General features: G+C 54.3%; 62 protein-coding genes (2 of these 62 running past the window's edge). 28 read left to right on the top strand and 34 right to left on the bottom strand.

Annotated elements, in window-relative coordinates; translation table 11 throughout:
• The 12 genes from Yoon_RS15445 to Yoon_RS15390 form a co-directional block, all read right to left on the bottom strand.
• On the bottom strand, positions 1–165 hold the 5' portion of the coding sequence (locus Yoon_RS15445; protein WP_238113400.1) for an OmpA family protein. It extends 495 nt beyond the left edge of the window; 165 of the gene's 660 nt are visible here — the first part of the coding sequence; it begins with the start codon at positions 163–165; its stop codon lies beyond the left edge, outside the window.
• 130 nt (positions 166–295) lie between these two features.
• Entirely contained in the window at positions 296–2710 is a 2415-nt protein-coding gene (gene gyrB / locus Yoon_RS15440; protein ID WP_238113399.1) for a DNA topoisomerase (ATP-hydrolyzing) subunit B, read from the bottom strand.
• Between the two features lie 151 nt (positions 2711–2861).
• Positions 2862–3482, bottom strand: coding sequence for a LysE family translocator (locus tag Yoon_RS15435; protein ID WP_238113398.1), 621 nt, complete (start codon positions 3480–3482; stop codon positions 2862–2864).
• Positions 3479–3907, bottom strand: coding sequence for a VOC family protein (locus Yoon_RS15430; RefSeq protein WP_238113397.1), 429 nt, complete (start codon positions 3905–3907; stop codon positions 3479–3481). The genes Yoon_RS15435 and Yoon_RS15430 overlap by 4 nt, the downstream gene beginning before the upstream one ends.
• On the bottom strand, positions 3904–5004 hold the full coding sequence (gene recF / locus Yoon_RS15425) for a DNA replication/repair protein RecF (RefSeq protein WP_238113464.1): 1101 nt from the start codon (positions 5002–5004) through the stop codon (positions 3904–3906). The genes Yoon_RS15430 and recF overlap by 4 nt, the downstream gene beginning before the upstream one ends.
• Before the next feature lie 61 nt (positions 5005–5065).
• Entirely contained in the window at positions 5066–6184 is a 1119-nt protein-coding gene (gene dnaN / locus Yoon_RS15420; RefSeq protein WP_113776779.1) for a DNA polymerase III subunit beta, read from the bottom strand.
• A gap of 123 nt (positions 6185–6307) precedes the next feature.
• Positions 6308–7654: a chromosomal replication initiator protein DnaA gene (gene dnaA, locus Yoon_RS15415; RefSeq protein WP_238113396.1), complete on the bottom strand. Its 1347-nt coding sequence runs from the start codon at positions 7652–7654 to the stop codon at positions 6308–6310.
• A gap of 600 nt (positions 7655–8254) precedes the next feature.
• The gene (gene rpsT / locus Yoon_RS15410; RefSeq protein WP_238113395.1) at positions 8255–8518 is read right to left on the bottom strand and encodes a 30S ribosomal protein S20; all 264 of its coding nucleotides are present in this window, start codon (positions 8516–8518) and stop codon (positions 8255–8257) included.
• 157 nt (positions 8519–8675) lie between these two features.
• Positions 8676–9614 carry a type IV pili methyl-accepting chemotaxis transducer N-terminal domain-containing protein gene (locus Yoon_RS15405; protein WP_238113394.1) on the bottom strand — a complete coding sequence of 313 codons (939 nt, stop codon included), beginning with the start codon at positions 9612–9614 and terminating at the stop codon, positions 8676–8678.
• A gap of 119 nt (positions 9615–9733) precedes the next feature.
• Positions 9734–10510: an enoyl-CoA hydratase gene (locus tag Yoon_RS15400; RefSeq protein ID WP_238113463.1), complete on the bottom strand. Its 777-nt coding sequence runs from the start codon at positions 10508–10510 to the stop codon at positions 9734–9736.
• Positions 10511–10572: 62 nt separating this feature from the next.
• Entirely contained in the window at positions 10573–11424 is an 852-nt protein-coding gene (gene mutM / locus Yoon_RS15395) for a bifunctional DNA-formamidopyrimidine glycosylase/DNA-(apurinic or apyrimidinic site) lyase (protein ID WP_238113393.1), read from the bottom strand.
• Positions 11424–12056, bottom strand: a complete 633-nt coding sequence (locus Yoon_RS15390) for a hypothetical protein (RefSeq protein ID WP_238113392.1) — start codon at positions 12054–12056, stop codon at positions 11424–11426. Before Yoon_RS15390 ends, mutM begins: the two co-directional genes overlap by 1 nt.
• A 92-nt stretch (positions 12057–12148) precedes the next feature.
• On the opposite strand from Yoon_RS15390, the gene ubiE reads away from it, so the two are divergent.
• Both ubiE and ubiB read left to right on the top strand, forming a co-directional pair.
• On the top strand, positions 12149–12901 hold the full coding sequence (gene ubiE, locus Yoon_RS15385; RefSeq protein ID WP_238113391.1) for a bifunctional demethylmenaquinone methyltransferase/2-methoxy-6-polyprenyl-1,4-benzoquinol methylase UbiE: 753 nt from the start codon (positions 12149–12151) through the stop codon (positions 12899–12901).
• Position 12902: 1 nt separating this feature from the next.
• The gene (gene ubiB / locus Yoon_RS15380; RefSeq protein ID WP_238113390.1) at positions 12903–14432 is read left to right on the top strand and encodes a 2-polyprenylphenol 6-hydroxylase; all 1530 of its coding nucleotides are present in this window, start codon (positions 12903–12905) and stop codon (positions 14430–14432) included.
• Here the strand turns inward: ubiB and Yoon_RS15375 are convergent.
• Both Yoon_RS15375 and Yoon_RS15370 read right to left on the bottom strand, forming a co-directional pair.
• Positions 14429–15091, bottom strand: a complete 663-nt coding sequence (locus Yoon_RS15375; protein ID WP_238113389.1) for a flagellar hook capping FlgD N-terminal domain-containing protein — start codon at positions 15089–15091, stop codon at positions 14429–14431. The two genes, ubiB and Yoon_RS15375, sit on opposite strands and share 4 nt — an antisense overlap.
• Positions 15092–15100: 9 nt before the next feature.
• Complete coding sequence (locus Yoon_RS15370) at positions 15101–16384, bottom strand: flagellar hook-length control protein FliK (protein ID WP_238113388.1); 1284 nt, start codon at positions 16382–16384, stop codon at positions 15101–15103.
• 102 nt (positions 16385–16486) lie between these two features.
• On the opposite strand from Yoon_RS15370, the gene Yoon_RS15365 reads away from it, so the two are divergent.
• From Yoon_RS15365 to Yoon_RS15340, 6 genes are all read left to right on the top strand, one after another.
• On the top strand, positions 16487–16780 hold the full coding sequence (locus Yoon_RS15365) for a rod-binding protein (RefSeq protein WP_238113387.1): 294 nt from the start codon (positions 16487–16489) through the stop codon (positions 16778–16780).
• Positions 16773–17114 carry a flagellar protein FlgN gene (locus Yoon_RS15360; RefSeq protein ID WP_238113386.1) on the top strand — a complete coding sequence of 114 codons (342 nt, stop codon included), beginning with the start codon at positions 16773–16775 and terminating at the stop codon, positions 17112–17114. Before Yoon_RS15365 ends, Yoon_RS15360 begins: the two co-directional genes overlap by 8 nt.
• 208 nt (positions 17115–17322) lie before the next feature.
• Complete coding sequence (locus tag Yoon_RS15355; protein ID WP_238113384.1) at positions 17323–18168, top strand: flagellin; 846 nt, start codon at positions 17323–17325, stop codon at positions 18166–18168.
• Between the two features lie 92 nt (positions 18169–18260).
• Positions 18261–18635, top strand: coding sequence for a flagellar biosynthesis regulator FlaF (gene flaF / locus Yoon_RS15350; RefSeq protein WP_238113382.1), 375 nt, complete (start codon positions 18261–18263; stop codon positions 18633–18635).
• Positions 18635–19039 carry a flagellar biosynthesis repressor FlbT gene (flbT, locus tag Yoon_RS15345; protein WP_238113380.1) on the top strand — a complete coding sequence of 135 codons (405 nt, stop codon included), beginning with the start codon at positions 18635–18637 and terminating at the stop codon, positions 19037–19039. The genes flaF and flbT overlap by 1 nt, the downstream gene beginning before the upstream one ends.
• Positions 19036–19839, top strand: a complete 804-nt coding sequence (locus Yoon_RS15340) for a DUF1217 domain-containing protein (RefSeq protein WP_238113378.1) — start codon at positions 19036–19038, stop codon at positions 19837–19839. Before flbT ends, Yoon_RS15340 begins: the two co-directional genes overlap by 4 nt.
• A gap of 10 nt (positions 19840–19849) precedes the next feature.
• On the opposite strand, the gene Yoon_RS15335 is transcribed toward Yoon_RS15340, so the two are convergent.
• Complete coding sequence (locus tag Yoon_RS15335; protein WP_238113376.1) at positions 19850–21205, bottom strand: FliI/YscN family ATPase; 1356 nt, start codon at positions 21203–21205, stop codon at positions 19850–19852.
• A gap of 86 nt (positions 21206–21291) precedes the next feature.
• Between Yoon_RS15335 and Yoon_RS15330 the strand changes: the two genes are divergently transcribed.
• The 9 genes from Yoon_RS15330 to Yoon_RS15290 are packed head-to-tail and all read left to right on the top strand — an operon-like array spanning position 21292 to position 25838.
• Positions 21292–21672 carry a FlgB family protein gene (locus tag Yoon_RS15330; protein WP_238113374.1) on the top strand — a complete coding sequence of 127 codons (381 nt, stop codon included), beginning with the start codon at positions 21292–21294 and terminating at the stop codon, positions 21670–21672.
• A gap of 9 nt (positions 21673–21681) precedes the next feature.
• Positions 21682–22074 (top strand): flagellar basal body rod protein FlgC, encoded by a 393-nt coding sequence (gene flgC, locus Yoon_RS15325; protein WP_238113372.1) that lies wholly within the window; start codon positions 21682–21684, stop codon positions 22072–22074.
• 11 nt (positions 22075–22085) lie between these two features.
• Positions 22086–22367 carry a flagellar hook-basal body complex protein FliE gene (gene fliE / locus Yoon_RS15320; RefSeq protein WP_238113371.1) on the top strand — a complete coding sequence of 94 codons (282 nt, stop codon included), beginning with the start codon at positions 22086–22088 and terminating at the stop codon, positions 22365–22367.
• Positions 22367–22633, top strand: a complete 267-nt coding sequence (locus Yoon_RS15315) for a flagellar biosynthetic protein FliQ (RefSeq protein WP_238113370.1) — start codon at positions 22367–22369, stop codon at positions 22631–22633. The genes fliE and Yoon_RS15315 overlap by 1 nt, the downstream gene beginning before the upstream one ends.
• A gap of 2 nt (positions 22634–22635) precedes the next feature.
• Positions 22636–23349 carry a flagellar hook-basal body complex protein gene (locus tag Yoon_RS15310; RefSeq protein ID WP_238113369.1) on the top strand — a complete coding sequence of 238 codons (714 nt, stop codon included), beginning with the start codon at positions 22636–22638 and terminating at the stop codon, positions 23347–23349.
• Positions 23350–23364: 15 nt separating this feature from the next.
• Positions 23365–24150 (top strand): flagellar basal-body rod protein FlgG, encoded by a 786-nt coding sequence (flgG, locus tag Yoon_RS15305; protein WP_238113368.1) that lies wholly within the window; start codon positions 23365–23367, stop codon positions 24148–24150.
• Positions 24147–24563 carry a flagellar basal body P-ring formation chaperone FlgA gene (flgA, locus tag Yoon_RS15300; protein ID WP_238113367.1) on the top strand — a complete coding sequence of 139 codons (417 nt, stop codon included), beginning with the start codon at positions 24147–24149 and terminating at the stop codon, positions 24561–24563. Before flgG ends, flgA begins: the two co-directional genes overlap by 4 nt.
• 9 nt (positions 24564–24572) lie before the next feature.
• Positions 24573–25295 (top strand): flagellar basal body L-ring protein FlgH, encoded by a 723-nt coding sequence (gene flgH / locus Yoon_RS15295; protein ID WP_238113366.1) that lies wholly within the window; start codon positions 24573–24575, stop codon positions 25293–25295.
• A 21-nt stretch (positions 25296–25316) separates the two neighbouring features.
• Complete coding sequence (locus Yoon_RS15290) at positions 25317–25838, top strand: flagellar basal body-associated FliL family protein (RefSeq protein ID WP_238113365.1); 522 nt, start codon at positions 25317–25319, stop codon at positions 25836–25838.
• Here Yoon_RS15290 and Yoon_RS15285 read toward each other — a convergent pair.
• From Yoon_RS15285 to fliL, 9 genes are all read right to left on the bottom strand, one after another.
• Positions 25823–26218 carry a hypothetical protein gene (locus Yoon_RS15285; RefSeq protein WP_238113363.1) on the bottom strand — a complete coding sequence of 132 codons (396 nt, stop codon included), beginning with the start codon at positions 26216–26218 and terminating at the stop codon, positions 25823–25825. The genes Yoon_RS15290 and Yoon_RS15285 overlap by 16 nt on opposite strands.
• On the bottom strand, positions 26218–27297 hold the full coding sequence (gene flhB, locus Yoon_RS15280) for a flagellar type III secretion system protein FlhB (protein WP_238113360.1): 1080 nt from the start codon (positions 27295–27297) through the stop codon (positions 26218–26220). The genes Yoon_RS15285 and flhB overlap by 1 nt, the downstream gene beginning before the upstream one ends.
• Positions 27294–28076, bottom strand: a complete 783-nt coding sequence (locus Yoon_RS15275; protein WP_238113358.1) for a flagellar biosynthetic protein FliR — start codon at positions 28074–28076, stop codon at positions 27294–27296. The genes flhB and Yoon_RS15275 overlap by 4 nt, the downstream gene beginning before the upstream one ends.
• A complete protein-coding gene (gene flhA, locus Yoon_RS15270; RefSeq protein WP_238113356.1) occupies positions 28073–30163 on the bottom strand; it encodes a flagellar biosynthesis protein FlhA in 2091 nt (696 codons plus the stop codon). Before flhA ends, Yoon_RS15275 begins: the two co-directional genes overlap by 4 nt.
• Positions 30164–30395: 232 nt before the next feature.
• Entirely contained in the window at positions 30396–32519 is a 2124-nt protein-coding gene (locus tag Yoon_RS15265; RefSeq protein ID WP_238113354.1) for a hypothetical protein, read from the bottom strand.
• On the bottom strand, positions 32516–33385 hold the full coding sequence (gene motA / locus Yoon_RS15260; RefSeq protein WP_238113352.1) for a flagellar motor stator protein MotA: 870 nt from the start codon (positions 33383–33385) through the stop codon (positions 32516–32518). Before motA ends, Yoon_RS15265 begins: the two co-directional genes overlap by 4 nt.
• An 81-nt stretch (positions 33386–33466) precedes the next feature.
• Positions 33467–34039 (bottom strand): MotE family protein, encoded by a 573-nt coding sequence (locus tag Yoon_RS15255; protein ID WP_238113350.1) that lies wholly within the window; start codon positions 34037–34039, stop codon positions 33467–33469.
• Positions 34036–34392, bottom strand: a complete 357-nt coding sequence (locus Yoon_RS15250) for a hypothetical protein (RefSeq protein ID WP_238113348.1) — start codon at positions 34390–34392, stop codon at positions 34036–34038. Before Yoon_RS15250 ends, Yoon_RS15255 begins: the two co-directional genes overlap by 4 nt.
• Before the next feature lie 10 nt (positions 34393–34402).
• Positions 34403–34894, bottom strand: a complete 492-nt coding sequence (gene fliL, locus Yoon_RS15245; RefSeq protein WP_238113346.1) for a flagellar basal body-associated protein FliL — start codon at positions 34892–34894, stop codon at positions 34403–34405.
• A 120-nt stretch (positions 34895–35014) separates the two neighbouring features.
• Between fliL and fliF the strand changes: the two genes are divergently transcribed.
• Genes fliF through fliP form a run of 4 tightly spaced genes read left to right on the top strand, consistent with a single transcriptional unit; the run spans position 35015 to position 38174 of the window.
• Positions 35015–36598 carry a flagellar basal-body MS-ring/collar protein FliF gene (fliF, locus tag Yoon_RS15240; RefSeq protein ID WP_238113344.1) on the top strand — a complete coding sequence of 528 codons (1584 nt, stop codon included), beginning with the start codon at positions 35015–35017 and terminating at the stop codon, positions 36596–36598.
• The gene (locus Yoon_RS15235) at positions 36598–37158 is read left to right on the top strand and encodes a hypothetical protein (RefSeq protein WP_238113343.1); all 561 of its coding nucleotides are present in this window, start codon (positions 36598–36600) and stop codon (positions 37156–37158) included. Before fliF ends, Yoon_RS15235 begins: the two co-directional genes overlap by 1 nt.
• Positions 37151–37444, top strand: a complete 294-nt coding sequence (locus tag Yoon_RS15230; protein WP_238113341.1) for a FliM/FliN family flagellar motor switch protein — start codon at positions 37151–37153, stop codon at positions 37442–37444. Before Yoon_RS15235 ends, Yoon_RS15230 begins: the two co-directional genes overlap by 8 nt.
• A 1-nt stretch (position 37445) precedes the next feature.
• Positions 37446–38174, top strand: coding sequence for a flagellar type III secretion system pore protein FliP (gene fliP / locus Yoon_RS15225; RefSeq protein ID WP_238113462.1), 729 nt, complete (start codon positions 37446–37448; stop codon positions 38172–38174).
• Between the two features lie 51 nt (positions 38175–38225).
• Here the strand turns inward: fliP and Yoon_RS15220 are convergent, their stop codons facing one another.
• The 8 genes from Yoon_RS15220 to Yoon_RS15185 form a co-directional block, all read right to left on the bottom strand.
• Positions 38226–39332: a flagellar basal body P-ring protein FlgI gene (locus Yoon_RS15220; RefSeq protein ID WP_238113339.1), complete on the bottom strand. Its 1107-nt coding sequence runs from the start codon at positions 39330–39332 to the stop codon at positions 38226–38228.
• Entirely contained in the window at positions 39332–40336 is a 1005-nt protein-coding gene (locus tag Yoon_RS15215) for a flagellin (protein ID WP_238113337.1), read from the bottom strand. The genes Yoon_RS15220 and Yoon_RS15215 overlap by 1 nt, the downstream gene beginning before the upstream one ends.
• 3 nt (positions 40337–40339) lie before the next feature.
• Positions 40340–41776, bottom strand: coding sequence for a flagellar hook-associated protein FlgK (gene flgK / locus Yoon_RS15210; protein WP_238113335.1), 1437 nt, complete (start codon positions 41774–41776; stop codon positions 40340–40342).
• Between the two features lie 18 nt (positions 41777–41794).
• On the bottom strand, positions 41795–43117 hold the full coding sequence (locus Yoon_RS15205; RefSeq protein WP_238113332.1) for a flagellar hook protein FlgE: 1323 nt from the start codon (positions 43115–43117) through the stop codon (positions 41795–41797).
• A gap of 92 nt (positions 43118–43209) precedes the next feature.
• Positions 43210–44049, bottom strand: coding sequence for a flagellar motor protein MotB (locus Yoon_RS15200; protein WP_238113330.1), 840 nt, complete (start codon positions 44047–44049; stop codon positions 43210–43212).
• A 91-nt stretch (positions 44050–44140) separates the two neighbouring features.
• Positions 44141–44548, bottom strand: a complete 408-nt coding sequence (locus tag Yoon_RS15195; protein WP_238113329.1) for a gluconate 2-dehydrogenase subunit 3 family protein — start codon at positions 44546–44548, stop codon at positions 44141–44143.
• A 143-nt stretch (positions 44549–44691) separates the two neighbouring features.
• A complete protein-coding gene (locus tag Yoon_RS15190; protein WP_238113327.1) occupies positions 44692–45741 on the bottom strand; it encodes a Gfo/Idh/MocA family protein in 1050 nt (349 codons plus the stop codon).
• Positions 45738–46520, bottom strand: a complete 783-nt coding sequence (locus tag Yoon_RS15185; RefSeq protein ID WP_238113326.1) for a ThuA domain-containing protein — start codon at positions 46518–46520, stop codon at positions 45738–45740. The genes Yoon_RS15190 and Yoon_RS15185 overlap by 4 nt, the downstream gene beginning before the upstream one ends.
• A 136-nt stretch (positions 46521–46656) precedes the next feature.
• Between Yoon_RS15185 and idi the strand changes: the two genes are divergently transcribed.
• The 5 genes from idi to Yoon_RS15160 all read left to right on the top strand — a co-directional run bounded on the left by idi (position 46657) and on the right by Yoon_RS15160 (position 51482).
• On the top strand, positions 46657–47184 hold the full coding sequence (gene idi, locus Yoon_RS15180; protein ID WP_238113324.1) for an isopentenyl-diphosphate Delta-isomerase: 528 nt from the start codon (positions 46657–46659) through the stop codon (positions 47182–47184).
• A 57-nt stretch (positions 47185–47241) separates the two neighbouring features.
• Positions 47242–47772 (top strand): gamma-glutamylcyclotransferase, encoded by a 531-nt coding sequence (locus tag Yoon_RS15175; protein WP_238113322.1) that lies wholly within the window; start codon positions 47242–47244, stop codon positions 47770–47772.
• A gap of 153 nt (positions 47773–47925) precedes the next feature.
• Positions 47926–49008, top strand: a complete 1083-nt coding sequence (locus Yoon_RS15170; RefSeq protein ID WP_238113460.1) for a biopolymer transporter ExbB — start codon at positions 47926–47928, stop codon at positions 49006–49008.
• Between the two features lie 3 nt (positions 49009–49011).
• A complete protein-coding gene (locus Yoon_RS15165; RefSeq protein ID WP_238113320.1) occupies positions 49012–50718 on the top strand; it encodes a peptidoglycan -binding protein in 1707 nt (568 codons plus the stop codon).
• 74 nt (positions 50719–50792) lie between these two features.
• Positions 50793–51482, top strand: a complete 690-nt coding sequence (locus Yoon_RS15160; RefSeq protein WP_238113319.1) for a dimethylsulfonioproprionate lyase family protein — start codon at positions 50793–50795, stop codon at positions 51480–51482.
• Between the two features lie 43 nt (positions 51483–51525).
• On the opposite strand, the gene clpA is transcribed toward Yoon_RS15160, so the two are convergent.
• Positions 51526–53850, bottom strand: a complete 2325-nt coding sequence (gene clpA / locus Yoon_RS15155) for an ATP-dependent Clp protease ATP-binding subunit ClpA (protein ID WP_238113318.1) — start codon at positions 53848–53850, stop codon at positions 51526–51528.
• A 179-nt stretch (positions 53851–54029) separates the two neighbouring features.
• Positions 54030–54806 carry a hydroxyacylglutathione hydrolase gene (gene gloB / locus Yoon_RS15150; protein ID WP_238113317.1) on the bottom strand — a complete coding sequence of 259 codons (777 nt, stop codon included), beginning with the start codon at positions 54804–54806 and terminating at the stop codon, positions 54030–54032.
• 62 nt (positions 54807–54868) lie between these two features.
• Between gloB and Yoon_RS15145 the strand changes: the two genes are divergently transcribed.
• Both Yoon_RS15145 and Yoon_RS15140 read left to right on the top strand, forming a co-directional pair.
• On the top strand, positions 54869–55633 hold the full coding sequence (locus tag Yoon_RS15145; RefSeq protein ID WP_238113316.1) for a methyltransferase domain-containing protein: 765 nt from the start codon (positions 54869–54871) through the stop codon (positions 55631–55633).
• A gap of 65 nt (positions 55634–55698) precedes the next feature.
• A protein-coding gene (locus Yoon_RS15140) for a class I SAM-dependent RNA methyltransferase (protein WP_370642188.1) crosses the window boundary here: on the top strand, positions 55699–55752 show its beginning. The gene runs 1029 nt beyond the window's last position; the window shows 54 of its 1083 coding nt (coding positions 1–54); the start codon lies at positions 55699–55701; its stop codon lies beyond the right edge, outside the window.

Here is a 55752-nt window from a genome sequence, read left to right as displayed (position 1 = left end):
CATTTCCTCTACCAATTCATCAACGTCGGCCATGTCTTCGGCGATCAGTTCTTCGATGAGCTCTGGTGTGAATTCAGGCGCGGTTGCATCGGCATCTTGAGCGTGCAGCACACCGCCGGAAACCGCGACCAAAAGGGCAAGGGTCGATAGAGAGTAATTGTGCATTTGGGGTGCTCCATACAAATAGTGTGTGTGGAGGACCGTAGGTCAGCAATCGATGAAACGGAAATAAAGCTGAATCATATCCACGTCAGCCTTTGTTTCAGTTTCATCGATCAGCGTGATCGAAAATCAATCAGAAATCCAGATGTTCTACGTTGAGTGCGTTGTTTTGGATAAACTCGCGACGCGGCTCAACGACATCACCCATCAGCTTGGTAAAGAGGTCATCCGCCTCGGCGACATCTTCGACCTTCACTTGCAACAATGTGCGCGCATCTGGGTCCAACGTGGTTTCCCACAGCTGATCCGGATTCATCTCACCCAAGCCTTTATAACGCTGCAAAGACAGGCCCTTTTCGCCTTCATCTAAGATCGCCTTGAGCAGATCAAGCGGCCCGTGGATCAATTGGCTGCGGTCTTTGCGGACCAATGTTGCAGGCAGGTCGTAGACCTCTTGCAGGCTTTGGGTAAAGCTGCCGGTTTTGCGGGCCTCGCCAGAGCGCAACATACCACCATCCAACGTACGCACTTCTTCGACGCCACGCAAAATACGGGCCAAACGGATGCCTTTGTCTTGGGTGATGCGGCCTTGCCAGCCCCGTTCCCATTCAAGCGCGATCAGGTCCAAACGGGCCGCGACACGGTCAGCTGTGCCTTGCAGATCGTTTTCAACAACGCCCGGCACAAAGGCGCCCGCAATGGCTGCTTGTTCCAGAATGTGGCGCGGGTAATGCGTTGGGAACGCGTCTAAAACACGTTTCAATTGCCGCGCGAGATCAACCACGCGGCGCAAATCCGCGCCTGCAATTTCTTCGCCATTGCCCTGACGCAGCATCGCACCATCGATGCCTTGCTCGATCAGATATTCATCCATCGCGGCCTGATCTTTGAGGTAAACTTCAGACTTACCCCGCGACACCTTATAAAGCGGCGGCTGCGCGATATAGAGATACCCACCTTCGATCAGTTCGGGCATTTGACGGAAGAAGAACGTGAGCAAAAGCGTCCGAATATGGGCGCCATCGACATCCGCATCGGTCATGATGATGACCTTATGATAGCGCAACTTGTCGATGTTAAATTCGTCGCGACCGATGCCCGTACCAAGTGCCATGACCAATGTGCCGATTTCTTGGCTGTTCAGCATCCGGTCAAATCGCGCGCGTTCCACGTTCAGGATTTTACCTTTCAGCGGCAAAATCGCCTGCGTTTGGCGGTCACGACCCGTTTGGGCGGACCCCCCAGCAGAGTCACCCTCCACCAAGAAGACTTCGGTTTTAGCGGGGTCTTTTTCAGAACAATCTTTCAGTTTGGACGCGTTAAAATTCACATCCATCGCTGATTTACGGCGAATTTCGCGCGCTTTCCGGGCGGCCTCGCGGGCGGCTGCAGCCTCAACGATTTTGCTGATAATGGATTTGGCGACTGCCGGGTTTTCTTCAAACCATTCGTTCAGCTTTTCACCCATCAGGTTTTCAACGGCTGGGCGCACCTCTGAGCTGACCAATTTATCTTTGGTTTGGCTTGAGAATTTCGGATCTGGTACTTTGACAGAAAGCACGCAGGTCAAACCCTCGCGCGCGTCATCGCCAGTAAGAGAGACTTTCTCTTTCTTGGAAATGCCGGTTTCCGTCGCATATTTCGTGATTGCGCGGGTCAAAGCACCACGGAAACCAGCCAAATGCGTGCCGCCATCGCGCTGCGGAATGTTGTTCGTAAACGGCAGCACCATTTCATTGTAGCTGTCGTTCCACCACATCGCGACCTCAACCCCGATGTCATCACGTTCGCCGGTCACATAGATGGGTTCTTCCATCAAAGGTGTTTTCGACCGATCGAGGTATTTCACAAATTCTTTGACGCCGCCGTCATAAAACAGATCCGCCTTCAGTGGTTCAGCGGGGCGTAGGTCTTGCAAGATAATCCGCACACCAGAATTCAAAAACGCGAGTTCACGCAGGCGTTTTTCGAGAATGTTAAATTCAAAATCACGGTTACTGAATGTTTCGGTTGAGGCAAGGAACGTCACCTCGGTGCCTTTGCGCCCGTTAGCATCGCCCATGACTTTCAGGTGTTCGGTGGTGAAACCACCCTCAAACCGTGCATAGTGTTCTTTGTCGTCGCGCCAGATGCGCAGTTCAAGGAAATCAGACAGGGCGTTCACAACGGACACGCCAACGCCGTGCAGACCGCCGGAGACCTTGTAAGAATTGCTGTCGAACTTACCACCTGCATGCAGCTGGGTCATGATGACCTCGGCGGCAGAGACGCCTTCTTCTTCGTGAATACCCACGGGAATACCGCGGCCGTTATCGCCAACGGTGACCGACCCATCGGCATTAATATTGACGTAAACATGGTCGGCGTGACCGGCTAAAGCTTCGTCAATCCCGTTGTCTACGACCTCATACACCATATGGTGCAAACCAGAGCCGTCATCCGTGTCCCCGATATACATGCCGGGGCGCTTACGGACCGCCTCTAAGCCTTTGAGAACCTTAATCGAATCGGCGCCGTAGTCATCTGGTTTCTTGGTGTCGTCGACCATGTGCATTTTCCCGTGTCACTATGCGCAAAATATATGCGATTTAGGCATGGTTGTCACGCAACTGACACAAGATTTTGTGGTTTTTAGCCGATCATTGGTCAGGGCAAATCTAGCGCAAAAAAGAGAGACGATTGCTGGCCTAAAATTGCACCTAAGTCAGCGCAATAACGCAGCCAACGCCGATCAAAAGCCAGCCCGCGGTCAGGTTCATCCGCCGCACTGCGACAGCTGATTTTAGCAACCCGCGCACCTTGTCCACACTGAGCCCAAGGATCAGGTTGCCCATCAACGGCACGACGAAGCTCAGCGTGCAGATCGCCACGATATCTAGCGCTGTCATCTGCGTTAGATCAAAGAAACCCGGCAAGATGCCCATGTAAAACAGCGCCGCTTTCGGGTTTCCGATGATCACGGCCAATCCAGCAACGAAACCGGCCCACATGCCCGGACGGGTCAACCGGCTGTTGTTCGACAGGGACTTATCCGCCGATCGGATCAAGAGACCCCCCATCAATACAAAGACGACGACCGCAACCCAGCGCAGCACATCCATGAACCACGCAAACTCTGACACCAGCCAGCTTACACCTAATACGGCAACCAACGGCCATAGGATATCGCCAATTGCCACGCCCAAGGCCAGTGGCCAAGCGGCTTGGAACCCGCCTGACATCGACCGCGCCAAGAGCGCGACCCAAACCGGGCCGGGTGTTAAGAACAGAACAAATAGCGCGCCTGCGTATAGCAGTAGATCAGAGGGTGAAACCGTCATTGCGCGGGCAACGTCAGGCTACCGTCGGCGTTCAACGGCCAAAACGGGTTATATGCGACTTCCCAAACGTGCCCGTCAGGGTCTGCGTAATAGCCTGAATACCCGCCCCAAAACACCTTTTCCGGGGATTTCAGTGCGGTTGCACCGACGTCCAACGCGGCGGCGTAGGCCGCATCAACCTCGCTTTCGGTTTCAAAATTTTGCGCAAGCGTCATCGCACCCGTGCCAAGCTTTGTGCCGGGCCGCCCTTGATCTTTGGCCAACGCATCCAAGCCGAAAAACCCCAAGACCATGCCGTTGATTTGATAGAAAACGACAGTTTCCGTTTCCGAAGTCGGCGCCCACCCCAACGCACCATAGAAGGCTTTCGCTCGGTTCAAATCCGCGACGCCCAATGTGATCAACGTAACCCGCTGCGGTGTCATTGGCTTTCCTTTCGGTTCAGGGTCGATTGCCCTTCGACTTCGGTCACTTCGGCATATTGGGCACGATCGCCCAGTTCCGCAAATAATTCTGCCCCGGTGCCTGTCATAAACGCCTGCGCCCCGAGATTGCAGATTTCATCATAAAGTGCTGCGCGACGTGTGGCGTCAAGGTGCGCTGCGACCTCATCAAGCAACAAAATCGGCGGCGCACCAAAATCATCCGCGAGCGCGCGACAGTTGGCCAAAATCAGACTGATCAACAATGCCTTTTGTTCGCCCGTCGAACAATCTTTGGCATCGACACCTTTATCCGCGAAGACCGCTTTTAAATCAGCGCGATGCGGCCCGATCAACGTGCGCCCAGCGACCATGTCACGGCTGCGGTTATCCGCGAGCATCGCGCGCATATCATCGGGGATTGGATCGGGGCTGATTAACGTCAAGTGCGCCGTTGGAAAAGCCGTGACCGCCGCCTCTTGCGCCTGTGACAGCGCAGCAATCGTGCCCCTGCGGTTTGCTTGGATCACCGCACCCGCATCAGCCATTTGCGCTTCGAGCACCGTGTACCAATGCGCGTCACGCACCATATCCTTGAGCAGCCGGTTCCGTTCACGCATTGCTTTTTCGTAGGACAAAACCGCCTCGGCGTGGCGCGGTTCAAAGCTAAGCGTCGCGCGGTCCAAAAAACGCCGTCGCCCATCGGCCCCCTCGATCCAAAGCCGATCCATTGCAGGCACCAGCCAAAGAATACGCGCGACCCGGCCAAGCGCGATCTGTGGCGCGGATTTTCCATCAATGCGGAGCTGTCGTGCGCCCCCCGCCTCGGCCCAAGTTTCAAGCTCGTGAGTTTGATCAAGAGATTGCAGCGCTGCGGTGATTTTCCAGCCTAGCGCTTCGGGCCTACGGACCAAATTATCCGTCGCTGCCCGACGCATTCCGCGCCCCGGCGACAACAATGATATGGCTTCGATCAGATTGGTTTTGCCTGCACCATTTGGACCAAACAGGGCAAGCGGGCGCGCGTCAAGGTCAAGCACCACACGTTTGTGGGACCGAAAGTGCGAAAGCGCCACCTGCGTAAACGAAAGGCCCGTCATATCGGTCGGCACGGATTTGGCATAAACCCTCGAGCAGAAATTCTAAGAATTTCAGCCCCCGTCAAACCCGCATCGGCATGACAACATAAACTGCTGACATATCATTGCCTTCGCGCATCAGCGTTGGGTCGCCCGATGAATTGAACATGAACACGGCGTTTTCGCGGTCCACTTGGCTTGCAATTTCGAGCAGATATTTCGCGTTAAACCCGATTTCCAACCGTTCATCGCCATAAGCGACTGCCAGCTCTTCTTCGGCGGCACCGCTATCGGGCGCGTTGACCGAAAGGATCAAACGATCTTCATCCAATGACAATTTCACCGCGCGTGATCGTTCAGATGACACGGTCGCAACACGGTCGACCGCCTTCGCAAATTCGCTTGCATCAACTTCCATCCGGCGTGTGTTGCCCTGCGGGATGACGCGTGTGTAGTCCGGGAAGGTGCCGTCGATGACCTTTGAAATCAACGTGATGTCAGGTGTCGCAAAGCGGATTTTTGTTTCCGAAACCGACACCGCGATTTTCATTTCGTCGTCGTCCAGCAGCTTGCGCAGCTCACCTACGGTTTTACGTGGGACGATCACGCCAGCCATTTCAGCAGCCCCTTCGGGCAGTTCGGCATCGATCCGCGCCAAGCGGTGGCCATCAGTCGCCACGCAGCGCAGCACCTTGCCGCCATCGCTTTCGGCGACATGCATGTAAACGCCGTTCAGGTAATACCGCGTTTCTTCGGTCGAAATCGCGAACTTTGATTTATCGAACAAACGACGCAGCACAGGCGCAGGCGCTGCAAAATTCGCCGCGTATTCCGATGTCGCCATCACCGGGAAATCTTCTTTGGGCAATGTCGCGAGCGAGAAGTTCGACCGCCCTGCTTCAATCGTCAAACGGCCAGATGCACCATCTTCGGTCAATGAGACAAGCGCACCATCGGGCAATTTGCGTACAATTTCGTTCAGCGTGACGGCCGAAACTGTGGTCGCACCGGGGCGTTCCACCACGGCCGGGGCACGGTCGACAACTTCGATATCAAGATCAGTGGCGCGGAATTGCACCTCCGCGCCTTCGGCTTCGATCAGCACGTTGGCGAGGATCGGAATTGTATTGCGCCGCTCTACGACAGATTGGGCCTGTGCAACCGCCTTTAACAGGGCTGCGCGTTCGATGCTGAATTTCATGTCCCAATGCTCCGCATAATCTTGGTGGCTTGGCTGCCGGGACGGGAAATGTACTGCATTTCTCCGGCGGCTCAAGTGCTTTTATGCGACTGTTAACGATGGGCACAGCCGCGTCAAGCTAGGTTACTCTTCGAGCGCGCGCCGCAGCAGTTCAAGGTCATCCGCGATTTGGCTATCGGTGACTTTCAACTCTTCGATCCGCTTTACGCCGTGCATGACAGTTGTGTGGTCACGCCCACCAAATCGACGCCCGATTTCAGGCAATGACCGACTGGTCATACGTTTTGCCAAGAACATCGCAATCTGACGTGGACGTGCATAGTTGCGCACACGTTTGGGGCCGATCATATCAGACAGGCGGATGTTGTAATGCTCGGAAACCTTACGCTGAATTTCTTCGACGGTGACCTTGCGATCAGAAGCTTTTAGCACATCTGATAGGCAGTCTTGCGTCAGTTCCAGCGTGATTTCGCGCCCCACAAGCGAAGCAAATGCGAAAAGGCGGGTCAGCGCACCTTCGAGCACACGGACATTGGTTGAAATACGGTGCGCTAGAAATTCCAGAACACCCGGTGCGATTTCAAGATCAGGGTACTGCGCGGCGTATACATCGACCTTCGACTGCAGGATGCCCAAACGCAGTTCGTAATCGGTTGGGTGCAGATCCACGACCAAGCCACATTGCAGGCGTGATTTAATCCGCTCTTCAAGATCTTTGATTTCGCCAGGCGCGCGGTCAGCCGAGATGATGATCTGTTTTTGGCCGTCAACCAACGCGTTGAACGTGTGAAAAAACTCTTCTTGGGTGCTGTCTTTGCCGCCAATGAATTGCACATCATCGACCATCAGCACGTCAACCGACCGGAACAGTTGTTTAAAATCCATCATTTTGCGTTCGCGCAGAGCGGTGATGAAACGGTACATGAATTGTTCAGCTGACAGGTACAGCACGTTTAGTTCGGGCGAACGCTGTTTTAGTTCATGCGCAATGGCATGCATCAGGTGGGTTTTACCAAGCCCGACGCCACCGTATAAAAACAAGGGGTTAAATGTCACCGGACCGCCATCAGCCACACGGCGCGCGGCCGCATGGGCCAATTCATTGGGTTTGCCGACGACAAAAGTATCGAAGGTAAACCGCTGATCCAGCGGCGCGCCAGAAATGTCAGCCGTCGCCGTGGGTTTTGGCGCGGGGGTAGCTTTGGGGGCTGCCGCAGCAGGTGCGCTTTTCGCAGGCACCGCAAATTCGAGCCGCCGAACGGAGGCGCCCGTCTGGTTCATGTGATAGATAATCTGGTCGCCAAAATTTTGCGAAACATAGTTACCAATAAAATTTGTTGGCACGTGAAATGTCATCACGCCTGCTGAAATATCTGAAAAGGCAAGCGGTTCAATCCAGCTTGAAAAATTGTTCACCCCAAGTGCCGCCTTTAAGGTTGATTGCACTTTTGCCCAAGTTTCGTTCGTCATCTTAGATATATGTCCCCACACACATGTCGCCACCTTTGAGGCAAGCGCCCCAAACGATCCACATGTTTCAAAAGACAAAAGATCACCTGTGCTTAAGCGTGTCCCCACTTAAACAAGTCTTGTTTGTCAATTTCATAGGCCTGGACGCTTACATGCCAAGCAAATTTGGCAGCAAGACGCCTGAGCGGCAGACAAGGCAACATAACCGACAAGATCACCAAAGAGCAGCCTTTGATAACCGTGCAGACCTGCGTTGTTTGCGGTAGCTACAAAGAATGATGTAGCACCCGCCAGCGCAGCATGAGATTTGTGACAGTACAATTTAGCGCAGAAAAACAAAGCTATTCTGCACCAACATACTGCCAATCCCTCATGTCCCCCCGGAACGATGTGAATCGCTCAGCTAAACTAGCAAGCTCTTTGCCGAGGCTTCAACACAACATCGTCCTTGACTCTAAGATTGCGTGAAAAGAATCTATCTGTCCGCGAAAATCGGAGAAATTAAGCGCAAAAACACAACACTTGCGCAAAAAAAGACGCGCCCTGTTACGGACGCGTCTTTTAGCAAAAATCCGCCAAGGCGGTATAGAATCAGAATGCTTATGCGATCGCTTTCACACGTGACGCCAAGCGCGAGATTTTGCGCGCGGCTGTGTTTTTGTGAACAACGCCTTTTGTGACACCGCGCATCAATTCTGGCTGTGCCGCTTTCAATGCTGCGGTTGCGGCGTCTTTGTCGCCAGATGCAATCGCTTCTTCAACAAAACGCAGGTATGTGCGGATACGTGAACGGCGCATTTTGTTGACTGCGAAACGTGCTTCGTTCTGACGAGCGCGTTTTTTCGCTTGTGGTGTATTTGCCATGAGGTCTTTCCCTTCGTCGGGTCAAATTAAAATTCAATAGCGCAATAAGCCCCGACCGGGTTCAGAACCGGTTGTTCTGGCCAAAGCGGGCCTCACGCGCATGTACGCCGCAGCGCATAGGCCACTTTCATCAACAATGCAACGCCAATTTACAAGATCAATACACCCGCTTTGAATAGTCCTGATACAATTCCTCTAGCTCTTCGATTTTGTGCAGCTTCACCGCTAACAAATGATAGAGCGCAGTCCGGTCTTCAATACTTGTTGTCTCGCCCGCCGACACGGCGTCCAAAATTCTACGAATATCAGACCAGTCTTGCGCGATTTCATCGAGCGACGCCGCAATTTCAGGTGTCGGCGCTGGGCGCAGGCCGAGCTCAGGAAGCCCGTTGGTTAACCCCTCCATGCTCGCTTCAAAATGCCCAATCGTTTTATGCAAATCTGCAACCATTTCTTCGTTACCTTCGCCAGCCCATGTCCGGCAAGATTCATATGCAATACGCTGAGTAAACATTGCCATGCGCCCCGACACTTCAAGATTAAGCATATCAGATTGCAGCAGTTCGACCGGGTTAGAGTATTCGGCCTCGATTTCTACCAATAGATGATAGGTCGCATCCAGCATTGGGTCAGCTGAAGCATAGACCAGCATCGCCGCATCAAGATCGCGAGGTTCATTCAATACGCTTATGGCAGCATCATGAATGGGCTCCCACACGTGGATCAACTCATTAATTTCACGCACAACCTGCGGTAAACGCTCTGCGCCGATAATACCAAGGTTCTCATTTCCATCGCGCAAAGCGACGATCGCAAGATCAAAATGCGCGATACTAGCGCTAAGCAATTCGCGTGCTTCTTCGACGTCCACATCATGCGAAAGGTAGCAAACAGCGGCGGGTATCTCTTGTGAAAGAGTTCGCAAAAGATCTGCCGCGACAACACGATTCGCCGCACCATAGTCCGAAATAATGGCCGTTTGTTCGATCTGAATAAAATGGTCCAAGAATTGATCGGCGGTGGCATCACCTGTCTGCAAAAGAACCGACAACGAGACCGAAGCGGCCGGCAAAATGGGTGCCCCAAAATATGACATGTCTTCCCTTTCCTAATACTTCCACTAATCAAGCCATTGAACTCGCTCGATTCGATTATAAAGATATGGTTTAGGTGGAAAACGTCATCAATAAGGCAACCTCCAGTTTAGTTAAAACTTTAACGGTCGCGAAATTGGGGTTCACGCTTTTCAAGAAAGGCGGCCATGCCTTCGGACTGGTCTTCTGTCGCAAACAACGACTGAAACAACCGCCGTTCATACCGCAAACCTTCAGCCAAGGTCGTTTCATAAGCCCGATCCACGGCTTCCTTGGCGGCGATCACGGCAATTTGGGACTTCTCCGCGATTTTCTCTGCGGTCGCGCGTGCTTCGGCCATCAGTTTTTTTGCGGGAACCACGCGGCTCGCAAGCCCGCTGCTTTCTGCCTCTTGCGCATCCATAAAGCGGCCTGTCAGATGCATTTCCATCGACTTGGCCTTGCCGACAAAACGCGTCAACCGCTGCGTTCCGCCAAGGCCTGCGATGACACCAAGATTGATTTCAGGCTGCCCAAATTTAGCGTTATCCGCCGCAAGGATGAAATCACACATCATCGCCAATTCGCAGCCACCGCCCAGCGCATAACCAGCAACAGCCGCAATAATTGGCTTGCGTGTGTTGTTAAAACGGGTGGTTTCGCTCTCGAAAAAGCGCGTCGTGTACATATCAACAAAACTTTTGTCCGACATTTCAGAAATATCGGCGCCAGCGGCAAAAGCTTTCTCTGATCCGGTGATGATGATGCAGCGCACCTTGTCGTTTGCGTCAGCTTGTTCCAGCGCCGTGCAGAGTTCACGCAACAACGGCCCGTTCAGGGCATTCATCGCATTGGGACGGTTCAATGTGATTGTCGCAATTGCATCACTGATGTCTACAATGATCATTTCAAAGGCCATGCTTGTGCTTTCTGTAACCACGAATTGTCTTAGTGCTTAGCAAAGGGGGAAAACGGTGCAAGCTATCTTTGGCATTGCGGGCAAAAGAAACTTGAGCGTCCCGATTGCACGATTCGCTGAATTGTCTTTTGACATTCTGGTGTTACGCATGATTTCCCCTCTTGTCCGTAGACCTGAAAAACATGCTGAAAATATCCCAACTCACCGTCGGATTGTCGAAAATCGCGCAAAGATGACCCGCCAGCGGCGATTGCTTCGGAGAGGACATCCCTGATTAACGGCACCAGAGTAGCGATGCGGCGGGCACTAATTTGTCCTGCTTTGCGTTTGGGGTGAATGCCGGCACGAAAGAGGACCTCGCAGACATAGATATTGCCCAGTCCCGCGACGATTCGTTGATCAAGTAGGGCGGTTTTGATTGCGGTATTCTTCCCCTTCATCCGGTCAATCAGATATGTTTCGTCAAATGCATTGCCCAAAGGTTCCGGGCCAATATCGCGGATTAACCAGTGGTCCTCTTGGGCCGCCGTGTCCAACAGGTCCATCGCCCCAAAACGACGCGCATCGTTAAATGTCACCCGCGCCCCGTTTTCCATATGCAGCACAACATGATCATGCTTGGCAGGCACGGGGTGCGAATGATGGAATTCTCCGATTTTCACGCCAGACACCAGCATCCGGCCCGACATGCCCAAGTGGATAAGCAACGTTTCACCGCTATCCAAATCCACAAGAATATATTTTGATCGCCGCCTTAGGCCCAAAACACGGGTATCTTTCAACCGCGTCGCCATATTCTCAGGAAACGGCCAGCGCAGATCAGGGCGGTTCACATCCGCGGCCACGATCATTTGGCCTTCCATCGCAGGAGCAATCCCAGCTTTGACGGTTTCCACTTCGGGCAGTTCGGGCATTATGACTCACTGTTCTTTTCGATTTGCGCGTGCGCATAGGTCAGAAACGGGCGAATGCCGATAAGGTATTTCAACACCTCGACTTTCTTTCCATCTGCCGTGCGCACAATATACGCGTAGTGCCCGTTGTCACGCAGCGAGACGATATCGCGCCACGCAAAATCAACCTCGCGGAAAAACCAATCTTTGTGAATAACCCCATGCTGGTCGTAACGAAGTTCATACAAGTTCGTATACAGCAGGCTATAAGCAACAACTGCGCTCACGACCTCTTTTAGATAGGGGGCATCAGGCACATAATCTGCGCCGTTTAGCCAAACCATCCAAAGCAGTGTCCCGCTCACCCCAAGGCTGATCAGCCGCAACCCAATTGTCGGATGCAAAACCGTTTCATTTAGCGACTGCTGCGGCGCGGCGTTTTTTCCAACACCCGCGATTAAACTAATATCAGTGGGCAGATTACCCAATTGTGTCTTAGCAAGCCGAGTTTGGGTAACCTCGCGGCCGCTGCTGTCGCGCACGTTGGTGAGGCCGTTCGCCCGTTTTTTGAAACGGAACCATAGGTAATAGCCCCCGCCAAGCACCACCACCCAAAAAATGATCCCAAAAACGCTAAAAAATGATCCCAGCATGGTTGTTCGGTCCCCCGTGGCAGATTGACAGTTTGTCTATTGCCTCAACTGCGTATAACCCATTTGGGACAGTATTCGGGCGAAAGATTGACATGACCGGCAAGCCAGAGACAACCACCCATTTTGGGTTCGAAACCGTACCAGAAGGCGAAAAAGCAGGCCGCGTGCAAGGCGTGTTTTCGTCAGTGGCAAGCAAATACGACATCATGAATGATGTGATGTCCGTGGGCATCCACCGCGTTTGGAAAGACGCGATGATGGATTGGTTGGCGCCGCGTCCCGGCCAACGGCTGCTAGATGTGGCGGGTGGAACGGGCGATATTTCGTTCCGCTTCTTGAAACGCGCCGGGCACGGGCATTCGACCGTGCTTGATATTACCGAATCCATGCTGGTCGAGGGCCGCAAACGCGCAGAAGCCGAACGCATGTCAGACAGCCTGGACTGGGTTGTCGGCGACGCGATGGCCCTGCCTTTTGATAACAACACATTTGACGTTTACACAATCAGCTTTGGCATTCGCAACGTGACCCGCCCCCAAGAAGCGCTGAACGAAGCTTACCGTGTGCTCAAACCAGGCGGACGTTTGATGGTTCTGGAATTCAGCCAACTGCCGAATCCGATGATGCAGGCCGCATATGACGCCTATTCGTTTAACGTCATCCCACGCATGGGGCAGCTGATTGCGGGCGACCGTGATAGTTACCAATATCTCGTCGAATCGATCCGCAACTTCCCTGACCAAGACACATTCTTGGGGATGCTACGCACTGCGGGCTTTGGAAATGCGAAATATCGCAACCTCTCGTTAGGCATTGCGGCGCTGCATTCAGGCTGGAAACTGTAATATGCGCGGACCTCACAACATTATCCGCCTGGTCAGAACGGGTGCGACGTTTGAACGAACGGGCGCGATGAAGGTTGTTCTGGACGCATTAGACGCGGGGCCGGTTCTGCGTATCGCGTTGCGTGTTTTGGTCTGGCCGTTTCAATGGCTTGGCTACAAGGGTGATATGTCGATGCCCCCCGCGACAAGGGCACTGACAGCACTTGGTCCCGCCTATATCAAATTTGGCCAAGTTCTTTCGACTCGCCCGGATGTGGTCGGCAACGATATGGCGCAACAACTACGGGTCTTGCAGGACCAGCTTCCGCCGTTTTCAATGGCTGCGGCTAAGGCCGCGATCCAAAGTGAACTAGGCGCATCAACCGATGATCTGTTCACTACATTTTCGGAACCCGTCGCCGCCGCATCATTGGCCCAAGTCCACAAAGCACATTTGGCAGACACCGGCGAAGCCGTCGCCGTAAAGGTCCTGCGTCCCGGCATCGAAAAAGCGTTTCGCAAAGACATCGACGCCTTCTACTTTGCGGCCCGCGCGATCGAGTTTCTTTCCCCATCTTCGCGGCGCTTGCGCCCCATAGATGTGGTCACCCATTTCGAAGGCATTGTGATGGGCGAGCTGGATTTGCGGTTGGAAAGCTCTGCCGCGGCAGAGTTCGCGACCAACACCGAAGGTGACGAAGGCTTTCAAGTGCCGCGGATACGGTGGCACCTGTCCAGCCGTCGTGTGATGACGCTTGATTGGGCGGAAGGTGCGAGTATTGGCGATAATTCAGCGCTTGACGCTGCCGGCCTTGACCGCAGTGTTCTTGCCACACGGGTGCTGCAGCTGTTTCTTAACCAAGCGTTGCGCGACGGTTTTTTCCACGGCGACATGCACCAAGGCAATCTAAAAGTCGCTGCGAACGGCGATATCATTGCCTATGATTTTGGGATCATGGGGCGGATTGATGAATACACCCGCCGGGTCTACGCCGAGATCCTCTTTGGGTTCATTCGCAAGGATTATCAGCGCGTTGCCGAGGTCCATTTCGAAGCCGGCTATGTTCCGGCGGACCAAGATGTCGACGAATTTGCCCGTGCGTTGCGCGCTGTGGGCGAGCCGATATTTGGAATGGATGCCAGCCATATTTCTATGGCCCGCTTATTGAATTATCTCTTTGAAGTGACCGAACGTTTCGGCATGGAAACCCGTACCGAATTGATTTTGCTACAAAGAACCATGGTTGTTGTTGAAGGTGTCGCCAGGTCACTCGATCCCCATATGAACATTTGGCAAGATGCTAAGCCCGTTGTCGAAAACTACATAAAGCAGAGCATTGGGCCAAAAGCACTGCTGCGTGACCTCGGCAAAACCATGATGATCTTGTCCCGGTTTGGACCGCAATTGCCCCGCATCGCCGAAGAGGCCCTGATCCGCCGTAACAACCCAACGCCCCCCCCTGCGCAAAACACGATCGCCGATGGCATAAAATGGATGCTTCTTGGTGCTGGGCTCGTCGGGTTTGGGGTATGGATCAGTGCGGTTCTTTAGGCTTCCGGATCACGCAACGCGCTGACCTGCGATGTCGCAACGGCGACATCACCTTCTAGGATCAGTATCGTCTCGCCTGCCTGCGCACGTACTTCGGTGACGGTACTATACACTTCCACCGCGTCTTGGGTCAGAATTTCACCATCAAGTGAGCTCGTCAGTTCGAAAGAATAGAGCCCATCTGCGAATGGGTAGCCGCCTGTATCCACACCTGCCCATTCAATCGGATCAGCACTGATCGGAACCTCAAAACGCTGCACCTCAACCCCCAACTCATTGCGCACGACGACTTCGGCATGATCAGCGAGTGCCGCTGGGTTCGGTGACAATGTGACGGGCTGGCCATCAAAATACGCAGGTGTCGCGGCGCGCGCTTCTTTGCCAACCCAAGCTGCCATATCGGCAAGCCCGCCTGACGTTAACTGCGCGCTCAGCGCTTTGAGCAGGTCATTTGTCATTACCGCCTGTTCAACCCCCGAAAAGGTTGCAAGCTGCGTCGCATAATCGGTTGAATCGACCGGATTGAGCGGGTCCTGATTTTGCATTTGCACCGTCAACATGTTGAGAAACATTTCAAAATCCGCGCTGATACCGGTTGTCGTCGCGGCGGACGACGTGGCCGTTGTCGCAGTAGTCTGTGTCGTGTCGGTTATTTCCATGGAAGGCTCCTATAGTTTGATATCCAAGCCGCTTGTGCCTACGATCTGAATTTCTTGCTGAACTGAGACCTCTTCGGCATCGTCGGCTTGATCATATGAACCGTCAGTTTCACGCTGCTCCGACTGCGAAGCATTTTCACGCTGCCCAAAGGAAAACGAGATGTCATTGTAACCAAGTTCCCGAAACTCTTGGCTCAGCGTCTCAATATGCTTGCGCAGAAGGTCCGTTGTTTCTTGGCGCTCTGCGGAGACAGTCAATGTAATGGCCGCATCGATCACGGACATTGTCATTCGCACGCGCCCCAGCTCTTCGGGGTTAAGCGAGATTTCGGTGGGGCGGCCTGCCCGCTCTGTCACTGCAACAGCGATCTGCGATGCAACATGACGCGCCGTATCGACCTGCGTTGACACCGACGGCTGGCTTACAAGCGCTTGGGTCTGCACCGCGCGATCTGCATGCGCGACAAACAAAGGTTCAATTTCGGTAGGCACTGCGGGAACATATGCAGTAGGCGTTTCTCGTTGAAATGCCGCGACAATAGGTGCCGTCATTGCGGGATGAGCCGCGCGTGAGACAAGATCATTTTGCGAAGCTGGGGCCAATTCCTGCAACTGCCGCCTTGATACAGGTCGGCTTTGATCCGCCACCGGTGAATTCTGACCCTGTTCGGGTTTGATCTGCGTGAGTTTTGACGCGTCTAGACCGGCCCCTTGCACTGTTTTTGGGGCTTCCAGTCCCTCAATTGGTGATGTTTTCTGTGTATCAAAACGACCGTCGCGCACCATCTTTAACGTATCTTGCGGATCAGTTTGCGGCCCGGCCACAGTTTGTGGAATGTCCTTAACCCTGCGCGTAACCGATTGCTCTGCCGAAAGTATTAGCTGTCTTTCAAGGACAAGCCGTTCATGTGTCTCAGGTGCCTCATTCGGCGGAGTCTTTATGGCAATACCGTCTCGCGAAATTGGCCCATTCTCAATGGGCGCAGAACTGGCAGCAGGCTTGACCTCAATTTGCTGTCCTTCACCGCGCCCCATGTTTGGCGGCATCGGATGCGCAACCGCGCCCAATATTTCACCAAGCGAAATATCATCATCCTGATCTAGGCTGATCTCGGCCGCCTCTGGCGCAACGGCAACCTCGGCCTGTTCCGTATCTTCACCACCTTCACCCGCCGTAAGCCCATTTAACAAGTCGGCGAACGTCAACGCCTCATTAGCAACCGCAAGGGGTTCGCCATGGGTTGGGGTCAGCGCAATGGTATTGGCCGCTTCTGGCTGCAAGACGGGTATCATCGGCTCTCCGATTGAATTTATTTACCCGCTCTTTTTCGCCGCAAATACTTACTGATTGTTTACCGATCGCTGGCAAGGTGAAAAAAATTTACGGAGAACCCGATGACAACCACGCCAGTGTTACCTGCCCCCCGACCGGCGCCCACCTTGCCTGACTACATACAAAACGATGCGAAACTGCATGCGGCCGCGCAGCAACTTGAGGTATCGTTTTTGGCCGAAATGCTAAAATCCACTGGGCTTGGCACCCAAGTCAACGCGTTCGGAGGCGGTGCTGGAGAAGAACACTTTGGATCGTTCCTGCGCGAAGCTCAGGCAAATGAGATGGTAAAATCGGGGGGGATCGGCCTTGCCGAGGCTTTATTTGAGGCAATGAAAGCAAAATGGCATGCATGATTCTGTTGTCACGTCACTTTTTACGACACTTGAGAAGGAACGTGCCGCGCTCCTATCGGGAAAATTCCACTTGCTCCTTGCGCTCGAAGAAACAAAATCGGCGCAGCTTCAAGACCTTGAAAACCGGCAACCCACGACAGCAAACCTGCAAGCGATTCGCCGTGGGCTCTCTGAAAATCAGCGTTTGTTTGCTGCTGCAATTGCTGGGATTAAATCTGCGCGAAACCGTATTGGTGCGCTGCAGAACGTGCGCTCGGGGCTACATGTTTATGATGAATCCGGGGCAATGGCGACCGTTGCAATGCATCAACCTGCAATCGAAAAGAAAGCTTAAATTGGATCAAATTTTCGGCTTTTCAGTGACCGGCGTTAACGCATTGTTTATCGAAGTTTGGTCACTTAGCGACACCGCCAAAACGGCTAACTGCCCACCCAATACGGCGCAGCATATATCGTCAGAATGACGTTTCATTCCGTGGAATATTCCACGGTTTCCTGAATAAACCCGGCGCAAAAGCGCCCATCAAATAGGACCATGAAACATGTCCAGTATTCTGACAAACAACAGCGCAATGGTTGCGCTACAAACGCTTAAATCAATCAATAACGATCTTTCAAAGACGCAGTCGATGATCTCGACCGGTCAAGAAATTTCCTCTGCGAAAGACAATTCCGCCATCTGGGCGATTTCAAAGGTCATGGAATCCGACGTGGCCGGGTTCAAAGCCATTTCAGATAGCCTCGCTCTCGGCGAATCTACCGTCGCGGTTGCCTCTGCAGGTGCAGAACAGATCGTTGAGACGCTCAAAGAAATGAAGGAACTGGCGGTTGCGGGACAATCTGAAAACGTAGACTTTACCAAAATCCAGGCCGATATGGATGAAAAGGCCGCGCAGATCGCTTCGGTCGTCGCTGCGTCACAATTTAACGGCGCCAACCTATTGGCAACAGATGTCGACGGGAATGGCGGCACCGGGCTGAACGTTTTGTCTTCGCTTGACCGTGTCGGGACAGCAGCGCCAACGCCAACGCTCATCACCGTCGATAGCGTTGATTTTGAAGCCAATGTTGATCTTGTAAGTAACCTTACTGCGATCACTGATACCGCCACCGCCGCCACAGCATTGGGTGAACTTGAAGTCTTCCTCACAACGGCCATTGACGGTGCTGCGGCTTTGGGTGCTTCGGCGAAACGTATCGACAGCCAGAATGACTTCGTCAGCAAATTGTCCGACGCGTTGAAATCTGGGATCGGCACAATGGTCGATGCTGACATGGAAGAAGCATCAGCCCGCCTGCAAGCGTTGCAAGTACAGCAGCAACTCGGTGTGCAATCTCTGTCGATCGCAAACGAAGCACCACAGACGATCCTGTCGCTGTTCCGGTAAAATAATGCGTTGGCGCCGTAAAAGTGGCGCCAACGTACAATTCGCCGCGGAAAACCCGCGTCTCGTTCGAATTCGTGCCGGAAGGACATCACGTGAACGTCATCGATCAAGCTCGGCAGGCATATGCCCCAACACAAATCTCTATCAGGACAAACCGCTCTGTCGAAGCGCAGCTCGTCAGCCAAGTCACAGCAAGACTGCGCGTGGCAGGGTCTCATCAGGCAGACAACTTCTCGGGTCTCGTAAGCGCTGTTCACGATAACCGCCGTATGTGGACAACATTGGCTGTTGACGTCTCTGGCAACGAAAACGCGCTTCCCAGCAAGTTACGCGCACAAATTTTCTACCTTGCAGAGTTCACAGAACATCATAGCCGCCGCGTCTTGCGCCGCGAAGCAGATGTCAGCGCGTTGATTGACATTAACACTGCAGTCTTACGCGGTCTCAATGGACGGGGGGCCACGTAATGTCTGGTCTTGTTCTCAAGCTAAACCCAAAGGAACGCGTGCTGGTAAACGGCGCTGTCATCGAAAACGGCGACCGACGAAGCCGCCTGTCGATCTTGACACCCAACGCGAATATTTTGCGATTGCGGGATGCAATCCGGCCGGACGAAGTGAACACCCCAGTAAGGCGGGTTTGCTATATCGCGCAACTCGTGCTGTCAGGCGACGTAGAAGAGCCCGACGCGCGCCTTCAAATGATGCGCGGCATCGAACAATTGAGCCAAGCCCTGCGCGATGAGGACAGTCGCCAACATCTTGATGCAGCCACAAATGCGGTCGCGAAAAACGATTTTTATAGGTCATTGAAAGCACTCAGAAATTTACTACCTCGCGAGGCGCGACTTCTTGCGGGTAACCCAGCATGACGTTTCAGCCAATCCTTCCCAATACGGGCTACAGCGGGTGGATATTTCTCGATCGCACCATGGAAACACAGCAAGAGACCTTTTCAAAGGGTCAGGCCATTGTGCGCGATACAGACTACTTCGCACAAAACATCGGGGCAATATCTACTGCAGAAGAACTGGTTGATGACCCGCGACTGCTGCGGGTCGCGTTGGGCGCGTACGGCCTAGACGACGATGTAAATAGCCAATTTTTCATCCGGAAGATCCTTGAGGAAGGCACCACATCAGATGATGCACTTGCCAACCGGTTATCAGACAGCCGATACGCCGATTTTAGTGCAGCCTTTGGGCTAGATGGCCAAACGCCGCCGACAACCCAGACCTCTGGGTTCGCCGAAAACATCATAGCCCGCTATGAGGTACGTCAGTTCCAACAAGCTGTTGGGGAACAAGATAACGACCTACGCCTCGCGATGAGCGTTCAAGATGGTGTCTCCGACATTCTCGCGAATAACACGACAAGCGACGGCCAATGGTACTCGATTCTGGGTAATGCCCCGATGCGCAGCGTTTTTCAAACCGCACTTGGGCTGCCCGAAAGCAGCTCAAGTATTGATCTTGAACGCCAGTTAGAAATTTTCCAAACGCGTGCCGAATCTATGTTTGGCACAGATGAGTTGGCCGATTTTGCGGAACCCGAACTACAAGAGAAGCTTATTCGCATGTTCCTGATCCGGTCCGAGGCCGCAAATATCGCCTCGTTCTCTGGCAGTTCAACTGCTCTGACGCTGCTCCAATCGACGTCTTCGTTTTACTAGCGCGCCGTGGCTAGGATCCTGCGCCTAAATCATCTTGCTTCATTTTGTGCACTGCAGTGTTCATTGCTTGCCTTAGCTTCGCAAAATGCGCTAAAGACTCGCGCCCGTCGTTGATTGACAAAAACTGGTCAAGTGCCGGTACACAGGCAATCGCGGCATCAAGTTTGGGGTCGGACCCTGCGGAGTAAAGGCCAGACTGAATCATCAACTCAGAACGTGCGTAAGCGCCGAGGTGCGCGCGCGCCTGGCCAATCAATGCATTTTCTTGGGGCGTCGCCGCGTCAGGAAGTGAACGTGAGACGGACCGGAGCACGTCAATTGCCGGAAAGCGGCCACGCTCTGCGATCTCGCGATCCAACACAACATGACCATCAAGCACTCCGCGCAACATATCTGCGACCGGTTCGTCCATGTCGGACCCCGCGACCAAAACCGAAAAAACTGCGGTGATGTCGCCTGCGTCATCTGCGCCCGGCCCGGCCCGTTCGCACAGTGCGGCAATCGCAGGACCAGTTGACGCAGGAAAACCTCGCAGATTTGCAACCTCCCCGCCCGCGATGGCGACTTCGCGATGAGCCTCACAAAACCGGGTAACAGAATCGATCATGAGTAGAACTTGTTTGCCCTCGTCACGAAAATGCTCTGCAACTGCGGTTGCAGCCCAGGCACAGCGCCGCCGCACCTGCGGGGCACGCTCTGATGTTGCGGCCACAATGACCGCACGTTTCATTCCTTCAACGCCCAAAACGGCCTCAACAAAATGACGCACTTCGCGGCCCCGTTCGCCAACAAGCGCGATCACGATAACATCCGCGGTGACCCCACGCGCCAAATCGGCAAGTAATGTCGATTTCCCAACCCCGGACCCGGCAAAAAGCCCAATGCGCTGCCCCTGAACGATCGGTAGAAGCGTATTAAATGCGGCGAGCCCCGTTTCAAGCCGCGCCCCCATCGCGCGTCGTTGGTGCGGCGACGGTGGGTCGGCACGCATACGTCGCGGCACGGTGCCAGGTAATAGCGGCGCCCCATCGAGCGGGCGGCCGTCTGGGTCGATAACCCGCCCAATCCAACTCGCGTCAGGCGCAAAAACCGGCGGTCTTTCAAACACAACACGGTTCCCTAAACAGACCCCGTCAAGCGCGCCGACCAACAGCACATGAGTGCCGTTGGAATCGAGCCTGACGACCTCTCCGGCGATTTCGCGGGTATCGCTAAAGACGCGCGCACGGTCCCCGACAGTCGCCGAATCGCCCACGCCGCCCACCTGAACGGTACCGCCATGTACCCCCAATACACGTCCAACATTCCGGACAACCGATAGGTTTTCGACCGCGATCGTCATCTGTTGAAGGATATTTTGTGCCATTTTCTACGCCCTTCACTGTCTCACAAACCTCTTCTTAAGGAATCACCATTAATGCTTCGTTGAAACCAAACGTGGGAGAAGCCCCGGTGCATGAAACCTTAGATCTTTTCAAAACGGCCGCAGCGATGGCGCGCCATGCAGGTGCGCGGCAATCCGTTGTCGCCCGCAATATTGCAAATGCAGATACGCCAGGATTTCGTGCGCAAGATGTTCTGCCTTTTGAACAGGCTATGCAAAACACGTCGCATCAACTGCAAGTCACCCGGCCCGGCCATGTGACATCAGGTGAAAACATTTTTGCCACGCAGGTTATCACAACCGATGCAGAGCCATCCCCAAACGGCAACACTGTCGCTTTGGAGGATGAATTGCTGAAATCCGTCTCGGTCAGCCGGGACCACGACAAAGCAATTTCAATCTACCGCCACGCTATGACGGTGCTCCGCACTAGTCTCGGCAAAATGTAGGAGCTTGCCATGACAGATTTTAGTGAAGCCATGGCCGTTGCTACGAGCGGTATGAAAGCCCAAGCCAATCGCCTACGCCACGTGTCGGAAAACATCGCCAACACGGATACGCCCGGCTACCATCGCAAGACCGTTTCCTTTCAAGAGGTCGTCAACGCGGGTCATGCAACGGGGGCCGTGGAAACCGGACGGGTACAGCTTGATCAAACGGCACTGCCACGAATCTATGACCCGTCAAATCCGCTCGCCGACGCAACCGGTCATTTCGACGGATCAAACGTCAATTTACTGATCGAAGTCGCTGACGCCCGTGAAGCCCAGCGCAGTTACGAAGCTAACCTCAAAATGTTCGACCAAGTGCGGCAAATGTCATCCGCACTGATGGAACTATTACGCAAATAAGGAGAATCCCGATGAACATTAGTTCACTCGTTGCGCAAAATTATGCGGCCAGCAAGACCGCCACAGCACCAGAATCCGGTAGCGGCGAAAATGCCTTTATCGGCGCAGCAAATGATTTTATGGCCACTCTCAAGGCCAGCGAAAACACCGCCATGCAAGCAATGACGGGCGACGCTGACCCGCATGCATTGGTGACCGCGCTTGCGCAAACTGAATTGGCTGTACAAACGGCGGTGACCGTGCGCGACAAGGTTGTCGAAGCTTATCAAGAAATTCTACGGATGCCAGTCTAATGACCGAGGCGCTGTTCTACGACACGCTAAGGCATGGATTATGGACAGCTTTTGTCATTTCAATTCCAATCCTGACGGTCGCGTTGGTCACTGGATTGATCGTTGGTCTATTTCAGGCGCTGACCTCGATCCAAGAAATGACCCTGACATTCGTGCCCAAGCTTGCAGCCATCATTGGCACGTTTTGGATTACCATGAACTACATGTCTGAAACCCTTGTCAGCTTGTTTCAAGGCACGCTAATCCCAATCATTGCCGGAGGTTAATCATGGATAACGCTTCATATGCCGCGCTCACCCGTCAGTCCGGACTTATGCGTGAGATGCAGATCGTCGCGAACAATATCGCGAATGCCTCTACAACCGGGTTTCGCGCCGAAGATGTCATGTTTTCCGAACATATTAACGCACTTGGTCCCGATGCGGGTTCGCTATCGATGGCCACCGCTCGCGTACGCGACACGATCATGACTCAAGGCAGCTTAACCCAAACCGGCGGCACCTTTGATCTCGCTATTGAGGGCGACGGTTTTTTCGTTGTTGAGACACCGAATGGCCAGCGCCTAACACGTGCGGGTGCGTTTGGCCCCAATGAAAACGGTGATCTGGTCACCCCTGACGGCCACCCCGTCCTTGACGCGGGCGGCGCGCCTCTTTTTGTCCCGCAAGGCGCGGGTCCGATCGGTATTGGCGCAGACGGTACCGTTAGCGCCGGTGGACAGCCAATCGGTCAAGTCGGAGTCGTAACGCCTGACGATCCCAACCAGATGTTTCGCGAAAGCGGCGTACTGTTTGACGCACGTGGTGGATTTACCCCGGCGCCCGATGGGCGGGTTCTACAAGGGTTCCTAGAGGAATCAAACGTGAACCCCATCTTGCAGGTCAGCCGCATGATCGAGGTCCAACGTGCCTATGAGCTGGGGCAAGGCTTCTTGGATAACGAACACGAACGCATTCGCGGCGTCATTAAATCGATCCGCTAACTCAGGAGGACTACCATGCGCGCACTTGAAATCGCTGCCGCCGGCATGTCGGCGCAACAAACACGGGTCGAGGTAATTTCCAATAACCTCGCGAACATGAGCACGACCGGATACAATGCCCGGCGCGCCGAATTTGCGGATTTGCATTACCAACAGGTCGCACGCCCCGGCACCATAAACGCCTCTGATGGGACATCTCTGCCGACCGGAGTACAGCTTGGGCTTGGTGTGCGGACCACCGCAGTCTCTGTGATGCTTTCACAAGGATCAATCGCTGCAACCGGCGGTGATTTGGACGTCGCCATTGAGGGTGACGGTTACCTAGAGGTCACGATGCCATCTGGCATTTCTGCCTATACGCGTGACGGCGGGCTCAAACTGACCGGCGATGGGCAAGTCGTCACATCAGACGGCTACCCGGTCGTGCCCGACATCACAATCCCAAGCGATACGCGATCTTTGTCGATCAACGCCGAGGGCGAAGTGTATGGTTATTTTACTGATCAAGTGGAACCACAGTTGCTCGGCCAATTCACAATGGCCGGGTTCACCAACCCCAAAGGGCTAGAGGCGGTAGGGTCCAACCTATTTATCGAAACGCCCGCGTCCGGTCCATCGCTTGTGGGCACGCCTGGCGAAGATGGGCTAGGCACATTGCGGCAAGGGTATCTTGAAAACAGCTCGGTCGATCCCGTCCGTGAAGTCACTGATCTGATCGCCGCCCAGCGCGGTTACGAACTGAATTCAAAGGTCATTACGGCGGCAGACCAAATGCTTAGTTCAATGGTCCAGATCCGATGATCCGGCTCTGTCTGACGATTTGCTTGTTCACAACATCGGTCTGCGCCGAAACGGTTTTGGCCGCACGCACGATCCCGGCACAATCAACGATCATGCCCGAAGACATCATCGTTAACAGCCGCACGATACCAGGGGGCGTCGCCGATCCAAACGAGATAATCGGCATGGAAGCACGCGTTGCACTATACGCAGGCCGTCCAATTCGGGCAGGTGACGTTGGGTTTCCCGCGGTTGTCGAACGCAATCAAATCATTGCGCTCCATTACAACCAGCACGGTCTGGTGATTAGCACCGAAGGGCGTGCGCTTGGTCGGGCTGGGCCGGGTGACATCATTCGGGTGATGAACATCAGCTCACGTAGCACCGTCACCGCCCAAATCGGTGCTGACGGCGCCGCCTACGTATCTCGTTAGGAGACGACAATGCGCCGAATTCTAGGACTGTTGATTTGTCTTGCAGGGTGTTCAACCACGCCAATTGGGCGCGCGCCCGATTTCACCCCGCTTGAACACACCGCAGAGCGTCAAGCGATGTTCAACCCGAGCATGCCCGATCCCGTTGCATCGACGCGGCTTGGGCCGACGTCGCAAGCCTCGCTTTGGACGCGCGACCGCGGGTCGCTTTTGGGTGATCGGCGCGCAATGCAGCGCGGCGATATCATGACTGTCGTGATCGAAATCGATGATAGTGCTGAGATATCAAACTCTTCTGCCCGGTCCCGGTCTGGGTCACAGCAGGCAGGCATCTCGCAACTCGGCGGCATTCCACAGCGCGTTGATCCCCAACTGCCTGACGGGGCTTCGTTGGCCGATTTTGTCGACTTAAGCTCCAATAGCAGCGCATCGGGTGATGGCTCTGTGAGCCGCAACGAAAAATTGACACTGCGAGTTGCCGTAACGATTACGGACGTCCTGCCCAACGGCGTTCTCGCGATCACCGGCCAGCAGGAAGTACGGGTGAACTATGAATTGCGCGAGCTCATTGTCACCGGCTACGTGCGCCCAGAAGATATCACGCGTCAAAACGAAATCACCTACGACAAAATCGCCTCGGCACGCATTTCATACGGGGGGCGCGGGCAGATCACCGACATGCAGCAGCCCCGCTATGGACAGCAACTGCTTGAAAGCACGCTGCCATTTTGACCCGGCACGAAAGGAATTGTTATGAAAAAGATGCTGTTGCCACTTTTATTACTCCTGCTCGGAATCGGCGGGGGCGTCGGGGCCGGCCTCTTTCTGAAGCCGGAACCCGAACCTGAAATCGTGGCGGAAGATCTTGTCGACGGCAACCCCTGCGGTGAGACGGCCACCGATACGCACGACGACGCAGACCATGCGCCCGCCATCGATTTAGGTGAGGAACGCGAATACGCGAAACTCAACAACCAATTTGTTGTTCCCGTTGTCGAGGACGGCCTCGTGTCGGCCTTGGTGGTCATGGCGATCAGCCTTGAAGTAACACCCGATTCATCCACAGGGGTCCTGGCATCCGAACCCAAGCTGCGCGACGCGTTCTTGCAGGTCATGTTCAACCACGCCAACATCGGCGGGTTCTCGGGTAATTTCACAACAGGAACCAACATGCGGGCGTTGCGCACCGAACTGTTACGAAATGCGCAACGGATTTCAGGAAGCAATGTAACCGACGTGTTGATCACAGATATCGTGCGTCAAGATTCATCATAAAGGCGACGCAATTTGCGTGCCTCATGGGTCTTCGCACGCCGCGCGACAAGGGCCTTCGCGGCCTGGTCGCGCCCAAACGCCCGCGCAAGATCGACCCGGCAATGCTCCTTCAGCGCCATAACCTGAGCCAATTCGGTATTTATGGTTGTGCGCCGTTGGTCCACCCATTGTTGCCACCTTACGGTCGCATCTGCAGCAAACGCCGCATCGGCCATAGTCACAGGAACTTGCTTCGGCTTTTCGTCATGTATGGCAAGCTGCGCAAGATTTTCGCGCAGCCCGGTTTCACGCGCCACAATTGCTGCCATTTTCACGTGCGCCGCTTGCAGTGCGATATCCGTTAACTGCGCAAGTCCCTGCGTTTGCTTGACGTTCCCCATCAGAGGCGGACCTTTCTGCGCATAGCTTCGGCAAAGCGTATTGCCGCCGCAACAGCGCGGTAATGTTCAGGCGCGATGGCGTGCCCGATTTCCACACCAGCATGCAAAGCACGCGCAGTGGGTGGGTCGGAATGCACTGGCACGGCGTTCTCAAAGGCAAGCTCTCGGATCTTGGCCGCTGTTTCGTCAACACCTTTCGCCACGCAAATCGGAGCTGACTGCCCCGCGCGTTCCCACTTCAATGCAACCGCGTAATGCGTTGGGTTAACAATGACGACATCTGCAGCTGGCACATCCGCCAACATCTTGTTCATCGCAATCGCCTGCCCTTTCATCCGACGCTGCTGCTTCATCATCGGATCGCCTTCGGATTGCTTCATTTCGTCAATCATGTCTTTGCGGCTCATCTTGTTTTTCCGAATATGTTCAGCGCGTTGCCACAAATAATCGATGCCACCCAAGACCAGCGCGACACAAAGAACGATCGCCATCAAGAGCAAAAGAATATTGCCGAGCGACATAACAACCAGTCCCGGCGGAAGATACATGGCACCAACAATACGATCCATTTGAGATCGTAAAAAAATGGCCATAACCACACAATAAATCAGCAGTTTTGCAAAACTTTTGGCAAATTCAAACAGCCCTTGGCGCCCGAACTTGTTCTTTATCCCAGAGATCACGGAAATGCGGTTGAGCTTTGGGGTGATTTTTGACGGGGTCACAACGAATGCCCGCTGCGAGATGATTGACAAGATAGCAAACACAGCGGGCAGCACAAACCACGGTGCAGTATTCATACCAGCATTTTGGATTAAGCCACCCATCGTCGGCGAGGCAGGGCCATCAAACACGAGACGGCTTATCCCGTCAGCCTGCGCAAGCATTGTGCTTAAAGTGGTGCCCAATTTCTGCAGCAAATCGGGCCCGACAGTAAGCACCACAACAAGCACGCCCGCGTACCCGGCGGCAGTGTTTAGATCAGCCGACTTCGCGAATTCGCCTTTTTCACGCGCGTCGTCCAGCTTCTTTTGGCTGGGCTCAAATTGCTTTTCACCCGCATCGGTTTCGTCGCTCATGGGATCGGCCCAAACGGTGCCGACATAAACCCGACAAATGCCGCATGCCAAATACCAAGCAAAATAGGCGCTGTCAGCAGTAACAATATCATCCCGCCAGCGGTGATTGCGGGCGCGCCAACGAAAGACACCATAAGTTGCGGCATCGCACGGTTAATCACGCCTAAGACAACATTATACACAAGCGACGCGATCAAAAACGGCGCCGCGAGCGAGAACCCGAGTTCAAAAATACGGCGCACCTCGTGCAGGCCCACCTCAACAACCAGATTCCCGGAAAGCATCATGCCGACCGGCACCATCGTATATGATTGGATCATATAAGCTGCGACCTGAACGTGCAGCCCCAACATTACGGCCAGCGCCGTGCCCCCAACGACCAAAAGATGCCCGATTGCAGGTAACGGATCGACACCTGCGGAACCCCCAAAAAGTTGAGACAGCGAGGTAGACTGTGCCGCAATTGAACCTGCAATTTGCAGCGCCAATATAAAGAAGCGCAAAAACAAGCCTAGAAACAGTCCCGTTATTGCTTCCGGCACAGCAACGGCAAATGCGCGAAAAATTTCGCCGGGGAACGGCGCGATTGACGGCACAATGGCCGGTGCCACAATAAAGGTAAACGCCAGTGATAAGGCGAGCCGAACGCGAAGCGGGACCGCTTGGTCCCCGAACGCCGGCATCGCAGCCATCATCGCGCTGACCCTGACAAAAACGACAAAACCTGCCCATAGCGCAGATTGGGACAACGGCAAAAGCGGCATGATATCCGCAATCATATTGGAACCAAGCCAACAAGCGCCGGGCGCGCGTCGATGCCAATTTCTTCAAATGACAAGACGGGGTTCATGATTCCCTTCGCGGCCATAACTGTACGCAAGAAACGCCGACGCCGCATTGAGGTCACGACGGCAGCATAGGCGCCCGAATTCGCAGCCTGACCCAGTTTGTCCGCGATGCCGTCAGCAAGAATATTGAAGCTTTCAGGCGGCAACGCGACATCGCCGCCACCACGATCTGTCCGAATTTCATAGGTCGCAAATGTGTCTTCCCATTCCGGCGCAAGCTGAACGAGCGGGATCGTACCGTCGGGCCGTCGCATTTCGGCCACCAATTGAAAACCCAAGCGTTGGCGAACATGCTCCGTAATCCCTTCAGAAGTGGCGTGTAGTTGCCGCCCTTCGGCCGCAGCCTCGATGATCAGGGGTAGATTCCGGATAGAAACCCGCTCCTCTAACAACAGACGCAGCACCGAAAGAAGCAACTCAAATGGGATTTTGTCTGGGACCAGCTCATCAAGCATCTTACGGTTTGCTTCAGAACGCGCAGGATCACTGAGGTTAACCATTTCCTCAAGCCGTCGTCGCAGCGCCTTAAACGTAAGTAGCCGTGGAAAATTGCGTTTTACAATTTCGAGCAAATGCGTCGCCAAAACCTCTGCGGGCTGGACGGTTGTAAGCCCTGCCAGGGCCGCATCCTCTTGACTATCCAAAGAAATCCACTTTGCTGGCGCACCGTAAACGGGTTCATCGACAATATCGCCAGGCACATCTAAAGGATCGCCATCACTTATCAGCGCCAATATTTGATCTGGTCGGAGCATGTCACGGACTTGTTCAACACCCTGTACGTGCACGACGTAGCTGCCCGGCGGCAGTGACGCATTGTCAGTTAACCGAATTTCAGGGAGCAAAACACCAAACGACGTTGCAACATGGCTGCGCATATTCGCGATCCGCGCGTCAAGTCCAGTACCCGGATCCAAGACCATGTCGACCAAATCTGGCGCGAACTCTACATGGATATCGTCTAAATCCAGCACATCCCCCATCGATGTTTGGGCAGGTGTTTCGACGACAGCATTTGACGCATCTACATCATTCTGTGCAGCTTTCTTTGCTGCGGCAGCCATTGCGTACGCGCTGCCGGCAAGCGCCGCCGCCCCCAAAATAAATGGAATAAACGGTAAACCAGGCACAAGCGCAAAAAGCGCCATTAGCACACCGACTGTCGCCAATGCGGATGGGTGTCTTCCAAGCTGCGCAACCAAGGCCAAATCTGTCGGACCCGTTGCCCCACCACGCGCCAAAAGCAAAGCGGAGGCAATCGAAATAACAACAGCGGGAATTTGTGATACCAAACCATCCCCAACCGTCAAAATAGCATAGGTTTCAAAAGCTTGCGATATCGGCATATCGTTCACGACCACGCCGATGATCAATCCCATGATAAGATTAAGAGCCGTAATAAGAAGCCCCGCGATTGCGTCGCCTTTCACAAATTTCGACGCGCCATCCAATGAGCCAAAGAACGTCGTTTCGGCTTGTTCTTGTTCGCGCCGGGCTTTTGCTTCTTGGTGGTTGATGACCCCCGCTGACATATCGCTGTCAATCGCGAGCTGCTTGCCTGGCATCGCATCCAATGCAAACCGCGCGCCAACTTCGGCCATGCGCGTCGCGCCCTTATTGATTACCACAAAGTTGACGATGAGCAGCACGCAAAATACCACCAAGCCCAACAGCACATTGCCTCCCATCACAAACATCGCGAAGCCTTCGATCACATCGCCGGCCGCATTTGTACCGGTATGCCCTTCACCGATAATCAACTTTGTGGATGAAACATTTAGTGAAAGCCGTAACATTAAAGAGGCAAGCAGAACCGTTGGAAATGCCGAAAAATCTAGCGGTCGGTCAATGAAAAGCGTCACAGTAAACATCAGAATTGCAAGTGCAAATGATGCAGCAAGCCCAATATCCAGCAACCACGCCGGGACCGGGAGGATCATCATCACGATGACGGCCATGAGCGCGAGAGCAAGAAGGATCGTTGGTTGAAACAACGCACGAAATGAAAGCGGGTTCATGGTTTTTGACCCGTTGATAGAGGCGTAGCCGGCACTATTTGCAATTTTTCTTGCGTCCATCGCCGGGCGAAGCCACGAAAACGATAACTCCTGTCTACACGGCGCGAAAATTTCTGCGCGGTCAAGTCGTTTTGGTAAGGCATTCTGCCAATCATGCGGTCACGCTCTTTTGTTATACCGTGGCCAGAATACCGCGCCAAAGGTTGATAATTCGTAAGCGATGAACCAGTAGCTACGGATCGTTTGGTAGTGGAAAGCGATTTAAGATTGCATCAAGAGTTTCACGGGTTTCTTGTGATCGCGAAAGTAAGTCACGGCTGCTCGCAAGAGGAGTATCGGATCGGTTGTCATCCTCACGGGACAACATTGCCTCGGAAGCCGCTTGGAGTATTGGATCTGAGGACGTCGTAAGCTGCTGCCAATTCCCTTGCCCCCAACTTACGATTTCATCCGCGATCTCTTCGCCTTGGCCTGGCCCCTGACTGTCGTCTACAATAGTGGGGGTCGGCGGAATTTCGGCATCAACTGTAAGCGCATTCATCGCATCATCGTGCGGCACAAATGCGGTTGCGCGGGTTGGGAAACCCAAGGCATTCAGGCGCTCAGAAACGGTACGCCGCGCGGCAGATGAAAACCTTTCTGGTGGATGATCAAACGCGAATGTAAGAAATGCGGCATCATCCAAAGAACTAACAGCGCGCACTGCGAGTTCATCATTCAATTCTTGCGCGCGTTCTGGTCCCAAAACATCGCTTTCTTCCGTTATCAGTTCTGCCGCCTGAGCGATTTCGCCCCGCATAAAATATGCGCGCGCTTGTGCGTGGGCGATATCCCCGGAGACTGGCAAATGCGCGGTTTCAAATCGAAGCGCATCTGCGAGTACATAGTCCGATTTTGTGATTTCAGCATTGTTTTCGATAGCATCGTTCAAGAACTGAACCATGATCTCCGGGGTCACGCGCGGGTTTTCCCTCACCACAACTGCGAGCTCACTTTGCGCGCTGGCATCGTCGTCCATTGCGTGATCCAAAGACGCCTCTGCAAGGGTAGCATCAAGTGTTTTTGACACGTCATCGCGACTAACATCTAGTGCTTGCAAAGCGCCATCATAATCCCCCAGTTGGACAAATCGTTCGGAAAGCATTGGAGCAATATGGCGCTGCAAATGAACGGGCAGCGCCTTGAATCCGCTCAGCGCTGCGGCACGGTTAAGCTGTGCGTCCAGCGGCCCCTCATCGATTGCAAGCAGGGCCCAAAGTGCGACAGGTGACGCACAGCTAACCTGCTCCTCAAACAGCTCTTTCGCGACAGGATCGCCATCGATTATCTGTGCGATTTGGGATAAATATACGCGCTCCTGAGAATGAACCCCATCCAGCTCCAACGTACGCAGCGCCTCTTTGCCGAACCCAAAGAACACGTAGGTTTGAGCAAGTCGCAAAACGGCGGTTTCGTCCGCCTGACCAACGTCTGTAAAAACATTGCGACGTCCGAGCGCAATTTGCGCCGAAAAAGGTGATTCGCTCCCCCAGCTGGGCACGTCAAAAAATAACTCGGGCAAGCACTGTTTGCCCGTTTGGGTTGCTAGGGTTGGCGGGTCATCTGGAATCGCGGCGATATCGCGATTTGTTCGTGTCCCGATTCCGGGAACGGCGGCTTGGGCGGCGCGCAAGTCTTCGCGAACCGCCGCTTCAATGTCATCGGCATCCGTCCGCACTTGCAAATCTTGTTCCAACACCCCCTGCGACAAACCCTCGGCTAGACTTGCAACTATTGACGTCTCTAGCTCATTCAACTCATCTTCAAATGCAGTTTCACTTCTTTCTGGCGCTAGGGCTTCCTGCGGCAAAATTGCCTCTACGTCTTGCACTTGCGGCGGCACAATTTGCGGCACCCCGATCACAGGAAAGATTGCATGGTTTGGGAAAATGTAAGGTTGCCCGTTCGGCGGTGCCGCGATTTCAGGCGTATCCAACCGATGTTCAAATGGCGAACTTGGCAATGGCAGCCCGTCGGATACATCGATCACGAGAACATCTTCGCCCACAAGAAATGCCTCGGCCCGGCAATCGCAAGGCACAACAAACTGGAATTCTCCGGCGCGCGGTTGCGTAATTGCAGCGATGCGGTCCTTTGGTATGAGATCGTAAAACCCGCGCAAATCATAGTCTTGGTTCGGAGGCAATCGTAACAAATACCCGGCCTCTACCCGACCTAAAACCCAATCTGTTCCTGGTGGCATTCGAAAGACCATCCGCGTGAATTGAGGATGTTCGCCAGTTTGCACCCGAATTGGCGCAGCCGCTGCAACCAGCGGCAAAAGGACCAGAATCAACGTGCAAATGAGACGCTTCATGCCGCACTTTGCTTTGTCGCCTTCAAAGCATCCTCCATATCGGCGAAACTTGGACGGTAGGCACCTGGCATGTTCTGGCGTCCGACTTCGATACAAATATTTGGCGCATGCGCATATAGGTTCGCGACCAAAACTTCGCGGATAAGTTGATGAAAGTGCGCGTCTTCTTCGATTACGGCTTTTACCTTAACCGAAAATGGGCCGACCAAGCCGTAGGCCAGAAACACGCCCAAAAATGTACCAACAAGCGCACCACCTATGAGTTTTCCGAGCACTTCAGGGGGCTGATCAATTGATCCCATCGTCTTAATAACCCCGAGCACCGCGGCGACAATCCCCAACGCGGGCAGACCATCAGCAACAGTTTGCAGCGCATGTGTTGAATGCATTTTATGGTGCAGCGTTGCCTCGATTCTCTTTTCCAGAATTTCTTCGACTTGATGCGGATCATCGTAATTCATCGACGCGGATCGCAAGGTGTCGCAAATCAGTGCAATGGCTTCGCCGTCGTCTAAAATCTTGGGGTACTTGCCAAAAATTGTAGAAGAGTCAGGTGCTTCGATATGGCTTTCGAGGGAAACCGGGTTGGTGCGCGCGACGCGAATAAGCTCAAACAAGAGGCAAAGGACATCGCTGTAGTCTTGTGCGTTCCACTTCGGCCCCTTGAACACTTTTCCAATATCTTTGAGTGTGTGTTTGATTGCCGCACCATCATTACTAATCGTGAACGCACCGATTGCCGCGCCGCCAATCATGATCATCTCAAATGGCAACGTCTTAAGGATAATCGCCATTTTCCCGCCAGCCAAAAGATAGCCGCCGAACACTGTTACGAAAACGAAAACAACGCCAATCAAGCCAACCATGTGGGAAGCCCCCTTACTTTAATCTACCACCATCGGCATTCGAATCTGTTTTAGCGCAAAGGTGTTAAATAACTCTCAGCGTTATTCGGTTGGTACGTTTGCATTTCGCCCGGCAAGAACCACGCTGAACGAATAGGCAGTTTCAGGTTCCAGTTCCGTCATAATGAGAGCCGCCGCATCGGGGCGCATCATCCCCAAAAATCCAGCCGCAAACTGCGGCGACATTTCAGCAAATAGCGCCGCGGCCTCTTTCGGTTTCATGTTTTCATAGACGGACGTGAGACGTTCCAGATCGGTCTCGGCGGCACTATCAGCGAGCGCAATAGTCGCGCGCAGGTTTTCTTCTGCAACGACAAGAGCTTGCATTTTTTCTTCGATCTCAACCTCTGCGACATGCAGCGCCTGGATACGGTTCTGCAATTGCGTCTCGCGCTCATCAAGCCTTGCTTCGCGCGCTTGAAGTGCCGCCAATAGTGATCCGGTTTCTGCATGATCTTGTGGTGTTTCCGCCACATGATCGCGCTGTTCTTCGTCACTATTTGCCAATGCGGGCCCTGCATAAATGCTCATGCGGGCAACGGCAGATGCAATCAACATGCCCGATATGATGTGGAGCGCACCACGTCCACCGCGCTGTTTTTTCGCGCGCTTCATTGATTGCCCTCAGGTCCAGCCGGCCGGCGGACAAAGAACGGGCTTTCCGCTTGCTTCGGCGCTGCTGGTTCCGGCAAATCGTGCAGGGACGCAACAAGCAACTCCAACCGTTGCCCCGCCGCTTCCGCACGAGTGCTCACACTATCAAGCGTGTCCACAGAGGATTTGGCAGTCCTTTGTGCCTGCGTGAGGGTCTTCGTCAGGTCATCAACCTGCACAGATAGAACCGCAACAGCCCCACCAACACCTTTTTCAAGGTCGGTAAAGCGGCGCAAACGGCGCGACAAAATATAACAGTAAAACCCTGCCGCCAAAGCCCCAGAAATCAGTAAAACATCCGCAATCATCGTCATCTCGGTCCCCTTAGCTTAATACAAATTCCATGATCAAAAGGTCGTGCACGCGGCCTTCACCGGCCACGATTTGGACGCGGCGCAGCATTTGCCCACGCAACCGCGTCAAAGCTGCGGGATCTTCAAGGTCCGCAAGATCAACGGCCCGCAGGTAGCCGTTCAGAACATCAACGATCCGGGGCGTAATCGCGGCAACCTCATCAGCATACTCCGGTGCGACTTCAAGTTGGGCAGAGAAGCGAAGATGGTCGCGCCCGCCGGATCGTGGCAATGAGATTACTAAAGGATCGAGCGCGACAAAAGTTGCGACCTCTGGCGTCGGGGTGTGCGAATCATCTTGTGCCTCTGCTTCTTCGACATATTCGCCCCCTCCGAGCATGCCGGATTGTACGGCAAAGAAACCGCCGCCGGCCCCCAGTAATGCAAGCACAATTCCAATAAGGAGCGGCTTCTTGGACCCCTTCGCCGGGGTGTTTTCTGGGGTGTCTGATTCTTCTGACATCACGCCGTCCTTTTTGTTCTTCGATGAAATATGCATAAACTGAGAAGCCCTAACCGATTGTTAAGGCTCGTGGTTCAAACAGAGTTCATCGGCAGAATGCCAATGTTATGGAGAACCAGATTGCAAAGCCTCAGCACCGTATGGACTACGCTTGACGCGCGCCGCAGATTTTTTGTCCTGATCGCAACAATCGCGGTGTTCGTCGCCGTTTTGACATTGGCCAAAGGTGCGGGCACCAAGGATATGTCATTGTTATTTGGGGGAATTGAAGGGCGCGCCGCGGGTGATGTCATCACGGCACTTGATCAACGTGGGGTCGCTTATGAGGTGCGCGGAAGCGCAATTTACGTGCCCACAACCATGCGCGATACTCTCCGCATGGGGCTTGCCGGCGAAGGGCTTCCGGCGAGCGGCAGCCAAGGGTACGAGCTCCTCGATTCGCTATCGGGGTTCAGCACAACCTCGCAGATGTTCGATGCGGCCTACTGGCGCGCAAAAGAAGGTGAGCTGGCACGAACAATTCTTGCAAGCACGCATATACGCGCGGCGCGCGTTCATATTTCGACGCCCGCAGCCAGGTCGTTTCAACGTGACCAAACCCCAACTGCGGCGGTCACTGTAACGACGGCGGGCGGTACGCTATCGGGGCCGCATATTAAGGCCCTACAGTATCTTGTTGGTGCTGCGGTGCCCGGTCTGTCACCCGATTCTGTTGCGATTATCGACGATAATGGCGGGCTTATGTCTGACCCGGACGGCACAGCGATCTTGCCCGGTGGTGATGAACGCGCCGACGGTTTGCGCCAAAGGGCGGAACGCCTGCTTGCCGCCCGTGTGGGGGTTGGGAATGCCGTAGTTGAAGTCACAATGGATACGGTGACCGAGACTGAAACAATTTCGGAACGCCGCGTCGACCCCGAAAGCCGCATCGCAATTAGCACTGATGTGACTGAAAGCACGGGCGTGTCCAACGACAGTCGCGGTGGCGATGTGACTGTCGCCTCGAACCTGCCCGACGGCGACGCCGCAGGCACTGGCGGCGCTTCAAGCAATGAAAACAGTGAAAGCCGCGTGTTAACCAACTACGAAGTTTCACAGACGGATCGCCAATTGCTGCGCGCACCTGGTGCAATCAAACGGCTAACCGTGGCCGTGCTGGTTAATGATGTCACGACGATCGCCCCAGACGGCACACAAACAACAAACCCGCGCAGCGCCGAAGAATTGAGTGCGCTGCAAGAACTTGTCGCCTCGGCTATTGGGATAGACCCTGCGCGGGGCGACGTGATTACGCTTAAATCGATGCCGTTTGAGCCGATTGCAACTCTCGGCACCGAAGTCGGAACGCCGATTTCGGGAATGGCGCTAGACACAATGCAGCTCATTCAAATTGCGGTGCTCGCCATCGTTACCCTGATCCTAGGGCTGTTTGTTGTGCGACCGATCCTCGCCCCGGTTGCGCTGCTCCCGGCGCCAACCGATGGCGACGTGGACGAAGCTCTTCCCGAACTTGCGCCGCCGATGGCAATGGCGCTTAGCGACGACAACATGGGTGATTTTATGGGCGGCGACCTTGGCATGATGGATGGAGCTGACGACGACCCTGTTTCGCGACTACGCCAAATGATTTCGGACCGTGAATCTGAGACAATCCAGGTCCTTCAGGACTGGATTGAGGATCCTGCGCCGAAAGCGAATGCATAATGCCACAACAACTTGCACTCGAATCTTTTGAGCAACACAGCGATGACGCCGCGGCCCCCTCGGCGGAATTTGAAGCCGGATATGAAGAGGGTTACGCGGCGGCCATTGCGACCGCAAAGGGAAATCAAAACGCGTTGGGCGACGCATTTGTGCAAGCTATTTCTGACGTCGAATTTAGCCATGCTGAAGCGCGTGCGCACATCCTTAAATCTTTGACACCGCTGTTTACCACCGTGATCGAGAAGCTACTTCCTCAGCTGAGCTACGACAGTTTTGGGTTGTTAATTGTTCAAGCCATTTATGAGGCCGCACAGCATGACACCGCAAAACTACCCGTTCTGCAGATACACCCAAACCAACGCCAGGCCGTAGAAACCGTCGCGCACGAACACGGGCTGGAAATTACCATAACCGAAGATCCCACATTGGCATCCCACGCAGCATGGATTGGGCAAGCGCGGGGCGAAACATATCTCAACGTTGACAGCTTGCTGACTGAAACGAGTGCAACGCTCAGTGCCATTTTCGAGGCAAACAAAAGGATGAACAGTCATGAATGATACAACAAGTGATTTGCAGATGCCAAACGATGGAAACCCCCTGCGTCGCATTCCGATTGAAATTTCAGTTTCTGTCGGTAAGGCGCGCCCGCTTGTGCGCGACCTTCTGTCGTTAGGTGAAAACGCCATTCTGGCGCTCGACAAGCGGATCGAAGACCCCGTTGAACTCTACATAGGTGATCGGCTGATCGCGCGCGGGGAACTGCAAGAGCTGGAAGGTGGAGAGCCAGGACAACTAGCGGTGCGGTTGACCGAGGTGGCGTCGGATGCTGATGAACTTGCCTAAAATGTCACGTAAAATATTTCATAGCGCGATCGCACTATTCGTTTTCGCGGCACCCGCATTGGCCCAAGACGTGGCAATTTCCTTCGGCGATGAAGGGTCGCTTGCCGGCCGCTCGGTCCAGCTCATCATATTAATGACGGTGCTCAGCTTGGTGCCGGGGATCGCAATCATGGTGACGTGTTTTCCATTTATCGTCACCGTTTTTGCAATTCTGAGGCAGGCAATCGGGTTACAACAATCACCACCCAACATGCTGATCGTCAGTCTTGGGCTGTTTTTAACCTATTTTGTCATGGAACCTGTGTTCATCGACGCTTGGGAAAGCGGAATTGAGCCGCTGATGAACGGGTCAATGGCACTTGAAGAAGCGTTTTTGCAAGCCATGCAGCCGCTGCGTGAGTTTATGACCGGTCGCATCGATCCAAATACATTTGTCTCAATGGCTGAACTGCGTCCAGACGTCGGAAGCCAAACCGCCGTGACTGAGGCCCCGCTTTCAGTATTAATACCGTCCTTCTTACTCAGCGAAATGGCGCGCGCGTTTCAAGTTGGTTTCCTGATATTTATGCCGTTTTTGATCATCGACCTGGTGGTCGCAGCGGTTTTGATGTCAATGGGGATGATGATGGTGCCGCCCGCAATTGTTTCTTTGCCATTCAAGCTTGCTTTCTTTGTCGTTGCAGATGGTTGGGGCTTAATCGCCGCTAGCTTGGTCCAAAGCTACGCCTGAAGAAACAAATCCACCCTCGCCACCACACTTCGCTTAATGCACAGCTTCCAACTATCTCACGATAAATTCAGCATGTAGCGCACCGCTTGCTTTGATACTTTTCAAAATATCTATCATATCGCGCGGCGCGACACCCAACGCGTTCAGCCCAGCAACAACTTCGCTCAGCGATGTGCCCTCACTGACCTCCGCAAGCCCTATCCCCGGCTCATCAACAATCGCTGCGTTGGTACGAGGCACCACAACCGTATCGCCAGGTGAAAACGGATTTGGTTGCGATACAATTGGGGCTTCTTGAATGCGCAGCGTAAGATTGCCCTGACTAACCGCCACACGGCTAATCCGTACATCTTCGCCCATGACAATTGTTCCAGAGCGCTGATCAACGACGACCCGCGCGCGGCGTTCGGGTTCAACCAATATGTTTTCGATGCGACCCAACGCATGAGCGGGCGATGCCATCCGTGTTGCTGTGATATTTAGTTCGACAGTTCCTGCGTCAAGCATGACTGCAACACCTGAATCAAAGTTTTGATTGATCGCTTGTTCAATGCGACCAGCCGTCGTGAAATCTGGTGTTCTTAGGGCCAATCGCAGCGTGTTCATGCCCGCGAAATCAAACGCAACTTCGCGTTCGACCGTCGCCCCAGAGGGGATCACCCCAGCCGTTGGCACGCCTTGCACCACGCTCGCGCCATCGCCAGTTGCCGAAGCCCCGCCAGCAATAATCGTCCCCTGAGCGACAGCATAGATATCGCCATCGGCTGCATTTAACGGGGTCATAATGAGCGTTCCACCCAAAAGGCTATTGGCATCACCGATTGCCGATACCGTCACATCAATGGGGCTTCCAGCCCGCGCGAATGGCGGCAGGCTTGCAGTCACAATAACTGCGGCGACGTTTTTGGGGCGGAATTGTTCGCCAGTTACATTCACGCCCAAGCGTTCGAGAACGTTACTTAAGATTTCTTCTGTGAATGGCGCGTTTCGCAACCCGTCGCCAGTTCCGTTGAGCCCAACCACCAGCCCGTAGCCCACCAAATCATTTGACCGGACACCGTCAAACTCAACCAAATCTTTGATTCGAATTGGCGCCGCATCAGCGACGAACGGGAACAAGGTCACGATTAAACATACAAATTTCTTAAAAATTTTCATTATATATAACTCAGGAGAGAAAGCTGAGATAGCCGGGCTGTCACAGCGTAATGGGTTTCAAGCTGGAGCTGCATCGCTTGTAAGCGCGACGCTGTATCAAATGGATCCGCAGAGATGTGATCATTTTTCGCGATTTCCAAGGCCGTCGTTTGCGCCGCCGTTTCGGTTTGCGTGCGGACAACATTCTCTTCGACAAATCCGACGCGCGCTTGCACCCCAACTAGCCCGCTTGTTGCCGCGAAAAGCCCAATGCCTGCCTCTTGCAACAATGCGGACCGTGTCCCAACATCAAGCCCTGACATTTCATGTGTGACGGCAGCAAGTGCCGCCGACTTAAGGGAGGCTTTGATCGCTGGATCATCTGCGCGCGCGTCGATCGCAAGCGTGGTGTTTTCAGATAAGCGTTTTTGGACGGCTGGCCCAGTGTCTCCCTGATATCCCATCGTTGTAAAGCCACCGGCAGGATCATCAAACCACGTATCGACGGCCGCCGAAATCGCGGCTTGGGTGGTGGCACCGCCAATCGCCAGTTGAATGTTCGCGATCATATCGTCTGCACTAGCAAGTGGTGCGGTATCCACCTCCGCGCCACCAAACAACGCGCGATCTGCCACGCGCGTATTCAATAGGCTGACCATCGTATCAAAAGTTGGCCGAGCCGCACGCGCGGCTTCGGTCACCTGCGTATCACTGCTACTATTGCTTACCAATAACAGCTGATTGCTCGTCGCATCCCCCTCTGCTTGGAATTGACCAAGCATCGTCTGCATACTTGCCAGTGACTGGGCTGTCTCGCGCGCGGTCGCTGCATAGCTATTTAATTGTGTCAGACTGTGGTTGATACCCGAATATTGCGCAGTTTCGCCACCCAAATGCTGCACGACATCAGTCACTTGCCCAGTGGAGAGGCTCTCAGCCAGCATGGATAGTTCAGATTTGATCGCGGACCCGTTTCGCGTTGTGATAAAGTGTTGGGCCATATCACCCACATATGTCACTGGCATCGCCTAAATCTCCATCAATCGTTGCATCATAAAGTCAGCGGTTTCAATCACCTTGGCGTTTGCGGCATAAGCCTGTTCAACAAGCATGAGCGTTTGCAGTTCGATATCCGTATCGACACCATTCGCGAGCTCTGCTTCGTGCAAAGCGTCCCATCGTGCGGCGGTAAAGCTCTGCTTTTCTTGCGCTTCCAAACGCGCTGCCCCCACAGCAGAAGTGAAATCTGCGATGCGACCAAACGCGGTTTTTGTCGCTGAACCAGATAGATCCGCGCGCGATACCTGCAACGCATCAATCCAACTATTGATCTGCGTCGCATTGCCAGTTGGGCCCGCCGTTACGGCATTCAGCCCATCTCGCAACAGGTTAACATCGCCGCCATCATTTGGATCAATGGCAGCATTCAATTCGATACGCCCTGCCAATCCAGGAATGTCCAAAGTATCCAGCGCGCCCCCCTCATCCGTGAGCAGCCCCACATTCCCCGGCGCTAATGTGGGGTCCGTCGCGGGGTCTTGAAATCGCGCGATCAAATCTGCCGCAATTTCATCCAAAGAGGATTGGACACCAACCAACGTCGTGTCGCGCAATTCAAACGCCGCGCCGAGAGACCCGCCGCCAAGGCGGCCGCTGCCGGTAACGGGATCAAGCGCGACGCCATCAAGGGTAATTCCACCAAGTGAACCAGCGGCGAATGTCATATCGCCGGTAATCGTCGGCGTTGGTTCAAACCCGAATTCCACGGCCTGCCCATCTAGAAGCGTGGTTCCGTTGGTGGTCATCAAGGCCACTGTCCCATTGTCCCGTTCGATTTGTCGCACCGGTACAATATCCGCAATTTTGTCGACAATCTGTTGCCTTGCGTCAAAAAGCGAAGCTGTATCGGCACCAATGCTTTTGACACGCAAAATATCCGTGTTGAGCTCACCAACTTGAACGAGCGCTGCGTTTAGGTCTTCGATATCCTGTGCAATTGCTGCGTCGGCGTCTTGCCGCGCCGACTGCACCGCTTTCGTATTGCTACGCAACGTCTGCGCCACTTCGTCAAGGCGCAGCGCCACATCGGCAAGCCGCGTTTGCGATGCCGGATCACTCGATGCGCTGATCAGCGCGGATTCGAACGCAGCCAGTCGCGCGCCCAGCGATCCAGCGTCGTCTGGTCCCCCCAACATCTGTTCAAGCCGTGACAAGGTGTCAACGGCCTGTTGATCGGCAGCCAATGCAGAATCGGCCAACCGTCGATCCGCGAGCAGCCCTGCGTCAACAAAACGATTGATACCTTCAAGCTGTACGCCACCCAATTGTTGCGCCGACAGTTCCACAGAACGCCGCGCGTAACCATCCGTCATGACGTTTGCGAGGTTGGTTGAGACAACCTCGGCCATACGCGACGTTGCGGTCAGGCCAGTGATTGCGTTATTGAGTGCACTGGAAATACTCATGGTTCGTTGCCTCGCGGTTTACCGTTTGATGTTGGTCGTCTCTTGCAGCATTTCGTCGACGGTCTGGATTACCTTGGCGTTCGATGAATAGGCGCGCTGTGTCTGGATCAGATTGGTAAGTTCGCTCGCAACATCCGTGGCAGATTCTTCGAGCGAATAGCTCACGATATCGCCTGTAGGCCCGTCACCGGCATCCCATAGAAAGAACGTCCCGCTGTCGGTGGTTACACCGTAGCTTTGCTGATCAAGGGCTTCTAAGCCGTTGACATTTGGCACATCGACCAACGGAATCTGATATAAGATACGGTTGATCCCGATGTCAAAGCTCGCCCGGACATAGCCGTTTTCATCGATTTCGACTGATGTCATGCTCCCTACCGGGGTGCCGTTTTTAGAAATCGACACCGGCGCAAAAGCATCTGAAAGTTGCGTCAAGCCAGTGGAGCTACCGAGTTCACCGATATTAATATCCATTGGTCCACCATCAACCGCAATCGTGAGCGCCCCGGTTGCTGCATCATACGCACCACCGGGGCCGATATTTACAACACTGGCAAGTGTACCCCCGCCAGCCCGGCTATCATCAAACGTCAAAGTATATTCACCAACGACGTCGGCGATACCATCCAGATCGACGTCTGTTTCACTATCCCTGATTTCCATCGTCCATTCATTCGACGAACCTGTCGCGGGCACTGTTGGTGTGAATGTGATGCTCAAACTTGACGAGGCACCAAGGTTATCAAAATACTCGATTGTCAGCGTTTCCGTGTCGCCTGCAGCGTCTTCACGTGTCGAGGTAGCCGGAAGGTTTACAGATAGGTCTACAAGCGTTGTCGCCTCGCCCGCGAATTGGTTTGCGTTGATTTGCACGGGTTCCAAACCATCAATCGAGTCGCGTGGATAGTTCGGAATAGTGCCATCAACAGCTGCGGGAACCCCCAAAAGAACTAAACCACCCGAGGTGACAAGATAACCGTCAGAGTCAGTGCGGAATGACCCCGTTTGCGTAAGCAGCAAGGGGTTTTCACCGTTATCAACGGCGACAGATGTCGCTGTTGTTACAGGCAACATACCGCGCCCGCGCACGGCCAAATCTGTAGCGTTCGTCGTTGACACAAGCCCCCCACGTTCATCAACGAGCCGCGATGTGCTGGTCAGCACCCCGCCAGCGGAATATGTCCCCTGCCCGCTTTCGATGACCATCGACTGGAATTCAGTCACCACCCGTTTGTACCCGTAGGTCGAAGAGTTCGAAATATTGTCCGAAATTGTCGCGAGCCGCGAAGCATTCGCCCGCAACCCGGCGACACTGGCGTTCAAGGAAGATGAGATGGTCATGGCGGAGCCTTTCTGGGTCGGGAATCTAACGTTCCTTCCTGCTTAAGCGCCCAGACTTAACGTCGCCCTAACGCATAAAATACAATCCATTTTCAAATATCCGATCGCAGCAAAATGATTTCGATCCGATTGTTGCGCAGCGCGGTTGCATCCGCGACCGCTGGCGCGCGGTCACCCGCCCCTGTCAATCGCGCGATACGCCGCGGATCAAGCCCCCCAGCCTCTAGCATGAGCCGCATTTGGGAGGCCCGCCCGCTTGACAGTTCCCAAATCGGATTATCCACGGCAAGGACCGTTGTCGCACGCAGATGCCCTTTGATGACGACAGGGTTTTGCACCACATCGAACAACCGCGCCAAAATTACCGCGATTTCAGCCGTTATCGGATGCGGAGTAGTAGTGCCCGGCAGAAAAATTTCTGCCTCTGGCAGGTCAAATATTTCGATGATCAGCCCTTCATCTGTGAGCCGGGTCACAATATGTCGCAGCGCTTGATCCGACACCATGCTTTCTCCGCCCGCCCCCATGAGTACCGCTTCAATATCGCGCAGCGCCGCGACCTGTGCCGCCACGGCGGCTGCTTCACCTGCGGTTGCCTCTTCGACGCGGACGGGGTTTTGACCAATGGTCGGCTGGCTGATGCCCGTCCCGCTTTGGGCGAGCGAATCTTCGGTAAAGATGTCTGCGCCGCCAAATGCACCAGAACCACCCCCGGAAATCCGGTTAATCGGAATCGTCGGGGAAAAATAATCAGCAATCCCTTTGCGTTGCTGTTCGGTCGTCGCATTCAACAGCCACATAAGCATAAAGAAGGCCATCATTGCAGTTACAAAATCGGCATAGGCTACTTTCCATGCCCCGCCATGGTGGCCACCACCACCAACAACCTTTTTACGTTTAATAATCACCGGAGCATTTGAATTTGCACCCATTTCGCCACCTCATAGTTCACCCAAAAGCATCGATAACGGCAGGGGTATGAAGGCAGGTTTAACGATTGGTTTTATGACAAATTGTGCAGGTTTAGTGATCAACGACCTCTTGTTCGCACAGAACACCGCCTTTGGGTGCAAACGGCGCACCAAGATGGGCATCTATCTCGGCACGTATGGCATCTAACCCATCGCGCGCGGCCAAAAGCGCGCGTGTCAGCGCAACAAAGGGGACACCAAATTCGCCACGTTCATCGCAGGCGCGCAAATCCTCTTCAAGCGTATGAAGATCGCGCCGCGCCGTATAGAGCCGCCCCCAGATACGACCGAGTTCGTCGTCGCGTGGCAATATCCGGTCGGCCAAGCGATCAAGCAGCGCTTTTTGCCTTGCGGTCGCAGCATGGTGCTGATCATGCACCCCGATTTCTAGCCGCAATTGCAGCACCACGATCCGGTCAATCAGATCGGCGGCCGCCAAAGGGACAAGTATATTGTTCATGCCAAACCTTCTCATTCGCCCCGACGCTACGGTGAAAACCTTTCCGGAATGTGTTCAAAAACCCGCTTAATGGCCAAAGCCCACCGGTGAAACCAACCTTGGATGCGAATAAAAGTCAAAAGAGGCACCGTACGGTGCCCCAATTAAACCGCTTGATCGCGCGCGTGGTCTGTGTCTGAACACACGGCGCGGTCCAAAACGCGCTGTAGTGCTGCGCCGCGCGCAAAGTCAGGGCTCACCTGCGTTTGGGATCGGATTGCATCAATAAAACGGGTGTAATTGGACGCAACTGCGCGCAATGGGACATCTGTCCAAGCTGCAGTGAGCATGTCGCCACCGATGCAAGACCGCAATGTGCTAATCTCATTTTCGAACTGCACCTCAAGCCCGCCATCGGTCCCAAACAAGCGCAACCGCAGGTCGTTGATATGACCGCTGGCAAACCGGCTGGCGTGGATCACGCCGATTGCGCCGTTTTCAAGCGCGACTTGCATTGTCATACTGTCGTTGGCATCAAGCGAGTACGCACCAATCTGATTGCTTGCAGTCTTTTCAAATGTCTGCAGCCTACAGGACACGCGCGCTGTATCTGACCCTGCGGCAAATGTCGCGAAATCCAAAATATGTACACCAACATCACCCAAGACGCCCATCGACCCGTGCTGCATGGACAGCCGCCAGAGCCATTGGTCCTCGACCCGCCAGTCGCCCCAAGCAGGCTGGGTCAGCCAGCTTTGTAGATAAGAAGCCTCAAAGTGGCGCACAGCCCCGATCTTCCCCTCTGCGACCATTTCTGCCGCCTGCATCAGCGCGGGTACATTGCGGTAGGTGAGATTGACCATATTCACCACGCCGGCAGCCTGTGCTGCGCGCGCCATTTCTTCAGCATCACCGGCGTTTACCGCTAGCGGTTTTTCGCAAAGCACATGTTTTCCTGCGGCAAGCAACGGAATAGTCGTGCGGTGGTGAATCGCATCGGGCGTGACGTTCGAAACCGCATCAAATTCGCCCCACGCAAGCGCGTCTTGGATATCATCGAAGGCATGGGTAATCCCATGTTTAGCATTAAATGCGTGCAGGTTTTGCGCATTCGGATCAACACCCGCGACGACCGCGACCCCATCCATCGCGGCATAGCTTTCGGCGTGTTCGTTCGCCATGCCACCAGTGCCAATGATCAACACACGGATCACTTGAAACCCTCTTCGCCGTCTTGATGCAACCGCGGTCCGCGTTCGGTGATCGGTTCCAGCGCTTGATCAACAGGCACATTGGGGGCGTCATTCACTTGGGCAATGCGCGGGGCCGGGTTATGTGCCCAGCGCACCGCATTTTGCAAAACGCGCTGCACATTTGCGTCGTGATAGGTGGGATAGGTTTCATGCCCCGGACGGAAATAGAAAACATTCCCCGCACCACGCTTATAGGTCAGCCCCGAACGGAACACCTCGCCACCTTGGAACCAACTGATAAACACGGTTTCAAGCGGTTCAGGCACGCCAAAAGGTTCGCCGTACATTTCTTCGTGCTCAAGCTCAAAATGATCGGGTAGTCCTGCTGCAATCGGATGATTGCGTGACGTCACCCAAAGCCGTTCACGTTCGCCCGCCTCACGCCATGTCAGGTTGCAGGGCGTGCCCATCAGGTGTTTGAAAATCTTGGCGAAATGCGCGGAATGCAGCAAAATAAGGCCCATGCCCGCATTCACATGGTCGGCGACGCGTTCAACAACCTCGTCTGACACGTCACCGTGTGCGGCGTGGCCCCACCAAAGTAACACATCCGTTTGGGCAAGCCTTTCTTCGGGCAGCCCATGTTCAGGGTCTTGTAGCGTCGCGGTTTCAGCCTGAACTCCACCGCCGGTTAGCGCGGCGGCAATCGCACTGTGCATTCCATCGGGATAGATATCTGACACTACTTTATTGGTTTTTTCATGGACGTTCTCGCCCCATACTACCACACGAATTGTCATCGGCTTCTCCTTCTCCCAAAGCGCTTTGGGAGACGTTGCGCCAGAGATACGCAGAACGCAAGATACGCATGGGCGGATGGGGTGCAATTTCACCAGTCCGCCGTTATAGCTGCACACACACATTGGGGCTGTGATTATGTCAAAACAAATGATTCCAGCGTGGGTAGATGGCGGTCTTACTCCCGTTGAAAAATTAGAGGTCCACCAAAAGGGCCTGAAACATAAGGCCGTCAGCGTCTTTTTGATGCAAGGTGAGCATGTGCTTATCCAGCAGCGCGCACTAGAGAAATACCATACACCGGGGATGTGGGCGAACACCTGCTGCACCCATCCGCTGTGGAATGAGACCGATGGGGATTGCGCACAGCGGCGCCTGCAAGAAGAACTAGGCATCACCGGTATCCCCCTGACCTACCGCGACACGATTGAATACCGCGCCGAGGTTGGCGATGGGTTGATTGAGCATGAGGTTGTCGCGATTTTCACGGGTCAGGCGCCCGATAGTCTGACGTTTACCCCCAACCCGGAGGAGGTCATGGCGACGCAGTGGATCCGTTTTAATGATCTTGCAGCCGATATGGCCCGCGCACCCGAAAACTACACTCCGTGGCTGCACATCTATCTTCGTGACCACGTTACGACGATTTTGGGCGGCGACCGCTAAGGGGCTTTTCGTCCAGTCCAATCCGGTGTTTATGGGCTGTATCAGAAGGAATGCATCATGTCGCTTTGGGTTTTCGGATACGGATCACTGCTCTGGAACCCCGGTTTTGTCCCGGCACAAACGGTCAAAGCCTGCTTACACGACTATCACCGCAGCTTTTGCATGCTTTCAATCCACCATCGCGGGTCAGAAGAAGAACCAGGTCTTGTACTTGCGCTTGATGCGGCCCCCGGCGCGCGCTGTACCGGCGTAGCATTTCAGGTCGCCCCGAACGAAGAGAACAGAGTCCTTGCTGAGTTACGGGAACGCGAGTTGATCTCTTCGGCCTATTTCGAAGCACATGTCGATTTGAAAACCGACGCTGATGAAACGATCCGCGCCCTGGCCTATGTCATCGACCCAGAACACGAACAATATTGCCAATTCGCGCTTGAAAAACAGGCGAAAATGATTGCGACAGCGGTTGGTGGGCGCGGGCCAAATACTGAATACCTATACAATACCGCCGCCCATTTAGACCAAATGAATATCCGCGACGCCGAAATGACTTGGCTTGTCGACCGGGTGCGTGCCTTGACGGCAACATGAATTGGTCGCCATTATAATTTATATGCGCCGTATTTCGCCGTTAGTGGTATGAGGCGATAGGGTAATTCAGGAATAAGGACTCCCATCTTGTCTGACAAACGGGAAGCCAAAGCGCAGCCGCAATTTTCGCAGCCAATTCGGCAAATCATTTTCATGCTCGTCGTTCTTGGGCTGGTAGGGGCAGGGTTTTACCTTGGGCTTAGTCAGTTGATGGCGATCTACAATTCCAACCCCTATTTGAACGCTGTGATCCTGACGGTGTTTGCGCTTGGGGTTTTGTCCTGCGTCAATCAAGTTTTCCAACTGATGAAATCAGTCGGCTGGATCGAACATTTTGCCAAGGAAACGGGCGGACACAACTTTACAAAAGCGCCGTCATTGCTTGCGCCTTTGGCGACATTGTTGCGGTCACGTGGCGCGCGCACGCAAGTATCATCCAGCTCAGGACGCTCTATCCTTGATTCCGTCGCGCAGCGGATCGACGAAGACCGCGAAATCACCCGCTATATCGGGAATGTCCTGATCTTTCTTGGTCTTTTGGGGACATTCTATGGTCTTGCAACAACCGTTCCGGCCTTGGTCGACACCATTCGCTCGCTTAATCCCGGCGAAGGCGAAAGCGGTGCGGATATTTTCGCGCGCTTGCAGTCAGGGCTTGAAGCACAGCTTGGCGGCATGGGCACGGCCTTTTCCAGCTCTTTGTTGGGGCTTGCTGGGTCGCTGATTGTCGGGTTGCTTGAACTCTTTGCTGGCCACGGCCAAAATCGGTTCTACCGCGAACTCGAAGAATGGCTGTCGACCATCACGCGCGTCGGTATCGATGGCGAAGAAGGCGGTGGCGCCGGTATTGGCGGGCTTGACGCATTCGCGGATCAGCTCAGCGAATTGATGGACACGATGCAGATGACCATCGGCCAGAACGACGCGGATCGCGAACAAACCGATCAACGCTTTGCCAAACTTGCAGCCGCAGTCGAACAGCTTGCGCATATCACAACAGCAAGCAGCAATAACAACGTCTTTGAACGGATCGCAGACGGGCAAGAAAAGCTGATCAAAAAGCTTGATGATAGCGGCATGGAAGGCATCGACGCCGAAAGCCGGATGCGCCTGCGGTCAATCGACGTGCAAATGTTACGCATCCTCGAAGAAATGTCCGCTGGACGCCAAGAAGCGATCGGCGATCTACGTATGGATCTGGCCAATCTGGCCAGTGCGATCCGGGAACGGGGCTAACCCATGGCGCTGAGCCGCAGAAAATCCAACCGTTTCCAAAACGCCATCTGGCCGGGCTTTGTTGACGCGATGACTGGGCTCTTGCTGGTGTTGATGTTTGTGCTGACCATTTTCATGGTGATCCAATTTGTGCTGCGCCAAACGATTACCGGCCAAGAAAGCGAACTTGAAGCGCTCAACATTGAGGTCGCGGCGCTGGCCAGCACCCTTGGGCTCGCGCAAGATCGCAACACTGCATTGTCAGCCGATCTTGATGCTGCCAACGCAGAATCCACCCGACAAGCCAATCGGATCGTATCGCTTTTGGCCGACCGGGACGCACAGGACGCGGCATTAGCGCAAGCGCAAACCGACATCACAGCGTTCGAAGCGCAAGTTGCAGGGTTGCTATCCGACCGGGCGGCCGCGCTTGCAAGTATTACCGCGCTAGAAGACGAAAAATCGCAACTGTTGTCCGATCAAGACGCGCTGAACCTCGCGTTGGCCCAAGCCCGCGAAGAAATCGACAGCGGTGCCGAAGCAGCGCGCCTTGCTGCCGCGCGCCGCGAAGCACTTGAATCAATGGTTGCCGATCTAGAATCCGTGGCGTCAGAACAGGCAGCAGAATTATCAGAACTAGAAATCGCACAGCTAGCGGATGCCGCCGCCGCCGAGGCCCTGCGCGAACGGCTCGCCAACGCCGACACCGAATTAACGGCGATGACACTGAACCTTGAGCAACAACGCCGCGAAGCCGAGGAAACGCTGACCTTACTGGCCGCCGCCCGCGCCGCGCAATCTGAATTGGACGCGCTACGCAATCAAGCGGCAGGGGAAAACGATGCGCTGCAACGCGAACTGGCCGAAGCCCGCGCCGCATTGGCACAGGTACAAGGCGATCAAGATGTGCGAACCTCCGAAGCCGCACGCCAAGCCGAGCTTATTGCGATCGCAAACGACGCCCTTGCAGCTGAAGAAGCGCTTTCCGCAGAAAGCCAGCGCCAAGTCGCATTGATGAACGAACAGATCGCAGAAATGCGCACACAGGTCGCAAGCTTGCAAAGCCTTCTTAACCTCGCGGAAGAATCCGACCGCGAGGCGCAGGTCCAGATCGAAACACTTGGATCACAGCTCAACACCGCGTTGGCGCGTGTCGTCTCCGAAGAACGCCAGCGCCGGGCCCTCGAAGAGGCCGAACGTGTTCGGCTTGAAGCCGAAGCAGCGCGCCTTGCCGAAGAGGCCGAGCGATTGCAGGCCGAAGCCCAGAACCTCGAACAGTTTAAATCCGATTTCTTTGGCGAACTGCGCCAAATCCTTGAAGGCCAAGACCGCGTGCGGATCGAAGGCGACCGGTTTGTGTTTTCTTCGGAGGTTCTTTTTGAGCCCGGCAGCGCGCGCCTATCTGCGCTGGGCGAGGCTGAAATCGCAAATATTGCAGGTATCTTACGTGGCATCGCTGACGATATCCCATCTGGCATTGATTGGGTCATCCGCGTTGACGGGCATACCGACAACATCCCCGTGAGCGGCGGCGGTCGCTACCGTGACAATTGGGAACTCAGCCAAGCACGCGCACTTTCTGTGGTGCGCTTTATGTCAGAGGATTTGGATATCGACCCACGCCGTTTGGCGGCAAATGGGTTTGGTGAGTTCCAGCCCATCAACCCCGAAGACACGCCCGAAGCACGCGCGCAGAACCGGCGGATTGAGCTCAAGCTAACTGAACGTTAAAACGACATAAGCACTTGCGCAGCAAGGGTATTTGATGCTTGGATTGCACAGTCCATTTGTGCAGGGCAAGCATCATGACAGACCTATCAACCGATACCCTATCTTCCGTTCAACGACTGCATAGTAGTCCCGACTGGCTATATCTGCTGCGCGAGATTGACGCGCTTTACCGGTTTGGCTCCGACGGCGGTAGTGGCCCTATTCGCAGCCACCGCAAACGTGTCCGCGATCGGCTTTCAGCGGCCATGACGCAGAACCCTGAATTACGTCACCGCTCTGCGTTAACAAAGCCAGTGACAGCCCATTTCCCACGCGCATTGGATTTAGGAGAACGCAGCACGATGCAGGGGATTGCCCGCGCGTTGCGTGAAGTCAAAGACGCGCTGACGTGGGAATACGGCTATGAAAAAGTCACAAAATCCCTGAGCCAAAAATACGCATACTGCGAAATCCTTGGGCCCCAGGGCCCTGTGCAATGCGATACGCTTATTTTGGGGTTCGTCTTATTCGCGCCCAACACGACTTATCCACAGCACAGCCATCAAGACATCGAAGAAAGCTATGTGTCGGTGGCTGGCGCGTGGTCAGAAAACAATAGTGCGGTCTATGCGCCGGGGTCGCTCATTTACAATCGCGCGGGCGACGAGCACCGCATTACCACAGGCGACCGCGATCCATGTCTTTTGGCCTATGCTTGGGTTGGTCCAGCGGAACGGCTTGCGTCGCCGCAAATGAAGCTTACAGCCCCGCGCAAGGCAAAGTAGGTGCCAAAGAAAATGCCCGCCAAATTGGCGGGCATATCTTAGGTTATTCAGCCGTCAGCAGCGGGGGTTTATCGCCACCATCGGTGATCTTACCCTGTTCAGGTGCTTCGTAGCGCAGCACAAGCTCGCCTTTTTTCACGCCAACTTTCACGATCCCGCCTTTGACCAGTTTGCCAAACAACAATTCTTCGGCCAGCGGTTTTTTGATGTGCTCTTGGATAACACGGCCAAGTGGTCGCGCGCCCATTTTGGCGTCATAGCCTTTGTCCGCCAACCATTCCGCAGCAGCCGCAGACAGCTCAATATGTACATTCCGATCGATCAATTGCGCCTCAAGCTGCAGCACAAATTTTTCGACGACCTGCATGATCACAGGTTTTGGCAGCGCGCCAAAACTAATGACCGCGTCCAAACGGTTGCGGAATTCAGGCGTAAACGCCCGTTCAATCGCAGCTGTATCTTCGCCTTCGCGCGATTCACGACCAAAGCCCAGTGCGTTTTTCGACATTTCAGCCGCGCCCGCATTGGACGTCATGATCAAAATCACATTGCGGAAATCGGTCGTGCGCCCGTTGTGATCGGTCAGTTTCCCGTGATCCATAACCTGCAGCAAGATGTTATAAACATCTGGGTGCGCTTTTTCCATTTCATCCAGCAAAAGCACACAATGCGGATTTTGGTCCACGCCATCAGTCAGCATGCCACCTTGGTCAAACCCAACATAGCCCGGAGGCGCACCAATCAGACGCGAAACAGCGTGTTTCTCCATGTACTCGGACATATCAAACCGTAGGAGTTCAACACCGAGCGTATCCGCGAGCTGTTTCGCAACTTCGGTTTTACCAACGCCGGTTGGCCCCGCGAACAGATAATTCCCGATGGGTTTCTCAGGTTCACGCAGCCCAGCGCGCGCCAGCTTAATCGCGGATGACAAGGCCTCGATCGCTGTATCTTGGCCAAAGACCACGCGTTTCAGTGATTTCTCAAGGTCTTTGAGAACCTCTGCATCGTCCTTCGACACGTTTTTGGCCGGGATACGCGCGATTTTCGCGATGACGGCCTCAATATCCTTGGCGCCGATGGTTTTGCGGCGTTTCGATTCAGACAGCAAATGCTGGGCCGCGCCCGCCTCGTCAATGACGTCGATCGCTTTGTCGGGTAACTTGCGGTCGTTGATATAGCGCGCGGAAAGTTCCACCGCCGTCTTAATCGCGTCGGCTGTGTATTTGATCCCATGGTGTTCTTCGAAATAGGGTTTCAGCCCCTGCAAGATTTTCACTGCATCCGGAACCGACGGTTCTGTCACATCAATTTTCTGGAACCGACGTGCAAGCGCGCGGTCTTTCTCAAAATGCTGACGGAATTCTTTATAAGTCGTTGACCCCATGCAGCGCAGTTTCCCACCCTGCAGCGCAGGTTTCAACAGGTTCGACGCATCCATTGCGCCGCCCGACGTCGCACCAGCCCCGATGATCGTGTGGATTTCATCAATAAAGAGCACCGCATCAGGGTGGTCTTCGAGCTCTGTCATCACGGCTTTAAGCCGCTCTTCGAAATCACCACGGTACCGGGTACCTGCCAAAAGCGCACCCATATCGAGCGAATAGATTGTGGCTTCGGCCAAGACCTCGGGCACTTCTTTATTCACGATCTTATGCGCAAGACCTTCGGCGATTGCCGTTTTACCAACACCCGGGTCGCCAACCAAAAGCGGGTTATTCTTGCGACGGCGGCAGAGCACCTGAATGCAGCGTTCCACCTCGTGATTGCGGCCAATCAGCGGATCAACGTCGCCTTTCGACGATTTCACATTCAAATCAACGCAGTATTTCGCTAGCGCACTTTCTTTTGCTTCGCCCTCACCGGCCGAGATGGTTTCACCTTCCTCGGCAGACCCGGATACCGGGCGTTGTTCGCCAAATGCAGGGTCTTTCGCCACGCCATGCGCGATGAAATTCACCGCGTCATAGCGGGTCATTTCCTGTTCCTGAAGGAAATAGGCGGCGTTGCTTTCACGTTCCGCAAAGATCGCGACCAGCACATTTGCGCCGGTCACTTCGCTGCGGCCTGAGGATTGCACATGGATCGCCGCGCGCTGGATAACGCGTTGGAATGCGGCTGTTGGCACCGCTTCAGAGCCTTCAACATCAGTGATCAGCGTCGATAGATCATCATCAATGAAATCTTCCAAATCTTTGCGCAAATCATCAAGGTTCACCGAACACGCGCGCATTACGCGCGCCGCGTCGGGTTCATCAATCAACGAGAGCAAAAGATGCTCTAGCGTGGCAAGTTCATGCTTGCGATCATTGGCAAGGGCCAAGGCCCCATGAATGGCTTGCTCGAGTGTTGTTGAAAATGATGGCACTGGTGTGCTCCTTCATATCGGGGTCAGCGGGTGCCGTGGCACCAACCAACGTGGCCTCTTATCCTTAAGGTTTGGTTTTATGACGGAACCTTCAAGGACTTTTTTTAAATTTGGCTTCACAAAACGCGTGAAACCTCATTTTTTATGCAATTTTCAGCAGGTATCCAATCAATCACCGGTCAAAACTTGTCTTTTTGCGCGCGAATATAGGCAAAGACATCAGCATCACTTGCAGAATCCATCCCCAAAACAGCCTTAAGCGCCGGGTCATCAGCGCGCAAAAACGGGTTTGTCCGCTTTTCATCGCCTAAAAGGGACGGAACTGTAGGCTCGCTTGCCGCACGCGCAGCAGTAATTTGTATCCCCCTTGAGATAAGCGCCGTGTTCTCAGGATCAAGGGCCAGCGCAAATCGCGCGTTCGCTTCGGTGTATTCGTGTCCCGAACAGACAAGCGTATCATCGGGCAGTGCGCGCAGTTTTTGCAAGCTGTCCCACATCTGCGCGGGCGTCCCTTCAAACAACCGTCCACAGCCAAGCGCCATCAAACTATCGGCGGTAAACGCATAGCCCGGTTCAGCCAGATAAATCGCGATATGCCCAAGCGTGTGCCCTGATACGTCGAACACTTGCGCCTTTGTGCCGCAAAGGGTCAGATCTTCGCCCTCGGCAATCGCGAAATCCAAAGCGGGCAACCGGTGTACGTCGGCCTTGGCCCCGATCACACGCGCTGTCCCACGCAACGCATCAACGCCGTCAATATGGTCAGGGTGGTGATGGGTCAGCACGATATCGGTCAACACCCAACCACGCGCATCCAATGCGGCTTGAATCGGGGCAGCCTCTGGCGCGTCGATCAGCGCGGTCTCATCGCTCTGACTATTGTGCACGAGAAACGCGTAATTATCTGAGAGGCATGGCACAGTGACCAATTCCAGCCCGTTTGACATGTTTCTCATAGCAATGTGCCTTTCTATTGGTATGGTTCACCGTAATCTTTGCCCAAGGAACTACAACCGCAATGCATCTCGATGTCTTGAATTTGCGTCAATTCTACTATCGCAGCGCGCTTGGGCGAGCCGCGCAAAAGGTGATCCGCGATGAGTTGATGCAAATCTGGCCCGAAGCACAGGGCCAAATGGTGGTTGGGTTTGGCTTTGCCGTTCCGCTGTTGCGTCCCTTCTTGAAAGACGCGCGCCGGGTGATCGGGTTAATGCCGGGACCGCAGGGCGTGATGCCATGGCCACCGGGCGAAAAGAACCAAAGCGTGCTGTGCGAAGACACCCTGTGGCCGATTGATACCGGACAAGTTGATAAGCTGGTGATGATGCATGGGCTTGATACTACCGAACAGCCCACTGCCCTTCTGGATGAAGCATGGCGGGTGCTGGGGCCAGGCGGGCGGGCCGTATTTGTCGTGCCAAACCGGGCTGGGCTTTGGTCGCGGTCAGATAAAACACCGTTTGGCTATGGGCGCCCCTATTCGCTTGGCCAGCTCGAAGCGCAGCTACGCCAACACCAGTTCGTCACGGAACGCACGCTATCAACCCTTTATCAGCCCCCATCAAGCGGGCGCATCTGGCGCAAATCTGCCGGGCTGATCGAACGGGTTGGTCATGCAATGCCGCTCATCGCGGCGGGTGGGGTTTTGATGATCGAGGTCAGCAAGCAAAAGGCCGCATCACCACCAAGCGGGCTGACAGCAACAGTGCGCCGCCCCTTGCGGGTCCTTGAAGGTATCGCAAAACCGGCACCAAAACCTGAAACCGCGCGCAAGCCAACCTAATCTCTTGCTTGCATGCCTCTACAGTTTCGGGTCATGCACATGGAATGGATCAATTCGAAATATTTATGACCGGCACCCCGGGGCTTGAGCCCGCGCTACATGCCGAAGCCATCGCAAAC

Source organism: Yoonia sp. I 8.24 (assembly GCF_022096995.1).
Classification (GTDB): domain Bacteria; phylum Pseudomonadota; class Alphaproteobacteria; order Rhodobacterales; family Rhodobacteraceae; genus Yoonia.
Note: the sequence above shows the minus strand (reverse complement) of the source record. Positions and strands in the feature narration are given on the sequence as shown.

What these genes read in the sequence shown, in the direction of transcription:
- Yoon_RS15430 (WP_238113397.1), bottom strand. Translation starts at nt 3,907, where the DNA reads ATGACACCGCAGCGGGTTACGTTGATCACATTGGGCGTCGCGGATTTG.
- dnaA (WP_238113396.1), bottom strand. Translation starts at nt 7,654, where the DNA reads ATGACGAACGAAACTTGGGCAAAAGTGCAATCAACCTTAAAGGCGGCA.
- Yoon_RS15390 (WP_238113392.1), bottom strand. Translation starts at nt 12,056, where the DNA reads ATGCTGGGATCATTTTTTAGCGTTTTTGGGATCATTTTTTGGGTGGTG.
- motA (WP_238113352.1), bottom strand. Translation starts at nt 33,385, where the DNA reads ATGGTTGGCTTGATTGGCGTTGTTTTCGTTTTCGTAACAGTGTTCGGC.
- recF (WP_238113464.1), bottom strand. Translation starts at nt 5,004, where the DNA reads ATGACGGGCCTTTCGTTTACGCAGGTGGCGCTTTCGCACTTTCGGTCC.
- flgA (WP_238113367.1), top strand. Translation starts at nt 24,147, where the DNA reads ATGATCCGGCTCTGTCTGACGATTTGCTTGTTCACAACATCGGTCTGC.
- Yoon_RS15355 (WP_238113384.1), top strand. Translation starts at nt 17,323, where the DNA reads ATGTCCAGTATTCTGACAAACAACAGCGCAATGGTTGCGCTACAAACG.
- Yoon_RS15175 (WP_238113322.1), top strand. Translation starts at nt 47,242, where the DNA reads ATGTCGCTTTGGGTTTTCGGATACGGATCACTGCTCTGGAACCCCGGT.
- Yoon_RS15275 (WP_238113358.1), bottom strand. Translation starts at nt 28,076, where the DNA reads ATGATTGCGGATATCATGCCGCTTTTGCCGTTGTCCCAATCTGCGCTA.
- flgH (WP_238113366.1), top strand. Translation starts at nt 24,573, where the DNA reads ATGCGCCGAATTCTAGGACTGTTGATTTGTCTTGCAGGGTGTTCAACC.
- Yoon_RS15315 (WP_238113370.1), top strand. Translation starts at nt 22,367, where the DNA reads ATGACCGAGGCGCTGTTCTACGACACGCTAAGGCATGGATTATGGACA.
- flhB (WP_238113360.1), bottom strand. Translation starts at nt 27,297, where the DNA reads ATGAGCGACGAAACCGATGCGGGTGAAAAGCAATTTGAGCCCAGCCAA.
- Yoon_RS15360 (WP_238113386.1), top strand. Translation starts at nt 16,773, where the DNA reads ATGCATGATTCTGTTGTCACGTCACTTTTTACGACACTTGAGAAGGAA.
- Yoon_RS15290 (WP_238113365.1), top strand. Translation starts at nt 25,317, where the DNA reads ATGAAAAAGATGCTGTTGCCACTTTTATTACTCCTGCTCGGAATCGGC.
- dnaN (WP_113776779.1), bottom strand. Translation starts at nt 6,184, where the DNA reads ATGAAATTCAGCATCGAACGCGCAGCCCTGTTAAAGGCGGTTGCACAG.
- Yoon_RS15195 (WP_238113329.1), bottom strand. Translation starts at nt 44,548, where the DNA reads ATGAACAATATACTTGTCCCTTTGGCGGCCGCCGATCTGATTGACCGG.
- Yoon_RS15220 (WP_238113339.1), bottom strand. Translation starts at nt 39,332, where the DNA reads ATGAAAATTTTTAAGAAATTTGTATGTTTAATCGTGACCTTGTTCCCG.
- fliP (WP_238113462.1), top strand. Translation starts at nt 37,446, where the DNA reads ATGTCACGTAAAATATTTCATAGCGCGATCGCACTATTCGTTTTCGCG.
- fliL (WP_238113346.1), bottom strand. Translation starts at nt 34,894, where the DNA reads ATGTCAGAAGAATCAGACACCCCAGAAAACACCCCGGCGAAGGGGTCC.
- Yoon_RS15400 (WP_238113463.1), bottom strand. Translation starts at nt 10,510, where the DNA reads ATGGCCTTTGAAATGATCATTGTAGACATCAGTGATGCAATTGCGACA.
- Yoon_RS15255 (WP_238113350.1), bottom strand. Translation starts at nt 34,039, where the DNA reads ATGAAGCGCGCGAAAAAACAGCGCGGTGGACGTGGTGCGCTCCACATC.
- flbT (WP_238113380.1), top strand. Translation starts at nt 18,635, where the DNA reads ATGTCTGGTCTTGTTCTCAAGCTAAACCCAAAGGAACGCGTGCTGGTA.
- Yoon_RS15185 (WP_238113326.1), bottom strand. Translation starts at nt 46,520, where the DNA reads ATGACAATTCGTGTGGTAGTATGGGGCGAGAACGTCCATGAAAAAACC.
- gyrB (WP_238113399.1), bottom strand. Translation starts at nt 2,710, where the DNA reads ATGGTCGACGACACCAAGAAACCAGATGACTACGGCGCCGATTCGATT.
- Yoon_RS15230 (WP_238113341.1), top strand. Translation starts at nt 37,151, where the DNA reads ATGAATGATACAACAAGTGATTTGCAGATGCCAAACGATGGAAACCCC.
- Yoon_RS15340 (WP_238113378.1), top strand. Translation starts at nt 19,036, where the DNA reads ATGACGTTTCAGCCAATCCTTCCCAATACGGGCTACAGCGGGTGGATA.
- flgK (WP_238113335.1), bottom strand. Translation starts at nt 41,776, where the DNA reads ATGAGTATTTCCAGTGCACTCAATAACGCAATCACTGGCCTGACCGCA.
- Yoon_RS15215 (WP_238113337.1), bottom strand. Translation starts at nt 40,336, where the DNA reads ATGCCAGTGACATATGTGGGTGATATGGCCCAACACTTTATCACAACG.
- Yoon_RS15335 (WP_238113376.1), bottom strand. Translation starts at nt 21,205, where the DNA reads ATGGCACAAAATATCCTTCAACAGATGACGATCGCGGTCGAAAACCTA.
- Yoon_RS15370 (WP_238113388.1), bottom strand. Translation starts at nt 16,384, where the DNA reads ATGATACCCGTCTTGCAGCCAGAAGCGGCCAATACCATTGCGCTGACC.
- ubiE (WP_238113391.1), top strand. Translation starts at nt 12,149, where the DNA reads ATGACCGGCAAGCCAGAGACAACCACCCATTTTGGGTTCGAAACCGTA.
- flgC (WP_238113372.1), top strand. Translation starts at nt 21,682, where the DNA reads ATGACAGATTTTAGTGAAGCCATGGCCGTTGCTACGAGCGGTATGAAA.
- Yoon_RS15235 (WP_238113343.1), top strand. Translation starts at nt 36,598, where the DNA reads ATGCCACAACAACTTGCACTCGAATCTTTTGAGCAACACAGCGATGAC.
- idi (WP_238113324.1), top strand. Translation starts at nt 46,657, where the DNA reads ATGTCAAAACAAATGATTCCAGCGTGGGTAGATGGCGGTCTTACTCCC.
- Yoon_RS15375 (WP_238113389.1), bottom strand. Translation starts at nt 15,091, where the DNA reads ATGGAAATAACCGACACGACACAGACTACTGCGACAACGGCCACGTCG.
- Yoon_RS15310 (WP_238113369.1), top strand. Translation starts at nt 22,636, where the DNA reads ATGGATAACGCTTCATATGCCGCGCTCACCCGTCAGTCCGGACTTATG.
- Yoon_RS15365 (WP_238113387.1), top strand. Translation starts at nt 16,487, where the DNA reads ATGACAACCACGCCAGTGTTACCTGCCCCCCGACCGGCGCCCACCTTG.
- Yoon_RS15435 (WP_238113398.1), bottom strand. Translation starts at nt 3,482, where the DNA reads ATGACGGTTTCACCCTCTGATCTACTGCTATACGCAGGCGCGCTATTT.
- Yoon_RS15165 (WP_238113320.1), top strand. Translation starts at nt 49,012, where the DNA reads ATGGCGCTGAGCCGCAGAAAATCCAACCGTTTCCAAAACGCCATCTGG.
- Yoon_RS15205 (WP_238113332.1), bottom strand. Translation starts at nt 43,117, where the DNA reads ATGACCATCTCATCTTCCTTGAACGCCAGTGTCGCCGGGTTGCGGGCG.
- Yoon_RS15145 (WP_238113316.1), top strand. Translation starts at nt 54,869, where the DNA reads ATGCATCTCGATGTCTTGAATTTGCGTCAATTCTACTATCGCAGCGCG.
- Yoon_RS15250 (WP_238113348.1), bottom strand. Translation starts at nt 34,392, where the DNA reads ATGACGATGATTGCGGATGTTTTACTGATTTCTGGGGCTTTGGCGGCA.
- Yoon_RS15285 (WP_238113363.1), bottom strand. Translation starts at nt 26,218, where the DNA reads ATGGGGAACGTCAAGCAAACGCAGGGACTTGCGCAGTTAACGGATATC.
- flgG (WP_238113368.1), top strand. Translation starts at nt 23,365, where the DNA reads ATGCGCGCACTTGAAATCGCTGCCGCCGGCATGTCGGCGCAACAAACA.
- fliE (WP_238113371.1), top strand. Translation starts at nt 22,086, where the DNA reads ATGAACATTAGTTCACTCGTTGCGCAAAATTATGCGGCCAGCAAGACC.
- Yoon_RS15405 (WP_238113394.1), bottom strand. Translation starts at nt 9,614, where the DNA reads ATGTCATATTTTGGGGCACCCATTTTGCCGGCCGCTTCGGTCTCGTTG.
- ubiB (WP_238113390.1), top strand. Translation starts at nt 12,903, where the DNA reads ATGCGCGGACCTCACAACATTATCCGCCTGGTCAGAACGGGTGCGACG.
- Yoon_RS15200 (WP_238113330.1), bottom strand. Translation starts at nt 44,049, where the DNA reads ATGGGTGCAAATTCAAATGCTCCGGTGATTATTAAACGTAAAAAGGTT.
- gloB (WP_238113317.1), bottom strand. Translation starts at nt 54,806, where the DNA reads ATGAGAAACATGTCAAACGGGCTGGAATTGGTCACTGTGCCATGCCTC.
- Yoon_RS15160 (WP_238113319.1), top strand. Translation starts at nt 50,793, where the DNA reads ATGACAGACCTATCAACCGATACCCTATCTTCCGTTCAACGACTGCAT.
- flhA (WP_238113356.1), bottom strand. Translation starts at nt 30,163, where the DNA reads ATGAACCCGCTTTCATTTCGTGCGTTGTTTCAACCAACGATCCTTCTT.
- Yoon_RS15265 (WP_238113354.1), bottom strand. Translation starts at nt 32,519, where the DNA reads ATGAAGCGTCTCATTTGCACGTTGATTCTGGTCCTTTTGCCGCTGGTT.
- rpsT (WP_238113395.1), bottom strand. Translation starts at nt 8,518, where the DNA reads ATGGCAAATACACCACAAGCGAAAAAACGCGCTCGTCAGAACGAAGCA.
- mutM (WP_238113393.1), bottom strand. Translation starts at nt 11,424, where the DNA reads ATGCCCGAACTGCCCGAAGTGGAAACCGTCAAAGCTGGGATTGCTCCT.
- Yoon_RS15170 (WP_238113460.1), top strand. Translation starts at nt 47,926, where the DNA reads ATGCTCGTCGTTCTTGGGCTGGTAGGGGCAGGGTTTTACCTTGGGCTT.